Source organism: Streptomyces sp. B15 (assembly GCF_018070605.1).
In the GTDB taxonomy this organism is placed as follows: Bacteria; Actinomycetota; Actinomycetes; order Streptomycetales; family Streptomycetaceae; genus Streptomyces; species Streptomyces smyrnaeus.
Genome location: NZ_JAGPXJ010000011.1, coordinates 1 through 56545 on the forward strand (window position 1 = coordinate 1; position 56545 = coordinate 56545).

At 72.3% G+C, this 56545-nt stretch carries 48 protein-coding genes (1 of these 48 cut by a window edge); 18 read left to right on the forward strand and 30 right to left on the reverse strand.

The window, feature by feature from the left end; all coding sequences use genetic code 11:
• Both KBY19_RS07635 and KBY19_RS07640 read right to left on the reverse strand, forming a co-directional pair.
• A partial coding sequence (locus KBY19_RS07635; RefSeq protein ID WP_210965449.1) for a serine/threonine-protein kinase occupies nt 1-1129 on the reverse strand: 1129 nt, incomplete at its 3' end.
• A gap of 63 nt (nt 1130-1192) precedes the next feature.
• On the reverse strand, nt 1193-1543 hold the full coding sequence (locus tag KBY19_RS07640; protein WP_185018406.1) for a DUF5955 family protein: 351 nt from the start codon (nt 1541-1543) through the stop codon (nt 1193-1195).
• A 200-nt stretch (nt 1544-1743) separates the two neighbouring features.
• Here KBY19_RS07640 and KBY19_RS07645 point away from each other — a divergent pair, with 200 nt between their 5' ends.
• Together KBY19_RS07645 and aceB are read left to right on the forward strand one after the other, a co-directional pair.
• Nucleotides 1744-2388, forward strand: coding sequence for an NTP transferase domain-containing protein (locus KBY19_RS07645; protein WP_099885014.1), 645 nt, complete (start codon nt 1744-1746; stop codon nt 2386-2388).
• 359 nt (nt 2389-2747) lie between these two features.
• Nucleotides 2748-4382 (forward strand): malate synthase A, encoded by a 1635-nt coding sequence (aceB, locus tag KBY19_RS07650; protein ID WP_099885013.1) that lies wholly within the window; start codon nt 2748-2750, stop codon nt 4380-4382.
• Nucleotides 4383-4488: 106 nt separating this feature from the next.
• Here aceB and KBY19_RS07655 read toward each other — a convergent pair whose 3' ends face one another.
• Entirely contained in the window at nt 4489-5160 is a 672-nt protein-coding gene (locus KBY19_RS07655; RefSeq protein WP_099885012.1) for a GPP34 family phosphoprotein, read from the reverse strand.
• Nucleotides 5161-5238: 78 nt separating this feature from the next.
• Nucleotides 5239-6855, reverse strand: coding sequence for a YfcC family protein (locus tag KBY19_RS07660; protein WP_210965450.1), 1617 nt, complete (start codon nt 6853-6855; stop codon nt 5239-5241).
• Between the two features lie 121 nt (nt 6856-6976).
• Between KBY19_RS07660 and KBY19_RS07665 the strand changes: the two genes are divergently transcribed.
• Nucleotides 6977-7447: a GNAT family N-acetyltransferase gene (locus KBY19_RS07665; RefSeq protein WP_099885011.1), complete on the forward strand. Its 471-nt coding sequence runs from the start codon at nt 6977-6979 to the stop codon at nt 7445-7447.
• Here the strand turns inward: KBY19_RS07665 and KBY19_RS07670 are convergent.
• The 3 genes from KBY19_RS07670 to KBY19_RS07680 form a co-directional block, all read right to left on the reverse strand.
• Nucleotides 7413-8216: an AroM family protein gene (locus tag KBY19_RS07670; protein WP_185018404.1), complete on the reverse strand. Its 804-nt coding sequence runs from the start codon at nt 8214-8216 to the stop codon at nt 7413-7415. The two genes, KBY19_RS07665 and KBY19_RS07670, sit on opposite strands and share 35 nt — an antisense overlap.
• 62 nt (nt 8217-8278) lie before the next feature.
• The gene (locus tag KBY19_RS07675) at nt 8279-10000 is read right to left on the reverse strand and encodes an OPT/YSL family transporter (protein WP_210965451.1); all 1722 of its coding nucleotides are present in this window, start codon (nt 9998-10000) and stop codon (nt 8279-8281) included.
• A gap of 92 nt (nt 10001-10092) precedes the next feature.
• Nucleotides 10093-11085 (reverse strand): DUF1177 domain-containing protein, encoded by a 993-nt coding sequence (locus KBY19_RS07680; RefSeq protein WP_185018402.1) that lies wholly within the window; start codon nt 11083-11085, stop codon nt 10093-10095.
• 170 nt (nt 11086-11255) lie between these two features.
• On the opposite strand from KBY19_RS07680, the gene KBY19_RS07685 reads away from it, so the two are divergent.
• The 3 genes from KBY19_RS07685 to KBY19_RS07695 all read left to right on the forward strand — a co-directional run bounded on the left by KBY19_RS07685 (nt 11256) and on the right by KBY19_RS07695 (nt 13620).
• On the forward strand, nt 11256-12059 hold the full coding sequence (locus KBY19_RS07685; RefSeq protein WP_210955718.1) for an IclR family transcriptional regulator: 804 nt from the start codon (nt 11256-11258) through the stop codon (nt 12057-12059).
• A gap of 34 nt (nt 12060-12093) precedes the next feature.
• Nucleotides 12094-12828 (forward strand): dipeptidase PepE, encoded by a 735-nt coding sequence (gene pepE / locus KBY19_RS07690; protein WP_099885007.1) that lies wholly within the window; start codon nt 12094-12096, stop codon nt 12826-12828.
• A 96-nt stretch (nt 12829-12924) separates the two neighbouring features.
• Entirely contained in the window at nt 12925-13620 is a 696-nt protein-coding gene (locus tag KBY19_RS07695) for a helix-turn-helix transcriptional regulator (RefSeq protein WP_185018401.1), read from the forward strand.
• Between the two features lie 224 nt (nt 13621-13844).
• Here KBY19_RS07695 and KBY19_RS07700 read toward each other — a convergent pair whose 3' ends face one another.
• The 8 genes from KBY19_RS07700 to KBY19_RS07735 form a co-directional block, all read right to left on the reverse strand.
• Entirely contained in the window at nt 13845-15200 is a 1356-nt protein-coding gene (locus KBY19_RS07700) for a nucleobase:cation symporter-2 family protein (RefSeq protein ID WP_221506973.1), read from the reverse strand.
• A 356-nt stretch (nt 15201-15556) separates the two neighbouring features.
• Nucleotides 15557-16960: an 8-oxoguanine deaminase gene (locus KBY19_RS07705; RefSeq protein WP_099885004.1), complete on the reverse strand. Its 1404-nt coding sequence runs from the start codon at nt 16958-16960 to the stop codon at nt 15557-15559.
• 90 nt (nt 16961-17050) lie between these two features.
• Nucleotides 17051-17986: a factor-independent urate hydroxylase gene (gene pucL / locus KBY19_RS07710; protein ID WP_185018398.1), complete on the reverse strand. Its 936-nt coding sequence runs from the start codon at nt 17984-17986 to the stop codon at nt 17051-17053.
• A gap of 4 nt (nt 17987-17990) precedes the next feature.
• Nucleotides 17991-18461 carry a hydroxyisourate hydrolase gene (locus KBY19_RS07715; protein ID WP_099885002.1) on the reverse strand — a complete coding sequence of 157 codons (471 nt, stop codon included), beginning with the start codon at nt 18459-18461 and terminating at the stop codon, nt 17991-17993.
• Complete coding sequence (gene uraD, locus KBY19_RS07720) at nt 18458-18976, reverse strand: 2-oxo-4-hydroxy-4-carboxy-5-ureidoimidazoline decarboxylase (RefSeq protein WP_099885001.1); 519 nt, start codon at nt 18974-18976, stop codon at nt 18458-18460. Before uraD ends, KBY19_RS07715 begins: the two co-directional genes overlap by 4 nt.
• A gap of 156 nt (nt 18977-19132) precedes the next feature.
• On the reverse strand, nt 19133-19516 hold the full coding sequence (locus tag KBY19_RS07725; protein WP_099885000.1) for a helix-turn-helix domain-containing protein: 384 nt from the start codon (nt 19514-19516) through the stop codon (nt 19133-19135).
• Nucleotides 19516-19770, reverse strand: a complete 255-nt coding sequence (locus tag KBY19_RS07730) for a hypothetical protein (RefSeq protein WP_099884999.1) — start codon at nt 19768-19770, stop codon at nt 19516-19518. The genes KBY19_RS07725 and KBY19_RS07730 overlap by 1 nt, the downstream gene beginning before the upstream one ends.
• 38 nt (nt 19771-19808) lie before the next feature.
• Nucleotides 19809-20714 (reverse strand): helix-turn-helix transcriptional regulator, encoded by a 906-nt coding sequence (locus KBY19_RS07735; protein ID WP_099884998.1) that lies wholly within the window; start codon nt 20712-20714, stop codon nt 19809-19811.
• 609 nt (nt 20715-21323) lie between these two features.
• On the opposite strand from KBY19_RS07735, the gene KBY19_RS07740 reads away from it, so the two are divergent.
• From KBY19_RS07740 to KBY19_RS07760, 5 genes are all read left to right on the forward strand, one after another.
• Nucleotides 21324-22139, forward strand: a complete 816-nt coding sequence (locus KBY19_RS07740; RefSeq protein WP_099884997.1) for a TIM barrel protein — start codon at nt 21324-21326, stop codon at nt 22137-22139.
• Between the two features lie 23 nt (nt 22140-22162).
• Entirely contained in the window at nt 22163-23071 is a 909-nt protein-coding gene (locus tag KBY19_RS07745) for a 2-hydroxy-3-oxopropionate reductase (RefSeq protein WP_099884996.1), read from the forward strand.
• A 103-nt stretch (nt 23072-23174) separates the two neighbouring features.
• Nucleotides 23175-24953, forward strand: a complete 1779-nt coding sequence (gcl, locus tag KBY19_RS07750) for a glyoxylate carboligase (RefSeq protein WP_180289790.1) — start codon at nt 23175-23177, stop codon at nt 24951-24953.
• Nucleotides 24954-25223: 270 nt separating this feature from the next.
• A complete protein-coding gene (locus tag KBY19_RS07755) occupies nt 25224-26690 on the forward strand; it encodes a catalase (protein ID WP_210965452.1) in 1467 nt (488 codons plus the stop codon).
• Between the two features lie 278 nt (nt 26691-26968).
• Nucleotides 26969-27700 carry a hypothetical protein gene (locus tag KBY19_RS07760; protein WP_099884993.1) on the forward strand — a complete coding sequence of 244 codons (732 nt, stop codon included), beginning with the start codon at nt 26969-26971 and terminating at the stop codon, nt 27698-27700.
• 86 nt (nt 27701-27786) lie between these two features.
• Here KBY19_RS07760 and KBY19_RS07765 read toward each other — a convergent pair whose 3' ends face one another.
• A complete protein-coding gene (locus KBY19_RS07765; protein WP_099884992.1) occupies nt 27787-29487 on the reverse strand; it encodes an AMP-binding protein in 1701 nt (566 codons plus the stop codon).
• Nucleotides 29488-29611: 124 nt separating this feature from the next.
• Between KBY19_RS07765 and KBY19_RS07770 the strand changes: the two genes are divergently transcribed.
• Nucleotides 29612-30637 carry an endonuclease/exonuclease/phosphatase family protein gene (locus KBY19_RS07770; protein WP_099884991.1) on the forward strand — a complete coding sequence of 342 codons (1026 nt, stop codon included), beginning with the start codon at nt 29612-29614 and terminating at the stop codon, nt 30635-30637.
• Nucleotides 30638-30769: 132 nt separating this feature from the next.
• Here the strand turns inward: KBY19_RS07770 and KBY19_RS07775 are convergent, their stop codons facing one another.
• From KBY19_RS07775 to KBY19_RS07795, 5 genes are all read right to left on the reverse strand, one after another.
• Nucleotides 30770-31933, reverse strand: a complete 1164-nt coding sequence (locus KBY19_RS07775; RefSeq protein ID WP_099884990.1) for an XdhC family protein — start codon at nt 31931-31933, stop codon at nt 30770-30772.
• A gap of 119 nt (nt 31934-32052) precedes the next feature.
• A complete protein-coding gene (locus tag KBY19_RS07780) occupies nt 32053-33534 on the reverse strand; it encodes an NCS2 family permease (protein ID WP_210965453.1) in 1482 nt (493 codons plus the stop codon).
• Nucleotides 33535-33766: 232 nt separating this feature from the next.
• A complete protein-coding gene (gene pucD, locus KBY19_RS07785) occupies nt 33767-36160 on the reverse strand; it encodes a xanthine dehydrogenase subunit D (protein ID WP_210955724.1) in 2394 nt (797 codons plus the stop codon).
• 1 nt (nt 36161) lies between these two features.
• Nucleotides 36162-36686 (reverse strand): (2Fe-2S)-binding protein, encoded by a 525-nt coding sequence (locus KBY19_RS07790; protein ID WP_099884987.1) that lies wholly within the window; start codon nt 36684-36686, stop codon nt 36162-36164.
• On the reverse strand, nt 36677-37582 hold the full coding sequence (locus KBY19_RS07795; protein WP_099884986.1) for a xanthine dehydrogenase family protein subunit M: 906 nt from the start codon (nt 37580-37582) through the stop codon (nt 36677-36679). Before KBY19_RS07795 ends, KBY19_RS07790 begins: the two co-directional genes overlap by 10 nt.
• A 306-nt stretch (nt 37583-37888) precedes the next feature.
• Here KBY19_RS07795 and KBY19_RS07800 point away from each other — a divergent pair, with 306 nt between their 5' ends.
• On the forward strand, nt 37889-39727 hold the full coding sequence (locus KBY19_RS07800) for a PucR family transcriptional regulator ligand-binding domain-containing protein (RefSeq protein ID WP_099884985.1): 1839 nt from the start codon (nt 37889-37891) through the stop codon (nt 39725-39727).
• Nucleotides 39728-40049: 322 nt separating this feature from the next.
• On the opposite strand, the gene KBY19_RS07805 is transcribed toward KBY19_RS07800, so the two are convergent.
• From KBY19_RS07805 to KBY19_RS36305, 4 genes are read right to left on the reverse strand one after another with little or no spacing between them, the layout of a single operon-like run.
• Nucleotides 40050-40754 (reverse strand): response regulator transcription factor, encoded by a 705-nt coding sequence (locus KBY19_RS07805; RefSeq protein WP_099886863.1) that lies wholly within the window; start codon nt 40752-40754, stop codon nt 40050-40052.
• Nucleotides 40735-42219 (reverse strand): sensor domain-containing protein, encoded by a 1485-nt coding sequence (locus KBY19_RS07810; RefSeq protein WP_307843463.1) that lies wholly within the window; start codon nt 42217-42219, stop codon nt 40735-40737. The genes KBY19_RS07805 and KBY19_RS07810 overlap by 20 nt, the downstream gene beginning before the upstream one ends.
• Complete coding sequence (locus tag KBY19_RS07815; RefSeq protein ID WP_307843464.1) at nt 42213-43328, reverse strand: glycosyltransferase family 4 protein; 1116 nt, start codon at nt 43326-43328, stop codon at nt 42213-42215. The genes KBY19_RS07810 and KBY19_RS07815 overlap by 7 nt, the downstream gene beginning before the upstream one ends.
• On the reverse strand, nt 43249-44736 hold the full coding sequence (locus tag KBY19_RS36305; RefSeq protein WP_247690742.1) for a hypothetical protein: 1488 nt from the start codon (nt 44734-44736) through the stop codon (nt 43249-43251). Before KBY19_RS36305 ends, KBY19_RS07815 begins: the two co-directional genes overlap by 80 nt.
• 501 nt (nt 44737-45237) lie before the next feature.
• On the opposite strand from KBY19_RS36305, the gene KBY19_RS07820 reads away from it, so the two are divergent.
• Complete coding sequence (locus KBY19_RS07820) at nt 45238-46038, forward strand: hypothetical protein (RefSeq protein WP_099884982.1); 801 nt, start codon at nt 45238-45240, stop codon at nt 46036-46038.
• 58 nt (nt 46039-46096) lie between these two features.
• Here KBY19_RS07820 and KBY19_RS07825 read toward each other — a convergent pair whose 3' ends face one another.
• Nucleotides 46097-46873 (reverse strand): GntR family transcriptional regulator, encoded by a 777-nt coding sequence (locus KBY19_RS07825; RefSeq protein ID WP_185018392.1) that lies wholly within the window; start codon nt 46871-46873, stop codon nt 46097-46099.
• Nucleotides 46874-47016: 143 nt separating this feature from the next.
• Here KBY19_RS07825 and KBY19_RS07830 point away from each other — a divergent pair, with 143 nt between their 5' ends.
• Nucleotides 47017-47868: a (2Fe-2S)-binding protein gene (locus KBY19_RS07830; protein WP_099886862.1), complete on the forward strand. Its 852-nt coding sequence runs from the start codon at nt 47017-47019 to the stop codon at nt 47866-47868.
• 220 nt (nt 47869-48088) lie between these two features.
• Nucleotides 48089-49255, forward strand: a complete 1167-nt coding sequence (locus KBY19_RS07835; RefSeq protein ID WP_210965455.1) for a DUF2637 domain-containing protein — start codon at nt 48089-48091, stop codon at nt 49253-49255.
• 75 nt (nt 49256-49330) lie between these two features.
• On the opposite strand, the gene KBY19_RS07840 is transcribed toward KBY19_RS07835, so the two are convergent.
• Nucleotides 49331-50494, reverse strand: a complete 1164-nt coding sequence (locus tag KBY19_RS07840) for a protein phosphatase 2C domain-containing protein (RefSeq protein WP_099884979.1) — start codon at nt 50492-50494, stop codon at nt 49331-49333.
• A gap of 152 nt (nt 50495-50646) precedes the next feature.
• Between KBY19_RS07840 and KBY19_RS07845 the strand changes: the two genes are divergently transcribed.
• Nucleotides 50647-51066: a PPOX class F420-dependent oxidoreductase gene (locus KBY19_RS07845; RefSeq protein ID WP_099886861.1), complete on the forward strand. Its 420-nt coding sequence runs from the start codon at nt 50647-50649 to the stop codon at nt 51064-51066.
• On the opposite strand, the gene KBY19_RS07850 is transcribed toward KBY19_RS07845, so the two are convergent.
• From KBY19_RS07850 to KBY19_RS07860, 3 genes are all read right to left on the reverse strand, one after another.
• A complete protein-coding gene (locus tag KBY19_RS07850; protein ID WP_210965456.1) occupies nt 51020-52561 on the reverse strand; it encodes an AlkA N-terminal domain-containing protein in 1542 nt (513 codons plus the stop codon). The genes KBY19_RS07845 and KBY19_RS07850 overlap by 47 nt on opposite strands.
• A 122-nt stretch (nt 52562-52683) precedes the next feature.
• Nucleotides 52684-53796, reverse strand: a complete 1113-nt coding sequence (gene rsgA / locus KBY19_RS07855) for a ribosome small subunit-dependent GTPase A (RefSeq protein WP_099884977.1) — start codon at nt 53794-53796, stop codon at nt 52684-52686.
• A 344-nt stretch (nt 53797-54140) separates the two neighbouring features.
• Complete coding sequence (locus tag KBY19_RS07860) at nt 54141-55217, reverse strand: YihY/virulence factor BrkB family protein (RefSeq protein ID WP_221506061.1); 1077 nt, start codon at nt 55215-55217, stop codon at nt 54141-54143.
• A gap of 140 nt (nt 55218-55357) precedes the next feature.
• Between KBY19_RS07860 and KBY19_RS07865 the strand changes: the two genes are divergently transcribed.
• Nucleotides 55358-56545 carry the 5' portion of an acyl-CoA dehydrogenase family protein gene (locus tag KBY19_RS07865; protein WP_099884975.1) on the forward strand. Its footprint extends 492 nt past the window's final position, so only the first 1188 of its 1680 coding nucleotides appear in the window; it begins with the start codon at nt 55358-55360; the stop codon falls past the right edge of the window.

A 56545-nucleotide genomic window follows, 5' to 3' on the forward strand; every position in this document is an offset into this window, starting at 1 on the left:
GGGCGGCCAGGGTGGGCGGGGCGGCGAGCGGCGGCGCCGGAGGCGGGGTCTGCGGCCCGGCCGGCCGGGGCGGGGGCGGCACCTGGGCCGTCAGCGGGGCCGTGCCGGCGGCACCGGCGGAGGGGTCGGCGCCGGGGGCCGGGCCCGCCGTCCGGGTCGGGCTCTGCGCGGAAGCGGCCGGGGCGGCGGTCGGGGTGGGCGGCGGGGTCTGCGACGGCGCGGGCGCCGCCGCGCGGTGGGTGATGTCCGACGCCACGGCGGCCGGCAGCCAGTCCCCCGCCCGCCTCAGCTCGGTGTCGCCCGACGCCGTCCGGCACATACCGAGGACGTCCGGCAGTCCGGGCCGGTCCGCGGGGTCCTTGGCCAGACAGCGGGTGACCAGCTCGCGCAGTTCGTCGGGGACGCCGTCCAGCGCCGGCTCGGCGTGGACGATGCGGTAGAGCACGCCGTGCGAGGTGCCCTCGCCGAAGGCCGGGGTGCCCGCCGCCGCGTACGCCGCGATCTGGCCCAGCGCGAAGATGTCGGTGGCCTCGGTGACCCGCTCCCCCGCCGCCTGTTCCGGCGCCATGAACGAGGGCGTGCCGATCGTGACCCCGCTGCTGGTGAGCGAGGTGGCGTCGGCCGCGCGGGCGATACCGAAGTCGATGACGCGCGGCCCGTCGTCCGCCAGCAGCACATTGGAGGGCTTCAGATCCCGGTGGACGATGCCCGCCTTGTGGATGACCTGTAGCGCCTCCGCGATCCCGGCGACCAGGAACAGCACGGTGGGCACCGGCAGCCGTCCGTGCGCGGACACCGCCTCGGCCACCGAAGGGCCGGGAACGTAGGCGGTGGCCAGCCAGGGCCGGGGCCCCTCGGTGTCGCTGTCGATCACCGGCGCCGTGTACAGGCCCTGGACGCGCTCCGCCGCCCGCACCTCCTGCTGGAAACGGCGCCGGAACTCCGGGTCCTCACTGAAATCGGGACGGATCACCTTGATGGCGACAGGACGCCCGCCAGGGGTGTACGAGAGATAGACCTTCCCCATTCCTCCCGAACCGAGCCGGGCCGCCAGCCGGTACCCGGCGACCGAGGCCGGATCGTCCTGAGCGAGTGGAGTGAAGACCTCCGCTGCCGCTCCGTCAGTCATGGATCGCTGCCCCCGAGATCGTCGTTGCCGGTCCAAAGACGACCAGACAGTACCGGTCAGCGATCAGTGCGTCGGGCGCGGGCCGGTTCCGAAGAGTTCGACGGCCTCGCGGACGGCGGCCAGCGGCAGCGCGAGGGCGCTCACCGAGCCGACGGCGGCCGCCAGCAGCAGGAGCGAGTGCCTCAGCTCCTCGGCGACCGGCGCTTGGGAGCGGACGGAGGCGGCGAGCGCGTCCAGCTCCCGCTCGGCCTCGCGGCGGTCGCGCAGTTCGGCCGGGTGCGCGTCCAGCGCACGCCGCATCCGGTGCACGGCCCGGCCCAGCGCCTCGATACGCGGGTCGGCGCCGGTGTCGTGTCCGGCGGTCACCACCCGCCGTTTCCCCACAGTCTCGCTTCGCACGTTCTCCCCCCACATGGGATGTCCCGCACCGCCATGGAGCGCGGGAGTTCCGCTTTCCTCCAAGGAGTTGGTCGCTCCCGTCGGAGATTCCGACAGTAAACGCCACTCTACGCGTGTGGCGCCACACGGAACGCGAGATTTCAGGGGGCCTTTTCCGATGATCGTCCCCAAGGATGAGGGAGAGGGTCCCCCTTACGTGCGATATCCATGAACGTATGACGCAGAAGGAACAGACATCGGACGACCCCGCGACCGGTGGGGCGCCGCGCGTGGCCGGCCTGCTGCTGGCCGCCGGCGGCGGGCGGCGGCTGGGCGGCCGCCCCAAGGCCCTGCTGCGGCACGGCGGCCGGCCGCTGGTGGAGCACGCGGCGCGCGTCCTGCGCGAGGGCGGCTGCGGTCCGGTGTACGTGGTCCTGGGCGCGGCCGGTGAGCAGGTGCGCCGGACAGCCCTGCTGCCCGGGTGCGTACTGGTGGACAACCCGGACTGGTCCGAGGGCATGGGGGGTTCGCTGCGGGCCGGGCTGCAGGCGCTGTCCGGGGCGCAGGCCGCCCGCGGGGTGGAGGCGGCGGTGGTGTGCCTGGTGGACCAGCCGGGCATCGGCGCGGAAGCCGTGGCCCGCGTCCGGACGGCGTACCGCTCCCTGGGCTCTCTTGCCTCTGCGGCGTACGACGGCCGCCGAGGCCACCCCGTACTGCTGGGCGCCGCGCACTGGGAGGGCGTCGTCCGCAGCGCTCGGGCCGATGCGGGGGCGCGCGACTATCTGCGGGAGCGGCAGGACGAGTTGGCGCTGATCGAGTGCGCGGACATCGCCGACCCCGCCGACATCGACACCCCGGACGATCTGCACCGGCTGGGCTAGCCCCGCCCGCGCGTCCTGCCGCGCCCTTCCCGTTCTCCGGCCGGGAGGTGCTGCCCCTGCCGCTGTGGGCGGCACCCGGCGCGCTCGGCCGCATGGCGGTGGCGCGGGGTGGCACCCGGGGTCAGTGGAAGGGCCGGTTCCGGCGGTGGATCGGCGTGAGGGATATCTCGACGTCAACAAACTCTTGAAGTTCCACTATGAGGAAACTAATCTCCACTGATCAGAAGCACCTTCCTGTCCCGAAGGCTGCCCACGCCCGCGTTCCGCGCCTCCCGCACGGGGCGCGGCACCCCGTGCCGCCCCGCACCGCACATCGCCCGGCGGCCGCAGATCACCGCTCGTCGAAGGAGTGACCCACCATGTCCGCACCAGCGCCCTCCCCGCTGGAAATCGTCGGCGTCGACCCAGGGCAGCGGCCTGAGAGGCAGGACGAGGTTCTGACCGGTGCTGCGCTGGAGTTCGTCGCCGCCCTGCACCGCAGGTTCACCCCGCGCCGCGACGAGCTGCTCGCGCGCCGCGCCGAGAAGCGCGCCGAGATCGCGCGAACGAGCACGCTGGACTTCCTCCCGGAGACCGCACATGTGCGCGAGGGCGACTGGCGGGTGGCCGACTGCCCGCCCGCGCTGCTGGACCGCAGGGTCGAGATCACCGGTCCCACCGACCGCAAGATGACGATCAACGCCCTCAACTCCGGTGCGAAGGTCTGGCTCGCCGACTTCGAGGACGCCTCGGCGCCCACCTGGGAGAACGTGATCGGCGGCCAGCTCAATCTGACCGACGCCTACGAGCGGCGCATCGACTTCACCGACGAGCGCACCGGCAAGAGCTACGCGCTGCGGCCCGCCGAGGAGTTGGCCACGGTCGTGGTGCGGCCGCGCGGCTGGCACATGGACGAGCGGCACCTGGTCTGCGACGGGCAGCCGGTGCCCGGCGCACTGGTCGACTTCGGGCTCTACTTCTTCCACAACGCGCAGCGGCTGCTCGACCTGGGCAAGGGCCCCTACTTCTACCTGCCCAAGACCGAGTCGCATCTGGAAGCGCGGCTGTGGAACGAGGTGTTCGTCTTCGCGCAGGACTACTGCGGCATCCCGCAGGGCACCGTCCGCGCCACCGTCCTGATCGAGACGATCACAGCGGCCTACGAGATGGAGGAGATCCTCTACGAGCTGCGCGACCACGCCGCCGGGCTGAACGCGGGCCGCTGGGACTACCTCTTCTCCATCGTCAAGAACTTCCGCGACGCGGGCTCGCGTTTCGTGCTGCCGGACCGCAACGCGGTGACGATGACCGCGCCGTTCATGCGCGCCTACACCGAACTGCTGGTGCGCACCTGCCACAAGCGCGGGGCCCACGCCATCGGCGGCATGGCCGCGTTCATCCCCTCCCGCAAGGACGCGAAGGTCAACGAGGTCGCCTTCGAGAAGGTCCGGGCCGACAAGGACCGTGAGGCCGAGGACGGCTTCGACGGCTCCTGGGTGGCCCACCCCGATCTGGTGCCCGTCGCCAAGGCGTCGTTCGACGCCGTACTGGGCGAGCGTCCACACCAGAAGGAGCGGCTGCGCGAGGACGTCGAGGGGGCCGTCAAGGCCTCCGACCTGATCGCCATCGACTCGCTGGAGGCCCGTCCGACGTTCGAGGGGCTGCGCAACGCCGTGCAGGTGGGCATCCGCTACATCGAGGCCTGGCTGCGCGGGCTGGGCGCGGTGGCCATCTTCAACCTGATGGAGGACGCGGCGACGGCGGAGATCTCCCGCTCCCAGATCTGGCAGTGGATCAACGCGGGCGTCGTGCTGGACACCGGTCAGCAGGTCACCGCCGAGCTGGCGCGGCAGGTGGCGGCGGAGGAACTCGCCGCGCTCCGCGCGCAGATCGGCGAGGAGGCCTTCGCGGCGGGCCGCTGGCAGCAGGCCCACGACCTGCTGCTGCGGGTGGCGCTCGACGAGGAGTACGAGGACTTCCTGACCACTCCGGCGTACCAGATGCTGCGCGGCTGAGTCGACGGCTGTTGAGGGGATGCCCCTGCTCGCCCGCAGCAGTCCGAGGGTGCTTTGTGGCCGAGCGCGCCGTTCCCCGCGCCCCTCACGGGGCGCGGGGGCCGTTTCACATGGTGGCGACCGTTGTGGCGGTCGTGGTGGCGACCGTGACGGCGACCAGCACCGCCTGCATGTTCTCGATGGCCTGGCGGACGTCGTCGGCGACCCACTGGCCCTCGGCGATGGCCTCCATGCGCGGTGCCACCTGTTTGCGGGGGACGCCGGGGAAGGCCACCCCGTGGAGGCCGGCGGCGTGCAGCAGGGCGATCAGCCCGGTGGTGCGCTCGTCCGGTTCGGCGCCGTAGCGGACGACGTCCTCCAGCCGGTGCCGCAGCTCGCGTTCGGCCGAGCCGTCCACCTCGGGGTAGCGGCGGGTGGTGAAGATGCCGAGCGTGCGACGCTTGTGCTCGGTGACCACGCCCCGCTCGCAGAGGCGTTCCACGGCGGCGTCGAACGCCTTGGGCTGGTCCTTGGCGAGCCAGTCGCCGATCTTGCCCTTGGCGTCGCGGCCGAGCCACTCGACGATCTTCCCGAGACGCCCGTCCAGCAGCGTGTCGCCCGTCGGTGCGGAATCGGGCACGGTGAGCCGCCCGTCGGTGACGGCCAGGCGCCCGGCCAGCGTCAGCTCCAGCAGGATGCCGCCGGCGGCGGCCCATCCCGCGGCGGAGCGGCCCTTGGCGGCGCCGGATTCGTCGTCCAGCGCCAGCAGCGTGACTTCCTCGCCCAGTGTGACCGCCATGAGTCCCCCTTCACCCGTCCCCGTACTCATTCGGGTTCCGCTGCCCAGCTTCGAGCGGGGCAAACCTGGCCCGTCCGGCTACGCCAGCACCGCGCCCAGGGCGACAAAACCCGTGATCAGCAGGGCGAGAAGGCCCAGGAGCGGGACGACGAAGCGCAGATACCGGTCGTAGCGGACCTTGGCGAGAGAGATACCGCCCATGACGACGGCGGTGGTGGGGACCCACAGGTTCATCCAGCCGCTGGCCGCCTGCCAGGCGGTGACGACGACGGCGCGGGAGACGCCGGCGAAGTCGGCGAGTGGCGCCAGGATCGGCATGGCCAGGGTGGCGTGGCCGGAGGTGGAGGGGATGAGGAAGGCGAGGGGGAGGTTGACGATGAAGACCATCACGGCGAACAGCGTCGAGGGGACGCCGGTGACCGCCCCCTCGATGGAGTGCAGGACGGTGTCGGTGATCTTCGCGTTGTTCATGATGACCGTCACCCCGCGGGCCAGCACGATCACCAGCGCGGGCGCGACGAACTCCCCGACTCCCTGGACGAAGGTGGTGGTGAACCGCTGCTCCCCCATCCGCGTCAGCAGCCCCACCAGGACCGCCGCACACAGGAACAGGGCCGCCAACCGCGGGAAGGACCAGCCCAGTTCCCAGTCGTAGGGCGCCGCGTCCGCCTCCCCGCTGAGCGCGCTCGCCCAGGGGATCACCGAGAAGATCATGAAGGCGAAGACCAGGGTGACCGTCACCAGGACGAGTTTGTGCAGGCCGGTGAGCGGGGGCGGCTCGTCCGCCTCGCTGCGCCCGGCGGCCTGCGGACGGCTCCCCCCTGGGCCGATGGGGGTGCCCCCGGTCGAACGAAGATGAGACCGGGGGACTGCCGGAGGTCCGACGGGGAGGTCGCCGGGCCGGTGGCCGGACAGCGAGCGCGCGGGGTCGTCCCGCACCCGGCGCGCGTACCGCACCACATACCCGATGGTGACCGCCGTGAGCACCAGCCACATCAGGGCACGCAGCGCGATGCCGTCGCCGAGCGAGATGTCGGCCGCCGAGGAGGCCACACCCGTCGAGAAGGGGTTGACGGTGGAGCACAGCACCCCGATCCCGGCGCCCAGGATGATGGTGCCGGTCGCCACCATCCGGTCGTAGCCCAGTGCGAGCATCAGCGGGACGATGAGCCCGTAGAAGCCCAGGGTCTCCTCCGCGAAGCCCTCCACGGTGCCCAGCAGGGAGAAGACCAGCATCACGCCGACGATCAGCAGGCTGCCCCGGTCGCGCAGCCGGTGCGCGAGGCGGCCGATGCCGCGGTCCATGGCGCCGGTGGCGAAGACGACGGTCATGAAGGCGCCGATGGCCAATACGAAGAAGAAGACCCCGGCGGCACCGTAGAGTTCGCCGGTGAGGTCGGGGCCGACCCGCCCCGTCCGCAGGTCCTGCACCCCGTAGAGACCGTTGACCGGGGCGAGGAACAGCTCGTTGAACCGGTCGAGCAGCCCGAGCCCCGCGGACTCGCGGTGGTAGGTGCCCTGCCGGGGCGCCCCGTCGGCACCGCGCTCATAGCGGCCGGACGGCACGAAGAACGCCAGCACCCAGACGAGCAGCGTGACCAGCGCCAGCACCGTGAGGGCGCTGGGGAAGGTGAAGCCCCGCCGCGGTTCGGCCGGTTGGGACCCGGTCTCGGGGGACTCGGCCTCGGTCGGCATGCCGCGCACCCCTTCCTCGTCAGCTGGTGTAGGGCAAATCGCAGCATAACGGGCAGATGGCGCAGAGGTCGGGCACCGGAGCCCCCGCGTCCCCGCGGAAGGCTCCGCATACGCTGTGGGCATGATCCGCGACGCCGTTCCCGCCGACATCCCCGTCATCCACACCATGATCCGTGAGCTCGCCGAGTACGAGCGGGCGCCTGAGGAGGCACGGGCCACCGAGGAGCAGTTGCACGAGGCGCTGTTCGGCGAGCGCCCGGCGGCCTACGCGCATCTGGCCGAGGACGCCGCCGGCGACCCGGTGGGCTTCTCGCTGTGGTTCCTGAACTTCTCCACCTGGCGCGGGGTGCACGGCATCTATCTGGAGGACCTGTACGTCCGGCCCGCGGCACGCGGGGGCGGGTACGGCAAGGCGCTGCTCACCCAGCTCGCCCGGCTGTGCGTCGAGCGGGGCTACGAGCGCCTGGAGTGGTCGGTGCTCAATTGGAACGCCCCCTCGATCGCCTTCTACGAGTCGCTGGGCGCCCGCCCGCAGGACGAGTGGACGGTCTACCGCCTCACGGACGACGCCCTGAAGTCCCTGGGGGCTTAATCCCTGGGGGCCTGGAGCTCGCCCGGCGCGGCGCAGCAGGGTGTGCCGCGGCAGCCTCCACGGCCAACCGCACCGCGAGGCTGCGGGCCAGCAGGACCGGGCGGCCGCCCGCCCGGGCGGCAGCACCCCGCATCGACTCCGTGTAGCCGATGCAGTCGAGAACCAGCCGGCTGCTGCCGCCCGCGACGAGCCGCTCGGCAGCCGAGGCGACCGCCTCGTGGGCGTCCGCCGCGTACGGGTCGGCGGGCTCGGCCCGCACCGGGCCGGGCAGCAGCGCGGACCAACGCCGCGCCACATCGGCTGCCTGCGCGGGCAGTGGGCACACGATGCCCACCGGTTCGTCGCCGACGAGCGCGCGGACGCCCTGCTGGACGAGGGGTTCGGCCTGCAGCACCGGACGGCCGGCCGGCACCGGCGGGAAGTTGCCGGTGCACAGCAGCAGCGTCACCGCGACGCCGTCCGCCTCGCAGCGTGCGACGGCCTCCCGCATCCGCGGTGCCAGCGCGTCGTGGCCCAGCACGACGGAGGTGCCGTCGCGCAGCCGCGAGACCAGAGGGGCCTCACCCGGCGCGGAGGCCAGGGCGGTGCGGGTGCGGACCCCCTCCGCGCCGTCGAACACCTCATCGTCCAGGGCGCCGTGCTCGGACACGCCCAGGCCGCCCAGCAGCGGCTCGATGTCCCCGGTCAGATCCGTCCGGGGCGCCTGCCCGATGGTGACCAGCCCCAGTGCCGGACCGGATCCGGCCCCTGTGCCGCCGCTCAACTCCATGCTCCTCTCGGTAGGTTGCCGTCGTGCGTGGCGCGCGACGGGCACAGCGCCTTGCAGAACGGTCACAGCGCCTTGTAGATCTGACTGACGTCGTGCAGCGAGCTGCCCGCCACCAGTCCCGCGCCCACCAGCGCCAGGTCGTTGTCCGCGTCGATCCGCGGGTCCGTGGCCGCCGCCCTGGCACGCCGCGCCGTCCAGCGGGAGTAGCCGAACCGGACGGCGAGCGCGGCGAGCACCAGCCAGCCCGCCTGCGGGGTGGCGACGAGCAGTCCGGTCGCGAGCAGTACGCCCATCTGGCGCGAGGAGCCGCCGAAGAACTGGATCAGCGCCCCGGGGATCGCCCACAGAACCAGCAGCGTCCCCGCGTCCGAGTCGGACAGGCCCGCCTTGATGGTGTCGACGTACACCTGCGCCACCGGCGGCACCCGGCCGTCCTCGAAGAACGGCTTCCAGGCGATCACCACGACGAGGATGGCGACCGCGAATCCGACGAGCTGTGCGATGTACTGCTGCCGTCGCCCCGCCATCTCGTACGGGTGCCAGGGCACCGCCCCCTTGCGCAGCAGCCATCCGGCCTTGAAGTCGAAGCCCACGTCGGCGAAGGCGGGCCCGGTCGAGGCGGCGTAGCCGACCAGCAGGGCCAGGGGCACCATCGGTATCCCCAGGACGAGGCCCAGGATCAGGAAGATGAGGGTGACGGCGAAGGCCGGGAACCAGCCCGAGTGCATGGCGGCCAGCCCGACGATCAGCTGGTGCACCAGCGCCGCGACACCGGCCAGCAGCACCCAGCCGACGAGCCCGGCACCGCCCATGTCGGCGGCGATCCCGCCCGTCAGGGCGATCAGCACGGCCCCCGTGACGAAGAGCGCCAGCCCCTCCAGCAGCCCGCGCCGCAGGCGCGGCGCGTCGACCGTACGGACATCGGGGGTGAAGTCGCCGTGCTCGCGCTGTGCGGCCCGGCCGCCTTCCGCTGCCCGCTCCGGCACCGCGGAGCCGTCCGCGGCACCGCCCGCCGCCCTGCCCCTGCGGTCCCGCATCAGCAGTACGGCCTGGACGAGTGCGACCAGTCCCGCGCCGATCATCACTCCGTGCGGTACGTAGTTCGCCGCGAGGTCGACGTGCAGCATCGTCGGCGCGTACTGAGCGACCAGCAGGCCGACACCGAACATCAGCAGTGCCCAGATGTTGCCGAGGAAGGCGACGCCCGCGGCGCTCATCGGGAGCTTGAAGAGGGAGCCGAGGAAGCCGACGACCGCGCTGAGCCCCAGCAGCTTGGCCTTGCGGCCGCCCTCGTCCCCCGCCTTGATCGTCTCGGCCGCCGCGATACCCGCCGGCCATGCCCCGGTGGCGGGCAGCAGCCGCGAGTCGAAGACCCGGTAGAGCACCCAGCTGTCGACGGCCAGCCCGATGACGGCACCGCCGAGCATCGGCCACACCAGGTTCGGCTTGCCGAGCAGAAAGGGCACGGCGATCGGGGTGACCAGCGAGTTCGCCGCGGCGAAGGTGGATCCGGAGATCGCCGACTGCACCAGGTTCTGCCGCTGCGGGTCGCGCATCCGCGACAGCGCGGCGAAGGAGACGCGGCCGATGAGCATGGCGATGAGCGCGCCGATCACCGAGGTGTTGGGGGCGATGCCCAAGGTGGTGATCAGTACGAGCCCGATGACGGCACCGAGCACGCTGAGGAGCACCGTCACGACGAGGGTGACGGGTTCCAGCGCCCTGGGGTGGGCCCGCGCTCGGCCGGGCTGCGCCGTCGGGGGCGGGGAGGACGGGTTACTCATGGTGGCTCCGTGCAGGTGCTGGGGGCGGGGCGGCCCGGGAGCGTCGTCGGCGGGACGGCCCGGGACCGGTGCGGGGCGGTCCCGGGCGCCGGTCACTCGTCGGTGGCTCCGGCGGTGGACTGCAGATGGGTCATCGGGCCGTAGCGGTCCACGAGGCGGGCGAACTCGGTGGGGTCGTGGAAGCGGACCACTCCGCGTCCGTACTCCTTCGCGGTCTCGACGGCGAAGCGCCCCGCCGCCGCGATGTCGCGCTCATGGCTGGCGCCCGTCGCGCAGCCGGCGACGGCGGGCCGGGTGGTCAGCGCGAGGCCCACCACCGGAGCGGAGGTCGCCACGCAGGGCTGCATGATCGAGTTGATGTGGTGGACGCCGTTGCCGTACGGCGTGATGTCCTGCGTGGTGATCGGCAGCACCCGGGCGTCCTCGCCGGTGACCGTCTCCAGCAGGCCCAGCAGATCGTCGCTGACCCGGAGGATCCAGCCCTCCTTGACCGTCGGCGAGAGGGCGAGGCCCCGGTGGTTGAGCAGGCGGTTGCCCTTGGTGGTGTCGATGGAGACGACCGCGTCCATGGCCTCGTCGACCTCCTCGCGGTTGCAGTCGAGGATGGAGACCGGCGAGTCCATGAACGGGACCGGGTCGTGCGGCCGGGTCGGCGCGTCGGGGCACACATGGGTGCTGAGGATCACATCGCCGGGGAGCACGTCGCCCCTGGCGTGCATGTCGAGCAGTTTGGCCGCGGCGGAGAGGGCCGCCACCGCGCCGTCGGCGTCCGAGACGATGCCGATGCGCTCGGGGCGGGCGCCCACACCGCCGAGCCTGCCGAGGATGCCGAGGGTGGGTGCGCTGCCGCCGGAGCGGGCCCCCGCGCTGCCCGGGACGACGACCTTCACGAAGTCGGTGCCGCCCTTGGCACCCTCGACGCGGCTCACGGTGATGTCGGGCCGGGCGGGGGCGGCGCCGCGCGGCGGTGCGCCCGCCTCCTCCGTCGCCCGGTCGAGCACTCCGCGCAGATGGGCCGCGAGCGAGTGCCCGTCGGCCTGCGGCCGGTCGAGAAGTTCGATGACGTCGAGTACGTGCTTGAGCACGGGGGCTCCTTGGTACGGGGTGGTGCGACTGTGCCGTCGGTGCCCGGTACCGAGCAGGTCGACGGTGCCGGGTGGAGCGGTTGTGGCCGAAACCTTGCCCCTACGACTCCCTGAGAGCAACCTTTTCCCTATATGCGGGACAGCGACCCGGTCAGCGATAGAGTCGAGCTGTGACTACCGATCGAGGAGCACCGCTCCAGACCGCGGACCGCGTCCTGCACGTCCTGCTCGCCTTCACCCACGACCGGGACGAGTGGGGCGTGACGGACCTGGCGGCGGAGTTCGGCTGGGACAAGTCGGTCACCCAGCGGCTCCTGGCCTCCCTCGCACACCGGGGCTTCCTGGTGTCCGACGCCGTCACCAGGCGCTACCGGCTGGGTCCCGCCGTCTGGCACATGGCCACAGCCTGGGAGCGGCACGGCGGGATGGCCGGGCTCGTCCGGCCCGCGCTGCGTGAGCTGGCCGCCGTCAGCGGGGTGACCGCGCTGTTCGCCGTGCCCGACGGCGCCCATCTGCGCTGCGTCGACTCGGCGGACGGCACGCTCGGCCCGCTGCGCGCCTACCGACTGGCGGACGAGCTGTACCCGGGCCACGCGGGCGCCACCTCCCGCGCCTATTTCGGCATGCTCACCCCGGGTGCGCGCGCGGCCCTGCTCTACGGGCGCCCCATGGCCCGCTTCAGCGAACTGACCGTCACCGACCCGGCGGAGCTGGAGGAGCTGATGTGCCGGGTACCGGCGGACGGCTTCGCCTACTCGAAGGGCGAGTACGACCCGGCCACAGCCGGTCTGGCCGTGCCCGTGCTGGTGCGCTCGCAACCGGTCGGCTCGCTCACCCTGGTCGGGCCGCACGAGCATCTCGACGGGAAGCAGCAGGAGTTGCTGGTCCCGCTGCGCGCCGCGGCCGAGAGCCTGGGCGAGCTGCTCACCCCGCGCCGGGCACGGGACCGCCGTCCCGGCACACCCCGCACCTGATTCGACCACCCGCCCCGCAACGGAAGGACATCCCATGAAGCTGCTGCTGCTGTCCAACTCGGCCGCCCCCGGCCACAGTTACCTCGACCATGCCCGGGAGGTGATCGCCGAGCATCTCGACGGGGTGACCGAGCTGCTGTTCGTCCCGTACGCGCTGGCCGATCACGACGGCTACACCGCCAAGGTCGCCGCGTTCATGGACACGCTCGGTATCCGGGTGCGCGGCGCGCACACGGCCCGCGAGCCCCGCGAACTGGTCGCCTCGGCGCAGGCCGTCTTCATCGGCGGGGGCAACAGCTTCCGGCTGCTCAAGTCGCTCCAGCGGCACGGCCTGGTGGATGCCGTCGCACGACGGGTCCGCGCGGACGGGGTGCCCTACATGGGATCGAGCGCGGGCACCAACATGGCCTGCCCCACGCTGCGGACGACCAATGACATGCCCATCGTGCAGCCGGTGTCCTTCCACACGCTGGGCCTGGTCCCCTTCCAGATCAATCCGCACTATCTCGACCCGGTGCCCGGCAGCGCCCATATGGGAGAGACCCGCGAGGAGCGGCTGCGGCAGTTCCTGGAGGAGAACGACGTTCCCGTGCTCGGGCTGCGGGAGGGCACCTGGCTGCGGCGCACGCACGACACCCTGGAGCTCGGCGGTCTGGTGGCGGGCGCGCGGCTGTTCACCCCGGGCGCGGAGCCGGTCGAACACGCGCCGGGCGCCGATCTGAGCCCACTGCTCGCCGCCGAGGCCCGGTTCGACTGCCGCCCCGACTGAAGGAGCCGGCAGCGGATTCGTGGAGCTTTCTACGAGCTCGGTCTTCGGGCGAACGCACGGTAGGCAGCCGGACACCCGGCTCCCTACGGTGAGCCGATGCACTACGGCACGTCACGGGGGCAGGCAGGAAGGTCGTTCGACAGCGCGGCCGCGCGACGGCTGCGCGAAGGGCTGCGGCTGTCCCCGGAGGATGTCGCGTACGGGATGCGCGCCGCGTACGGCATGGAGATCGACGCGCGCACGGTCGCCGCATGGGAGGCCGGGGTGGCCGCACCCGACGAACAGCAACTGTCCGCGCTCGCGGGCGCGCTGTGGTGCTCGGCGGCCGATCTGATGGGCAGCCCCGGCACGCTGCGCGAGTACCGGCTGGCGCTGGGGGTCTCCCCGACCGATGTGGCACGGGAGATCGGGATGGCGCCCGAGGAGTACGCCGAGGTCGAGGAGACCGGTGTGTGGGCGGGGGATGCTCGGCAGGCCGACGCCCTGGCCGAAGTGCTGCGGCTGCCGGTGCCCGCGCTGATCGAGTTCACAGGCCGCGACGAGGAGTTGGCGCGCCTGTTGCGGAAGGCCGCCACCACCCGGTGGCAGGCGCATGTGGGGGCTGTCTGCGAACTGGTGCCGCTGCCGCGGGAGTACGTCGCCGAGGGGCTGCGTGGTCTGCACGCGGCGTACCACTCGACGACTGCGGCATCGCTGGGCTGGGGCCAGCCGGCGTCGGCGTCCTCCCGTGACGCGGGGCGGGACTTCCTCGCGGAGATCCTCGCCCATTTCTGGCAGGCCGTGGAGGGCTGACGTCCTCCCCGCGGCGCTCCCCTCCACCGCGCGCCCGCTGAGTGCCGCGCTCCCGCTCCGCGCCGCGACGGCGAGGACTCCGACACGACGGCAACCGGCGGTGCCGGACCCGGACCAGCCGCTGGGTTCGACACCGCCGGACACCTGCGTCGTGGCGGAGCGCCACTGCGGCGGGAAGGGCGGAAGCGGCGGAGAGGGAGCCGCTGAGGGAGCGGTACCCCGCGCTACGCGGGGGTGCTCTCCCTGGGGTGCGGGATGCCTTCGCCCGGTTCCATGGGGTGGGCCACCACTTCCTCGTCGCGGCGGGAGCGACCGAGGTGGTTGAAGACCAGGTTGAGGACGACGGCCGTGACGCACCCGGTCGAGATACCGGAGTCGAGCAGGATCTTCGCGCTCTCGGGGAACGCGTGGTAGAAGTCCGGCGCGGCGATCGGGATCATGCCGACGGCCAGCGCGGTGCCGACGATCAGCACGTTGTTGTCCTTGCCGAGGTCCGCCTTGAGCAGCGTCTGGATGCCGCTGGCGGCCACGGAGCCGAACAGGACGACTCCGGCCCCGCCCAGCACCGGCTGCGGTACGGCCGCGATCAGGCTGGCGGCGAGCGGACACAGGCCCATGACGATGAGGATGCCGCCTCCGGTGGCGACGACGAACCGGCTGCGGATGCGGGTCATCGCCACGAGCCCGATGTTCTGGGCGAAGGCGCTGCACAGGAAGCCGTTGAAGAAGGGGCTGACGAAGGAGCCGAGCGTGTCGGCGCGCAGGCCGGCCGCGATGGTCGGCTCGTCGGAGGGGCGGTCGACGACCTCACCCAGCGCCAGCATGTCGGCGGTGGACTCGGTCATCGAGACCAGCATCACCACACACATCGAGATGATCGCGGCGATGGCGAACTGCGGGGCGCCGAAGTGGAAGGGGGTGGGGAAGCCGACGATGTCGGCTTCCCGCACCGCGGTGAAGTCCGTGATGCCCACGGGTATCGCTATCAGCGTGCCCACGACGAGGCCGATCAGCACGGCTATCTGCTTGAGGAAGCCGGTGGTGAACCGGCGCAGCAGCAGCACGATCAACAGGGTGAGCCCGGCCATGCCGATGTTGCTGAAGTCGCCGTAGTGCGGGTCCTCGGCGTTGCCGCCCTGCGCCCAGTTGAAGGCGACGGGCATCAGTGAGACGCCGATGAGGGTGATGACGCTGCCGGTGACGACCGGGGGGAAGAAGCGGACCAGCTTGCTGAAGAACGGGGCGATGAGGAAGCCGAGCGCGGCGGCGACCATCGTCGCGCCGAAGATGACGGGCAGCGCGTCGGCGGGCCCCTCGGACTTGTTGATGGCCAGCATGGGCGCGACGGTGGCGAAGGTGACCCCGTTGACGAACGGCAGCCGGGCGCCGATCTTCCAGATGCCGAGGGTCTGCAGCAGGGTGGCGATGCCGGCCATGAAGAGGCTGGCGCCGGTCAGGAACGTCAGTTCGGTCGGAGAGAGGCCCACGGCCGCGCCGATGACGAGCGGCGGCGCGACCACCCCCGCGTACATCGCGGCCACGTGCTGGAGGCCGCTGGTGAACAACTTCAGCGGCGGCATGCCCTGATCGACCGGGTGCTTGCCGTGCTCCGGGGGCTGCTGCTGGACGGAGCCGCGCGAGCCGTCGCCCGACTCGTCCCCACTGCCGTCCGCCGTCTTTCCTTGCCTGGTGAACCTGGGCGTCTTGGCCACGGGGTCCTCCTGTCGTTATCGGCGCCTTGTGGCACGCGGTTTCCGGAGGTGTTGCGGTGTGCAAGGTGGTGCTGTTGGTGCGGTGGTGTGCGGTGTGCGCCCATGCAGAGTGTCCGGAGCATGACAGGAGTCCGGATGAGGGTCGAACCGGCCGGGAGCCGTCCCTCCCGGCCGGTGTCTGAGGGGCGGGCCGAAGCAGCGCTCCGGCCCGCGGGGTCGGACCGTCAGTCCGCGTCGGCCGCGATCCGGGCGAGGCGGCGCGCCTCGTCCCGGGCGTCGCGTGCGATCTCCTCCTCGTCGGCCCGGACCAGATGTCCGTCCTCGACGACCGGCCGGCCGTTGACCAGGGAGAGGGTGACCGGGGCCGGTGCGCCCAGGACGAGCGCGGCGACCGGGTCGGCGATGGAGGAGTGCCCGATCCCGTCCAGCTTCCACAGCACGACGTCGGCGAGCTTGCCGGCCTCCAAGGAGCCCGTCTCCTGGGCGCGGCCCAGCACCTCGGCGCCGCCGTAGGTCCCCAGCCGCAGGGCCTTGCGCACGGTCAGCGCGCTCTCCTTGTGCGGGCCCAGGCGGTTGACGAGCAGCGCGTTGCGCAGTTCGGTGTGCAGCTCGCCCGACTCGTTGGACGCCGTCCCGTCGACGCCGAGGCCGACCGGCACGCCCGCCTCCAGCATGTCCGGCACGCGGGCGATCCCGGCGCCCAGCCGCGCGTTGGACGAGGGGCAGTGTGCCGCTCCGGTCCTGGTGCGGGCGAAGGCGGCGATGTCCGCGTCGGTCATATGGACGCAGTGCGCCATCCACACGTCCTCGCCGAGCCAGCCGACCGACTCGAAGTAGTCGGTGGGGCCCATGCCGAACAGCTCGTGGCAGAACTTCTCCTCCTCCGCCGTCTCCGAGCCATGGGTGTGCAGCCGTACGCCCTTGCGGCGGGCCAGCTCGGCGCCTTGGCGCATCAGTTCGGTGGAGACGGAGAACGGGGAGCAGGGCGCGACCGCGATGTGCAGCATCGAGCCGAACGAGGCGTCGTGGTGGGTGTCGACGGCGCGTTCGGTCTCCGCGAGGGCGCCCTCCAGCGTCTCCACGGCGAAGTCCGGCGGGAGGCCGCCGTCCGAGACGCCGCGGTCCATGGAGCCGCGGGCCGCGGTGAAGCGGACGCCGATCTCGGCGGCGGCGCGGATCTCGGCGCCCAGGAGGTCGCCGGCGCCGCGCGGGAAGACGTAGTGGTGGTCCATCGCGGTGGTGACACCGCCGCGCACCATCATCCCGAGGGAGCCGCGGGCCGCCGCGTAGACCATCTCCTCGTCGATCCGCGCCCAGGTGGGGTAGAGGGCGACGAGCCAGTCGAAGAGGTTGGAGTCCGTGGCCAGACCCCGGGTGATCCACTGGTAGAAGTGGTGGTGGGTGTTGATCAGCCCCGGGGTGAGGAGATGGCCCCTGCCGTCGATCCGGCGGGTGATGTTCCCCAGGCCTTCGGGTGCGTCGCCCGGACCGACGGACTCGATCCGGTTGCCGTTGATGACCAGATGGCCGGTCGCGTACTCGGTGTCCTCCGGGTCGACGGTCGCGATGGCGCACTTCTCGATGACGACGCGGCCTGTCGGTGGCTGTTGGTGTTCGGTGTCGGCCATGGGGGTCCTCGCTCGGGATATCGGCCCGCGCCCCGCCCCCCGGGCGCGGTCGCTGCGCTGCCTGCAGGGGGCGAAGCTGGGGGGATGGAACTAGAGGTTCGTCATGTCGACGGGTATGCGAGGGGTGGCCCCGTCGCGCAGAACAGTGGCCTCGATCAGGCCGTACGGCCTGTCCGCGGCGTAGTAGACGGCACCGTCGGCCGCCTCGTTCTTGATGTCGAACGGCGACAGATCCACCTTGAAGTGGTGCTTGTTCGGCATGGAGAACCGGATCTCGTCGATCTCCGGCCGGCTGTTGATGACGCGCGAGCCCATCTGGTACAGCGTCTGCTGGAGCGAGAGCGAGTACGTCTCCGCGAAGGCGTGCAGCATGTGCTTCTTCGTCTGGGCGTAGGACTTGTCCCAGGCGGGCGTCCGCTCCTCCTGCGCGCCGGTCCAGTTGTGCCGCCACACGGCGGCCACCTCGGTGGCCAGGATGCGGTCGTAGTCTTCCTTCAGGGTGGTGTAGCGGTCCTTGATGTAGCCCCAGAACTCCGAGTTGGTGGAGTTGAGGACCGTCAGCCCCTTCAGCCCGGACAGCACCTCGACGCTCTCACCGTCGAAGGTGATCTGCGCGGTGCGTATCTCCTGGCCCTTGCGTACGAAGGAGTGCTTGACCTCGTCGGCGCCGATGAACTTGGAGTTGGCGTCGGAGGTCTCGATGCGCTCCCAGTCGTACTCCTCGATGCGGATACGGGCCTTGCCGATCGGCTCGGTGTTCTCCACGAAGTGCCGGGCGAGCAGTACGCCGAACGCCTCGGCCGACTCGATGCCGTGCTCCTTGGCGAAGGCGAAGACGGTGTTCTTGGTGGTGTCGGTCGGCAGGACGTGGGCGTTGGAGCCGGAGTAGTGGACGTCGTCCAGGTCGCCGCTGAGGGCGACCGAGACGTTGAGGTCCTTGATGTGGTGGGTGTCGCCGTCCCGCGTGATCTTGACGACGCGGTTCTCCGCCTTGCCGTACTGGTTCTGGCCGAGAATCGTGGGCATGGTGTCAGCTCCCTCGGTACACGGAGTAGCCGAACGGGTTGAGCAGCAGCGGCACGTGGTAGTGCTCGCCCGGGCGCACCGCGAAGACGATGGTCACCTCGGGAAAGAAGCTGCCTGGTGCGCTGTCCCTTACGCGGGGGGCGTCCTGCTGTTCCGCGGCTTCGCGCTGGCTGCGCGGATTCGAACTGTGCTCTGCCACGTCGTGCTGGTCCGAGCCGTGCTCGGTGGAGCCGTGCCCGTCGAGGAAGTACGGCTCCGTCTCGAACCACAGCTGAACGTGGGTGGTGCCTTCCGGCAGAGCCGGAAAGTCCTTGCAGCGCCCGTCGGCGTCGGTCTTCGACGCCCCGTGCGCGACCCATGCGGCCTGCTCGTCACCCTGGCGCACGGACAGCCGTACACCGACCCCGGCGGCCGGGCGGCCGCGGCTGGTGTCCAGGATGTGCGTGGACACCGATGTGCTCGTCGCGTCGCTCATGGTGTAGGGCCCCCTTCTTCCGCGAGGCGGGTGAGCCGGAGCCGGTTGATCTTCGCCAGTTCCTGCCGCACGATCTCCCGCTCCTGTTGCGGAGTGTTGTCGATCCGGTGACGAACGGCGTCCCTCATCTCCTCGGCACTTCTGCCGGTGGCACAGATGAGAAAGACATGCCCGAACTTGTCCTGGTAGGACAGGTTCAGTGCGAGCATTTCGGCCTTCAGCTCCTCGTCGGCGCCCGCCATGCCGCGCTGTTCGCGGGCGGAGGTCGGGTCGCCGGGCTTCGGGCGGCCGATGGGCGGGTGCCCGGCCATGGCCTCGGCCAGCCCCTCGTCGGTCAGGGCCGCCGTGGCCTCGTCACTCGCGGCGAAGAGGGCGTCGACGCTGTCGTACGGGCGCCGGGCGAGCAGGGCGCTCCCCCAGCTCCGGGCGGCGCACACCTCGTGGAGCGCGGTACGCACATCGGCGTCCGCTGCGGAGTTGAACCAGGCCAGACCTGGCGTCGAGCGCGAAGTCACGGGACCTCCGTGGCCGTGGTGCTGTTCGGGCTGGGAATAGCTAAGTCCCCGCGCCACACCACGTCAACAGTTTGTTGAAGCCTTTTCGGCATCCCGGAAAACGAAGCCCGCCATACGGAAGCCACACACGGACTCGCGGAGCAGGAGCGGAACCGGTCAGCCGCTGCGCCCGTTCTCACGGTTCAAGTAGTTGTAAACCGTGAAGCGGCTGACGCCCAGGGCACCGGCCACCGTCTCGACCCCGTGCCGCACGGAGAACGCCCCACGCGTCTCCAGGATCCGCACCACCGACTGCTTGGTCTTGCGGTCGAGCTCCGCGAGCGGCACCCCGTGCCGTCGCTCCAGCTCCGCCAGGATGTGGTCGAGGGAGTCGGACAGATGCGGCAGCCGCACCGCCACCACGTCCTCGCCCTCCCAGGCGAGCACCACATCGTCCCCCTGCGCCTGGTCCGGGGCCACCATCGCCCCGCCCATCGCATCCACCAGCGGCTTGATCGCGACGACGAAGGGGTGGCCCGAGGCGTGCGCGTCCTGCCCCATCAGCCCTCGCCCTCCCCGAGCACGTTCACCTGGAGGGAGACCCGGGTCGCCCCGGCCTCCAGCGAGCTGCGCAGCAACGCGGCGACGGCGTCCAGCACCTGGTCGGCCGAGCCCTCGGCGGTGTTGCCGAACGGGCCGACGTCCACGGCATCCAGTGCCGCCGACTGGACGACCTCCCGGGCCACGACCGCGTGCTGAGGGGCCTCGTCCAGATCGAACGGCTCCGTGGTGAACTCCACTCGCAATCGCCTCATGGGGCCACAGTACCGAGAACGCCGCAAGGCGCCCCAGGTCAGCGAAGCTCGTCGAGGATGCGCCGGAGGAAGTCGGCCGTCTCCGCCGGCTGCCGCGCCTCCGCACACAGCCGGTCCATGATCAGCGTGTACTGGTCGACCTCCGAGGGCTTGTCGAGGTAGACCGCGTTGGTCAGATGCTCCAGATACACCTTGTCGCCCAGGTCCGGGGCGGCGAACCGCAGCAGGGTCACGGGCGTGCCGGCCGCGGCGGCCGTCACCTCGAACGGCGCCACCTGGAGCGTCACATGCGGCAGTTCGATCATCTTCAGCAGATGTTCGAGCTGCCCGCGCATCACCTCGACGCCACCGAAGGGGCGCCGGAGCACCGCCTCGTCCACGACGGCCCACAGCCGCGGCGGATCCGCCCTGTGCAGCAGCTGCTGCCTGGCCATCCGCAGATCCACGATCCGGGCGACCTTGCGCGGCTCGGTGGTCGGGTAGCCGAGCTTGCTGACGGCGAACGCGTAGTCCTCGGTCTGGAGCAGGCCGGGCAGGAACTGGACCTCGTACGTCCTGATCAGTGATGCCGCGTCCTCCAGTCCGAGATGGAGCTCGAACCAGTCCTCCAGCACGTCCGAGTACTGGCACCACCAGCCGGGCGAGTTGGCCTGCCGGGCCAGGTCGAAGAACTCCTCGCGCTCCTGCGGATCGTGGATCCCGTAGAGCGTCAGCAGGTCCCGCAGATCGCGCTCCTTGGCACCGACCTGTCCGCGCTCCAGCCGGGTGATCTTCGCGTGCGAGCCGCGGATGGCCCGGCCCGCGTCCACCCGCGAGATATCGAGCGACTGGCGCAGCCTGCGCAGCTTGACGCCCAGAATGATCCGCAGCGCGGTGGGCCCGTTGGACTGCTCCTGGGCAGCCCGAAGGGACGGTTCACCGGATGGCTGCATCATGGCGGGCATTCCGACTCCCAAGGGTGATTGGGGGGTCACAACAGTGTGGCACCGGTGCACCGGTCCGGTACAGGCACCGAGAGAATACGCGGCGACCGGGCGGTGGTCCCGCCCGGAGCCCTCCATACTCCCCTACGGACAACCTGGTAACCAGCCTTCCGAGCACGGTAGTTGAAGACGCAGAATGTAAAGGCTCCGCCCACGGAGGGCAACCGTCCGTTCCGCGCACCGGCTGTGGGACCGCGAGGTGTCTTCGAGGGGCCGGGGCCGCGCGGCAGTGAGTGCGTGGGCAGGGGTCGGATTGAAGCATTAAGGAGCGCCTCCCACGCCTCCGGCGCCCCTTCCTCGCCGCTGCCGCCACATCCGCCGTGCCCTGCCACATCTGCCACATCCGCCGCACCCGAGCCCCGGCTCCGTCAGCGAGACGGAGTCCGGGGCCTTGGCACGCCCGCACGGTGCCCGCCCGCGCGCGAGGCCGGTACCCGGCGCCCGGCGGCCGGCTTTGCGGGTGGCCCTTGACAGGAACGTGACCCGCAGAGCAATCTTCCAGTGAGCAGAATACAACTTTCACAATACGAAATTCACAGCCGATCTCCGAAGGAAGGGAGGGCGGTCACAGTGGTCTCCTCGGACCGGTTCACCGTCAACGCCTCGATCCTCTTCACCGAGCTGCCCTTGCTGGAGCGCCCGGCAGCAGCCGCCGCCGCGGGCTTCGACAAGATCGAGCTGTGGTGGCCCTGGGTCGACGCACCCGTGCCCGAGCGCTCCGAACTGGACGCGCTGCGCAGCGCGCTGGAGGACGCACAGGTCCAGCTCACCGGGTTGAACTTCTACGCCGGGCAGTTGCCGGGGCCCGACCGCGGCGCCCTGTCCGTTCCCGGCGAGGAGTCGGAGAAGTTCCGCGCCAACATCGAGGTCACCGCCGAGTTCGCCCGGTCCGTGGGCTGCAAGGCGCTCAACGCCCTGTACGGCAACCGCGTCGACGGTGCCTCGGAGGCCGAGCAGGACGCCCTCGCCCTGGAGAACCTCGCACTGGCGGCGCGGGCGGCCGACCGGGTGGGGGCCGTGCTCCTGGTCGAGGCGCTCAACGCTCCCGAGTCGCCCAAGTGCCCGCTGGTGAGCGCCCCTCGGGCCGTCGAGGTGGTCGACGCGGTGAACGCGGCCACCGGGCTGGACAACGCGCGCTTCCTGATGGACCTCTACCACCTGTCCATGAACGGTGAGGACCTGGCCGCGGCCATCGAGGCGTACTCCGCCAGGACCGCGCACGTACAGATCGCGGACAACCCCGGGCGGGGGGCGCCCGGGACCGGCTCCCTGGACTTCAAGGACCTCTTCGAGCGCTTGGACAAGGCCGGTTACGACGGGCTCGTCGGCCTCGAGTACAAGCCCGGCGACAACGGCAGCGCCGCCTCCTTCGGCTGGCTGAAGTAACTGGATCTGCGAAAGGCAAGAGAATGGCTTACACGCCCGGCAACACGAAGATCGGCTTCATCGGTCTGGGCATCATGGGCGCCCCCATGGCCCGCAACCTGCTGAAGGCGGGCTACGACGTCACGGCGTACACCCTCGAGACCGAGAAGGTCGAGGAGTTCGTCAAGGACGGCGGCAAGGGCGCGACCTCCGTCGCACAGGCCGCACAGGGCGCGGACGTCGTCATCACGATGGTTCCGGCCTCCCCCCAGGTGGAGGCGGTCGTCCTGCACGAGGGCGGCGTTCTGGACAACCTCCGCGAGGGCGGCACCCTCATCGACATGTCCTCGATCACCCCGCAGACCTCCATCGAGGTCGCCCGGGCCGCCGAGGCCAAGGGGATCAAGACGCTGGACGCCCCCGTCTCGGGCGGCGAGGCCGGTGCGATCGAGGCCGTGCTGTCCATCATGGTCGGCGGCGAGCAGGAGAGCTTCGAAGCGGCCAAGCCGATCTTCGAGGCGCTCGGCAAGACGATCGTGCTGTGCGGCCCGGCCGGCTCCGGACAGACGGTGAAGGCCGCCAACCAGCTCATCGTCGCGGTCAACATCCAGGCCGTGGCCGAGGCCGTGGTCTTCCTCCAGAAGTCCGGCGTCGACCTCAAGGCCGGCCTGGAGGTGCTCAACGGCGGTCTGGCCGGCTCCACGGTGCTGACCCGTAAGAAGGACAGCATCCTGGCGGGCGACTACAAGCCCGGCTTCAAGATCGACCTGCACCACAAGGACATGGGCATCGTGACCGACGCGGCCCGCTCGGTCGGCGCCGCCGTCCCGGCCGGTGCGCTGGTCGCCCAGCTCGTCGCGGCGCTGCGTGCGCAGGGCGACGGCGGGCTCGACCACTCCGCGCTGGTGCGCGGCGTCAAGCGGCTGTCGGGCGAGAACCCCGACGCCGGCTGAGGGTCCGCCCTCCCCACAGACTCCGGGCGGCGGCGTCGACACTGTCCTGTCGCGCCCAGGCGCCGCCGCCCGGACACCACCCGCACCGAACCAGGAGAGTTCGATGGCTCGTATGACCGCTGCCCGCGCGGCAGTTGAGATCCTCAAGCGCGAGGGTGTGGACACCGCTTTCGGCGTGCCGGGTGCGGCGATCAACCCCTTCTACGCGGCGCTGCGCGCCGCGGGCGGCGTCGAGCACACGCTCGCCCGCCACGTCGAGGGTGCCTCGCACATGGCCGAGGGCTACACCCGTGCGGCGCCCGGCAACATCGGGGTGTGCATCGGCACGTCGGGGCCCGCGGGCACCGACATGATCACCGGCCTCTACTCGGCGATCGGCGACTCGACCCCGATCCTGTGCATCACGGGACAGGCACCGGTCGCCGTGATCGAGAAGGAGGACTTCCAGGCCGTCGACATCGCCTCCATCGCCAAGCCGGTCACCAAGAAGGCCACCACCGTCAAGGAGGCCGCGCAGGTTCCGGGCGTCTTCCAGGAGGCCTTCCATCTGATGCGCTCGGGCCGGCCGGGCCCGGTGCTGATCGACCTGCCCATCGATGTGCAGATGACGGAGATCGAGTTCGACCCGGACACCTACGAGCCGCTGGTGCCGCACAAGCCGGCCGCGAGCCGCAGGCAGGTCGAGAAGGCCATGGACATGCTGGCTGCCGCCGAGCGTCCGCTGCTCGTGGCGGGCGGCGGCATCGTCAACGCGGACGCGTCCGAGCTGCTGGTGGAGTTCGCCGAGCTGACCGGTATCCCCGTCGTGCCCACCCTGATGGGCTGGGGGACGATCGGTGACGACCATCCGCTGCACGCGGGCATGGTCGGCCTGCAGACCTCGCACCGCTACGGCAACGCCACATTCCTGGAGTCCGACTTCGTCCTGGGGATCGGCAACCGCTGGGCCAACCGGCACACCGGCGCGCTGTCCACCTACACCGAGGGCCGCACCTTCGTGCACGTGGACATCGAGCCGACGCAGATCGGCAAGATCTTCGCGCCCGACTACGGCATCGTCTCGGACGCGCACGCGGCGCTGAGCCTCTTCGTGGAGGTCGCCAGGGAGCGGGCGCGGACCGGGAAGCTGAAGGACCTGTCGAAGTGGGCGGACGCCGCCCGGCTGCGCAAGGGCGAGCTGCAGCGCCGTACGCACTTCGACAACGTGCCGCTCAAGCCGCAGCGGGTGTACGAGGAGATGAACCGGGCCTTCGGTCCGGAGACCCGGTATGTGTCGACCATCGGCCTCTCGCAGATCGCGGGCGCGCAGTTCCTGCACGTCTACCGGCCGCGACACTGGATCAACTGTGGCCAAGCGGGCCCGCTGGGCTGGACCGTGCCGGCCGCGCTGGGTGTCGCCAAGGCGGACCCGGAGGCGAGCGTCGTGGCGCTGTCGGGGGACTACGACTTCCAGTTCATGATCGAGGAGCTGGCCGTCGGCGCACAGCACCGCATCCCGTATGTGCATGTGCTGGTCAACAACTCCTATCTGGGTCTGATCCGGCAGGCGCAGCGCAACTTCGAGATGGACTTCCAGGTCAATCTGGAGTTCGAGAACATCAACGCACCCGAGCTGGGCGGCTACGGCGTCGATCACGTCAAGGTCGTCGAGGGACTGGGCTGCAAGGCGCTGCGGGTCACCGAGCCGGACCAGCTGCTACCGGCGTTCGAGGAGGCCAAGAAGCTCGCCGCGGAGTACCGGGTGCCCGTCGTGGTGGAGGCGATCCTGGAGCGGGTCACCAACATCTCGATGAGCGGCTCCGACATTGCCTCGGTCAACGAGTTCGAGGAGCTGGCCACGGAGGCGGCGCACGCGCCGACGGCCACGGTGCCGCTCGGCTGACGCCTCGGCGCCGCTGCCAAGGGTTGCCCGGTGTCCTATGTGTGCCCGGCGCCTGCGAGTGACGGGGGTGCCCCTGCCCGTCGTGCACTGTGTGCGGCGCCGTTGTGGCTGGTCGCGCAGTTCCCCGCGCCCCTTACGGGGCGCCGGGAACTGCGCCGGAGTCGGGGAAGAACCGAAGTTTCAACAAAGTGTTGACGCCCTACGGGGGCGTCCTTACGCTCCAACATGCGGAAACTGCTTTCCGTGAATCACGCCTCAGGAAGGTCGTCCATGTCGCAGTCGCCGAAGCCCACGCTGACCACCGAGGCGGGCGCGCCCGTCGCCGACAACCAGAACTCCACCTCCGCCGGCATCGGTGGCCCGCTCCTCCTCCAGGACCAGCATCTGCTGGAGAAGCTGGCGCGGTTCAACCGGGAGCGCATCCCGGAGCGCGTGGTGCACGCCCGCGGCTCCGGCGCCTACGGCTACTTCGAGGTGACCGACGACGTCACCGACCACACCCGCGCCCACTTCCTCGGCGAGGTCGGCCGCCGCACCGAGACGTTCATCCGCTTCTCCACCGTCGCCGACAACCTCGGCGGCCCCGACGCGGCACGCGACCCGCGCGGCTTCGCCCTCAAGTTCTACACGGAAGAGGGCAACTACGACCTCGTCGGCAACAACACCCCGGTCTTCTTCATCAAGGACCCGCTGAAGTTCCCCGACTTCATCCACTCGCAGAAGCGCGACCCGTTCACCGGCAAGCAGGAGCCGGACAACGTGTGGGACTTCTGGGCCCACTCCCCCGAGGCCACCCACCAGGTCACCTGGCTGATGGGGGACCGCGGCATCCCCGCCTCGTACCGGCACATGAACGGCTACGGCTCGCACACCTACCAGTGGACGAACGCCGAGGGCGAGGCCTTCTTCGTCAAGTACCACTTCAAGACCAACCAGGGCATCCGCTGCCTGTCCAGCGAGCAGGGCGCCGAGCTGTCCGGCACCGACCCCAACAGCCACCAGACCGACCTGCTGCAGTCCATCGAGCGCGGGGTCTTCCCCTCCTGGACGCTGTATGTGCAGATCATGCCCGCCGACGAGGCGGCCGACTACCGCTTCAACCCGTTCGACCTCACCAAGGTCTGGCCGCACAAGGACTACCCGCTGCAGCGCGTGGGCCGGCTGGTGCTGAACCGCAACCCGGACAACGTCTTCGCCGAGGTCGAGCAGTCCGCGTTCTCGCCCAACAACTTCGTGCCCGGCATCGGCCCCTCGCCCGACAAGATGCTGCAGGGCCGGCTGTTCGCCTACGCCGACGCGCACCGCTACCGGCTCGGTGTCAACCACACCCAGCTCCCGGTCAACGCGCCCAAGGCCACCGCCGCGAACAACTACGGCCGGGACGGCCTGATGGCCACCAACGCCTACGACCGGCACACCAAGAACTACGAGCCCAACTCCTACGGCGGCCCCATCGAGACCGGTGTCCCGCTGTCCGCGCCGCGCCCGGTGACCGGGTACTGGGGCACCCACGAGGCGCCGCAGCACACCAAGGACGACGACTTCTTCCAGGCCGGCGAGCTGTTCCGGCTGATGTCCGAGGAGGAGAAGGGGCGCCTGGTCGCCAACATCGCAGGCGGGCTCTCGCAGGTCACCCGCGAGGACGTCGTCGAGAAGAACATCGCCCACTTCAGCGCCGCCGACCCCGACTACGGGCGCCGGGTGGAGGCCGCGGTGCGCGAACTGCAGGAGGGCTGAACCCCTCCTTTCGCGAGCGCGCCCGTGCCGGGCGCGCGGTGAGCGGCGTACCGGGCTGATTGGGAGGTCGACCCGGCGCGCGCCCCCGTGCGGGACGGTCCGACAGATGAGGGGTGGCCGTCCCGCGCGGGGGCATACCCATACCATCCTCCCCCACCTCTCCGTCGGCCTGGCGCCCCGCCCCTTCGTAAAAGCCGCCGCATCGGCGACGATTGGGAGGCGATCGGGCACGCGTGTGCAGCCGTGCCCACCGGACCACCCGTGCCAGGAGCCGAACGATGGCTGAGAGAGTGCTTGTGCGCTGCCCCGTGTGCCGACGCGAGCACAGCTACACAGCGCCCGTCTACCCCTGCGGCTGCGGCGCACCGGTCGCTCTGCCGCTGCTGTCCTCCGCCGCCGCCATCCAGGTACGGCACCGCACCTGGGCGGGCTCCTGGATCTCCGTGCGGTGCCCGACGTGCGGCCGGGTGGACGAGTGGCCGCAGCCCGAGCTGGGCTGCGGCTGCGGTACGACACTGCGGGTGCCCGTCGCCCGGGGCCGCACCGGAGTGGCCGCGCCGCCCGCCGAGGAGCCGGCCCCGACGCCCACCGGCCCGGAGCCCGCCTCCGCCGCGCGTGCCCCCGTGCCGCGGCCGCCCTTCCGGCCCGTCACCATCCGCACGGCCCACGACGCGAAGCTGGCCGCGGCACAGTACCTGCGGTGGCTCGGGTTCGAGGGCATCCGCGTCGCCGAGCGGACGCCCGCATCGGGTGTCGATGTGCGGGGCCCGTCCGTCGTCGCGCACGTCGACCCGTCCACCTCCCCGGCCGGAGTGCGCGACGTGGAGACGCTGTGGCTCAACGGGCTGAACGACTCGGTCGCCGCCGTGTGCTTCGCCCTCGCGGGCTATCTGCGCGAGGCGCGGGCCCGCGCCGACGAGTTGCGGGTCCCCCTCTTCGTCCTCGACCTGACGGGGGCGCCGCGTGCCGTCAACGACGCCGCGGAGCACTTGATCCGTACGCCGCGTTGATGCGGGACCCATTTCAGGGGCGCGGGGAACTGCGCGAGCAACCAGCAACACACCCGCAGTCCGCGACGCGCAGCCAGGGGCACCCCCTACCGGTCCCGGTACTCCGTACCGGGGGTGCCGGCCTCGCCGGCGGCATGCGCGCGGAGCTCCACCCGGCGGATCTTCCCCGAAATGGTCTTCGGCAGCTCCGCGAACTCGACGACCCGCACCCGCTTGTAGGGCGCGAGCCGGTCCCGGGAGTGCGCGAACAACAAGGCGGCTGTCTCCGCGTCAGCGCGGAAGCCGTCCGCCAGGACCACATACGCCTTGGGGACGGCGAGCCGTACCGGGTCCGGCGACGGCACGACGGCGGCCTCCGCGACGGCCTCGTGCTCCAGCAGGACGCTCTCCACCTCGAACGGCGAGATCTTGTAGTCGCTGGCCTTGAAGACGTCGTCGGCGCGGCCCACGTACGTCAGATATCCCTCCTTGTCCCGCGCTCCTATGTCGCCGGTCCGGTAGTAGCCGTCGGCCATCGCCTCGGCGGTCCGCTCGGCATCGCCCCGGTAGCCGACCATCAGGCCGACGGGCCGGGTGGCCAGGTCGAGGCAGATCTCGCCCTCCGCCACATCCGCCTCGCCGGTGACGGGATCGACGAGGGTGACGTCGAAGCCGGGGGTGGGGCGGCCCATGGAACCGGGCTTGAGGGGCTGGCCGGGGGTGTTGGCGACCTGGACGGCGGTCTCGGTCTGGCCGAAGCCGTCCCGGATGGTCACCCCCCACACTCGGCGCACATGCTCGATGACCTCCGGGTTGAGCGGCTCCCCTGCGGCGACGACCTCGCGGGGGACGGCGGACAGCCGGCTGAGGTCGGCCTGGATGAGCATGCGCCAGACGGTGGGCGGCGCGCAGAAGCTGGTGACGCCGCCCCGCTCCATCTCCGCCATGAGGCGGCCCGCGTCGAAGCGGGTGTAGTTGTGGATGAAGATGGTCGCCTCGGCGTTCCAGGGTGCGAAGAAGTTGGACCAGGCGTGCTTGGCCCAGCCGGGCGAGGAGATGTTGAGGTGCACGTCGCCGGGCCGCAGCCCGATCCAGTACATGGTCGCCAAGTGCCCGACCGGGTACGAGACGTGGGTGTGCTCGACCAGCTTGGGCAACGCCGTCGTACCGGAGGTGAAGTACAGCAGCAGGGTGTCGTCGGCCCGGGTGACACCCCGCGGGTCGAAGGCGAGCTCGGCCTCGTAGGCGTCCTCGTACGCCAGCCAGCCGGGCGCGGGCGTACCGCCGCTGCCGACGGCGATCCGCGTGTAGTCGCCCGGAACCTGGGAGCCGGTGAACTTGTCGGTGTCCGCCGCGCGGACCACCACGTGCCGGGCCTCGCCCCGGGTCACGCGGTCGGTCAGATCGCTCGGGCCCAGCTGCGGAGTGGCGGGGATGACCACGGCACGCAGCTTCATCAGGGCCAGCAGGGTCTCCCACAGTTCGACCTGGTTGCCGAGCATGACGATGACCCGGTCACCCGGTGCGACGCCACGGCCGCGCAGCCAGTTGGCGACCTGGTTGGAGCGGGTGCGCATCTGGTCGAAGGTGACGCGCCGCTCGACACCGTCCTCCTCGACGATGTGCAGCGCGAGCCGGTCTCTGTTCTCGGCGTTCTCGGCGATGTGGTCGAACCAGTCCAGGGCCCAGTTGAAGTGCTCGGGACGCGGCCAGCCGAAGGCGGCGCGTGCGGCCTCGTAGTCCGTCCGGTGCCGCAGCAGCGTGTCGCGGGCGGCTCGGAACTGTTCTGTGGGCGTGGACGGGACCATGTTTCCTCCTGCTCAGCGGGGTGCTGCGGGCGCTGGGAGCCATCGTGTACGTCCACCCGCGTGCGCACCACCCCCGGCCGGGGGCTTACGCGCATGTGACGGGAGGTACGGCATCATCGGAGAGGTGTATACGGGGGCCGGCACGCGCCAGGACCGGGGCGCGGCAGACAGCGGTGGGACCGCGGGCGGGCGGCGGCGCGGACCGCGCCATCCCGTCATCGCCGCGCTGTCGGTGCTGACCCTGCTCGTCCTCACGGTCCCGCTGGCGTTCCGGGCCGGTGACGAGGACGGTCCGACGCCCGTGCCGCAGCTGCTGGCTTTCCTGCCCTGGTTCCTCGCCCCGGCATGGCTGGCGGCGCTGGGCGCCGCGCTCTCCCGCAGATGGCTGGTGCTGCTGTGGGCGCTGGCTGTGCTGGCGGGCACCGGATGGTTCCTGCGCCCGTACGGACCGCCCGCGCCGAGCGATACGGCGGCCAGACCGGCGAAGGCCCAGTTCCGGGTGCTGACGGCCAATCTCAAGTACGGCAACGCCACTCCCGACCTGGTGAAGACCGTACGCCGGGAGCGGCCGCAGATCGTCTCGTTGCAGGAGTGCGACGCGCGCTGCGCGGCGGCGCTGCGCGCCCCGGCCCTGCGCGAGGAGTACCCGTACCGCATCATCACCGGCGACGGAGGCGCCCGGGGCTCGGCGCTGCTGAGCATCTATCCGCTGCACCGGCGCAGCGAGGTGCGCGGCCGGCTGTCGATGCCCGGGGCCATCGCGGACGTGCGCGGTGAGCGGATCGCCCTCCAGGTGGCGCACCCCATGCCGCCGGAGCCGGGAAGAACGGCGGCCTGGCGGGTGGAGCTGGACCGGTTGCGGGCCATGGCGGCAGCACGCGGCAAGCTGCCCACGCTGATCGCCGGGGACTTCAACTCCTCGCAGGACCACGCCGCCTTCCGCGCCATCCTCAGGACCGGGATGCACGACGCCGCCCGTATGCTGGGCAACTCCCGCACCCCCACCTGGCCCACGCGCACCACCCCGGTGCTCGGCGCGCAGATCGACCACGTGCTGCTGAGCGGGTCGCTGCTGCCGGTGGACGGCCAGTTCCTGGACCTGCGCGGCACCGACCACCGCGCCTTGCTGGTGAACGTCAAGCTGGTCTGAAGCGGCCGAGGCCCGCTTTCGGGCCTGCCCGAATCAGCCGTCCGTGGGCCGGTGTTCGACCAGGACGGGATCCTCGCCGGTTCAGCAGCCGGTGGCCCGGGCGCAGGGCGGGCGCCGGCCCGGTGGGTCGGGTCAGCCGGCGGCCCTGCGTACGGCGCGGGTGCTGGACGCGGCCGGCTGAGCGGTGTCGTGGTGGATCGGGGTGTGGGCTCCGTTGAGGGGGACCCCGCTGCCGCCCTGCCGCGCGGCGACGACCTCGGCGGCGATGGACAGCGCCGTCTCCTCCGGGGTGCGGGCGCCCAGGTCGAGGCCGATGGGTGAGCGCAGCGCCGCCAGTTCGAGGGAGGTCAGCCCCGCTTCGCGCAGTCGCTCCAGGCGGTCGAGGTGGGTGCGGCGCGAGCCCATGGCACCGACGTAGGCCACCGGCAGCCGCAGTGCGCGCTCCAGCAGCGGTACATCGAACTTGGCGTCGTGGGTGAGTACGCAGATGACCGTGCGGGGATCGACGTCCTGGGAGTCGAGGTAGCGGTGCGGCCAGTCGACGACGACCTCGTCGGCGTCGGGGAAGCGGCGGGCGGTGGCGAAGACGGGCCGTGCGTCGCAGACCGTCACGTGGTAGCCGAGGAACTTGCCGATCCTCACGAGGGCCGCGGCGAAGTCGATGGCGCCGAAGACCAGCATCCGGGGCGGCGGAACGCTGGATTCGACCAGCAGCGTCACCGGCTGCCCGCACTTGCTGCCGTCGGCGCCGACGGTGACGGTCGCGGTGCGGCCGGCTGCCAGCAGCGCACCGCCCTCGGCGGCCGCTGTGGTGTCCAGTTCGCCGGCTCCGCCCAGGGCTCCGTGCGGCTGCCCGTCGGCGTCCAGCCACAGAGCGCCGCCCAGCAGTTCCGGCGGGCCCTCCACGATCCGTACGAGCGCGGCCGTGCGGCCTTCGACGGCCTCGGCCGCGGCAGCGGCGAACACCTCTCGTACGTCCGTCCCGGCGCGCGCCGGGGTGACCAGGATGTCGATGACGCCGCCGCAGGTGAGTCCCACCGCGAAGGCGTCCTCGTCGCTGTAGCCGAAGGTCTGGCGGACGCTCGCGCCCGACTCCAGCGCCTCCTGGCACAGCTCGTAGACGGCGCCCTCGACGCAGCCGCCGCTCACGCTGCCGACGGCCTCGCCGTCCGCGTCCACGGCCAGTGCCGCACCCGGCTGCCGCGGCGCGCTGCCGCCGACGCCGACGACGGTGGCGACGGCGAAGTCCCGCCCCTCCTGGCACCAGCGGTGCAGCTGTGCGGCGATGTCCAGCATGTGGTCTCTCCTCGGCAGTGATACGGCGTGTGACGTCCAGTGGGACGCCAGGTGGGAGCGGGAACGGCCAGGGGACCGCACCCGCTCCCGCCTGGACGGTCGTCAACAGGACCGGCCGGCTACTTGACCCCCAGCCACTGTTCGATCGGGTTCAGCGCGAAGTAGGCCAGGAAGACGAGTCCCAGTACCCACATCAACCATCCGGGCTCGCGAAACTTTCCCTGGACGGCCTTGATCAGAACGTAGGCGATGACACCGGCGCCGATACCGGCCGTGATGGAGTAGGTGAACGGCATCAGCACCGTGGTCAGGAAGACCGGGATCGACGTGGCCGGGTCGGTCCAGTCGATGTGCATGGCGTTGGTCATCATCATCGAGCCGATGACGACCAGCGCCGCGGCTGCCACCTGCGGAGGGATCACCTGCGCGAGGGGCGTGAAGAACAGGCAGAGGGCGAAGCCGAGACCGGTGACGACGCTGGCCAGGCCGGTGCGCGCACCGTCCCCGACGCCCGCCGTCGACTCCACGAAGACGGTCTGGCCCGAGGCGCCGGCGATACCGCCGACCACACCGCCCGCACCGTCGATGGCCAGCGCCTTGTTCAGCCCCGGCATCCGGCCCTGCTCGTCGGCGAGCCCGGCCTGCTGGCCGATGCCGATGATGGTGCCGATCGCGTCGAAGAACCCGGCCAGGACGAGGGTGAAGACGATGACGCCGATGGTGATGCCGCCGACGTCGCCCAGCCCGTCGAACGAGACGGTGCCCAGCAGCCCGAAGTCGGGCGAGCTGACCAGTGATCCGGTGATCTCGGGGGCGTTCCTGCCGCCCCAGTCCTTCTTGTCGAGACCGGCGAACTGGTGCACGAGCGCGGCGAGGACGGTGCCGCCGACGATCCCTATGAGGATCGCGCCGGGCACCTTGCGCACCTGCAGCGCGAAGATGAGCAGCACGGTGACGGCGAAGCACAGCACGGGCCAGCCGGTGAGCATGTCCGAGGTGCCCAGCTGGATGGGCTTGGCCCCCGGGACACCGCCCGGACCGGCCATCGAGGTGACGAAGCCGGCCTGGACGAGCCCGATCAGACAGACGAACAGCCCGATGCCCATGGTGATCGCGTGTTTCAGCGCCAACGGGATCGCGTTCATGATCAGTTCACGGAGCCCGGTGACCACCAGCAGAATGATCACCACGCCGTAGATGAGGCACATCGCCCAGGCGTTGCCCCACGTCATCTCGGGCACGACCTGGAAGGCCATCACGGCCGAGACGCTCAGCCCCGCCGCCAGGGCCAGCGGGACGTTGCCGAGAAAGCCCATCACCAGGGTGGTCACCGCGGCGGCCAGCGCCGTCGCCGTGGTGACCTGCCCGCCGTCCAGCTTGTGCCCGGTGGCGTCGGGCACGGAGAGGATGACGGGGTTGAGCAGGACGATGTAGGCCATCGCCATGAAGGTGGTGACACCGCCACGCAGCTCCTGGCCGTAGGTCGACCTTCTTTCGGAGATGTGGAAGTACCTGTCGAGCCACGAGCGTCCCGCGGGGATGCGCGAGCCAGGGCCCGCGTCCTCCGCCGACGTCGTCGGCCCTACTTCGGACTGGGTCATTGTGCTGACTCCCAAGGTTCATAGGGGCACCTCGGCAGACGCCGAGGATTTGGGAAGCACGACCCGGGGGACGGCCCGCGTCTTGCCTTGTCCCCGGTCCCGCCCGGTCCTTGCCCGGCCCTTCGGCCGGCGGTCCTCCGATGCGGAGGGCCGCTACGGCCCCTCGGCCCGGGAGTGGGGGTCCGGGGGCGTGGGGCCCCCGGAGGAACGGGTAGGGACGGGACGGGGAAACTCACACCTCGACGATGTGCTCCGGCCGCACCGGCACCCGCGGCAGCGCCCTGCCGGTCGCAGCGCGGACGGCCGCCAGCACGGCAGGCGTCGACGACAGAGTCGGCGCCTCACCGGCGCCACGCAGCCCGTAGGGCGCGTGTTCGTCGGCGAGCTCCAGCACGTCGACCGGGATGGTCGGCGTGTCCAGAATCGTGGGGATCAGATAGTCCGTGAAGGAGGGGTTGCGGACCTTGGCCCGGGCGTCGACCACGATCTCCTCCATCACCGCGAGCCCGAGCCCTTGTACGGTGCCGCCCTGGATCTGGCCCACCACGGCCTGCGGGTTCATCGCCTTGCCCACGTCCTGTGCGCAAGCCAGTTCGACGACCTTGACCAGTCCGAGCTCGGTGTCGACCTCCACCACGGCACGGTGCGCGGCGAAGGAGTACTGGACGTGGCCGAAGCCCTGACCGGTCTTCAGGTCGAAGGCCTCGGTGGGCCGGTGCCGCCACTCGTCCTCGGCCTCGACGGGCTCGTCGCCGAGCACGTCCACCAGCGAGGCGAGTACCTCACCGCCGTCGGTGACCACCTTGCCGCCCTCCAGCAGCAGTTCGGCGCTCGCCCAGGCCGGGTGGTAGGTGCCGAACCGTTCGCGCCCGCGCTCCAGCACCTGCTCGCGCACCAGTCGGCACACGTGCTGGACGGCGCCCCCGGTCACATACGTCTGCCGGGAGGCGGAGGTGGAGCCGGCCGAGCCGACCTGGGTGTCCGCCGGGTGGATGGTCACCTGGGCGACGCCCAGCTCGGTGCGGGCGATCTGGGCGTGCACGGTGATGCCGCCCTGGCCGACCTCGGCCATCGCGGTGTGCACCATCGCCACCGGCTCCCCGCCGACCACCTCCAGCCGCACCCGCGCCGTGGAGTAGTCGTCGAAGCCCTCGGAGAAGCCGACGTTCTTGATGCCGACGGCATAACCGACGCCCCGTACGACACCCTCGCCGTGCGTGGTGTTGGACAGACCGCCCGGCAGCGCCCGTACATCGGGCTCGCCGCCGACGGTCTCCCACTGCGCCTCCAGCGGCAGCGGCATCGCCTTGACCCGGCGCAGCAGCTCGGCGACGGGTGCCGGGGAGTCCACGGCCTGCCCGGTGGGCAGCAGGGTGCCCTGCGACATGGCGTTGCGCCGGCGCAGTTCGACCGGGTCCATGCCCAGCTCGGCGGCGAGCTTGTCCATCTGGGCCTCGTAGGCGAAGCAGGCCTGTACCGCGCCGAAGCCGCGCATCGCGCCGCAGGGCGGGTTGTTGGTGTAGAGCGCCAGCGCCTCGATCTCGACGTCGTCGACCACGTACGGGCCGGCGCTGAGCGAGGCCGCGTTGCCGACCACGGCCGGGGAGGCGGAGGCGTAGGCGCCGCCGTCCAGCACGATGCGGCACTTCATATGGGTGATCTTGCCGTCGCGGGTGGCGCCGTGCTCGTACCACAGCTTCGCGGGGTGGCGGTGCACATGCCCGAAGAACGACTCGAAGCGGTTGTAGACGATCTTCACGGGCTTGCCGGTGACCAGCGCCAGCAGACAGGCGTGGATCTGCATGGACAGGTCCTCCCGCCCGCCGAAGGCGCCGCCGACGCCGGAGAGCGTCATACGCACCTTCTCCTCGGGCAGCCCGAGGACGGGGGCGATCTGGCGCAGGTCCGAGTGCAGCCACTGGGTGGCGATGTAGAGGTCCACACCGCCGTCCTCGGCGGGCACGGCCAGCCCCGACTCCGGACCGAGAAACGCCTGGTCCTGCATGCCGACCTCGTACTCGCCGGTGACGATCACCTCGGCGCCCCGGGCCGCCGCACCCGCGTCACCGCGCACGATGGGCTGGCGGTGCACCACGTTGGGGTGCGGGACATGCCGGGCGTGGTCGTCGTCGCGGTCCGGGTGGAGCAGCGGCGCGTCCTGCGCCAGCGCGGACTCCTCGTCGTGCACGACGGGCAGTTCGCGGTAGTCGACCTTGATCTTGGCCGCGGCGCGGCGGGCCGTCTCCGGGTGGTCGGCCGCCACCAGCGCGACGGGCTCACCGTGGTGGCGGACCCGGCCGTGGGCGAGGACGGGGGTGTCCTTGATCTCCAGCCCGTAGTTCTTCATCTCGGTCGGGAGGTCGTCGTAGGTCAGTACGGCGTGCACGCCCGCCTGCTTGAGCGCCTCGCTGATGTCGACGGAGACGATCTCGGCGTGCGCGTGCGGGCTGCGCAGGGTGCAGCCCCACAGCATGTCCTCGTGCCACATGTCGGAGGAGTAGGCGAACTCCCCGGTCACCTTGAGGGTGCCGTCCGGACGCAGCGGGGACTCCCCCACACCACCTTTGGTGTCGGCGCCCTGGTCGAGCTTGGTGGGCGTACGGCCGGGTCCGGTCGTGGGGGCCATCTCAGACCACCTCCGGCGCGCTGTCGTCGGCGCGGGCGGCGGCCAGCCGGACGGCGTCCATGATCTTCTCGTATCCGGTGCAGCGGCACAGGTTGCCGGAGAGCGCCTCGCGGATGTCCGCGTCGGTCGGCTGCGGGTTGCGCTCGATCAGCTCGTCGGCGGCGACCAGCAGGCCGGGGGTGCAAAAGCCGCACTGCACGGCGCCGGCGTCGATGAACGCCTGCTGCACCGGTGCGAGATCACCGGTGCTCCCCGTCCCCTCGGAACCGTCCCGCTCCCGGGCGTACTCGGCGAGCCCCTCGACGGTGACGACCTCGCGGCCCTCGACCTGCCCGGCGGCCACCAGGCAGGCACAGACCGGCTCGCCGTCCAAGCGGACCGTGCAGGATCCGCACTCGCCCTGTTCGCAGGCGTTCTTGGAGCCGGGCAGCCCCATTCGCTCGCGCAGCACGTACAGCAGGGACTCGCCCTCCCACACGTCGTCGGCCTCGTGCCGCCGTCCGTTGACGGTGAATGTCACGCGCATTGGGCGCCTCCTTCGGTGGTGCGGCCGTTCCCGGTGGCGCGGTAGCTCTCCCAGACCCAGCCCAGCGTGCGCCGGGCCATGACGCCCACGGCGCGGCGGCGGTAGGCGGCGCTGCCCCGCACGTCGTCGATCGGATTGCAGGCGCCGGAGCACAGCTCGGCGAACTCGCGGGCCACGGACGGCGGGATCGTCCTGCCGCTGTCCCACAGGCCGCCCTCCTCCAGCGCCGCGCCCAGGAAGTCCTCGGCGGTGCGGGCCCGCAGCGGGGTCGGTGCCGCCGAGCCGATGCCGGCCCGTACGGTGCGGGTCCCGGGGTGCAGCGCGATACCGAAGGCGCAGACCGCGATGACCATGGCGTTGCGGGTGCCGACCTTCGAGAACTGCTGCGGCCCGTCGGCCTTCTTGATGTGGACGCGTTTGATCAGTTCGTCCTCGGCGAGCGCGTTGCGCTTCACCCCGGTGTAGAAGTCCTCCACCGGGATGAACCGGGTGCCCCGCACCGACTCGGCCTCGACCTCGGCGCCGGCTGCGAGCAGCGCGGGGTGCGAGTCCCCTGCGGGGGAGGCGGCGCCGAGATTGCCGCCGACGCTGCCCCGGTTGCGGATCTGCGGGGAGCCGACGGTGTGCGAAGCCAGCGCCAGGCCCGGCAACTCGTGGGCGAGCTCGTCGATGATCTTCGAGTAGGGCACGGAGGCGCCGAGCCGGACGGTCTCGTCACCGACCTCCCACTCGTGCAGCTCATGGACCCGGTTCAGATCCATGAGATGGGTGGGGCGGCGGTGATCGAAGTTGATCTCGACCATGACATCGGTGCCACCCGCGATGGGCACGGCTGAGGGGTGCTCCGCCTTCGCGGCGAGCGCCTCCTCCCAACTGGCCGGGCGCAGGAACTCCATGGTGTCTCTTCTCGGTGTGCTGGTTGGGGGGTGCTGACAGGGGGTGCTGTTTCGCGGTGCGATCCGGAGTGGTGCGATGGGAGGTGGGAGATGCGGAGGGGATGCGGTCAGTACACCGACAGGTACCCGCCGCGGTGCAGTCACCGAAAACATGAAGCGTTTGGCTGGTCGGCCACCCGGTCTTGTAGATTCAGACGAAAGCCGGGAACCAGTAACCTCACGGTTTCCTCCCGGTCACACCCCGGTGGCATGACCACGCCCCTCCGCCCCACCCGAGACGAAACACGAACGGCAGGCGACAAGACGATGCGGCTGCGCGCGCTCCTGGAGAACGACTCGCTGGGCCTCCGGCTCCTCGGCGGCGAGGAGGAACTGGACCGTACGGTGCGCGGCGTCATGACCACCGACCTGCGCGACCCCAGCCGCTATCTGTCCGGCGGTGAGCTGGTGTTGACGGGCCTGGCGTGGCGACACGCGCCGACGGACTCCGAGTCCTTCGTCCAGATCCTGGCCACGGCGGGGGTCGCGGGCCTGGCCGCGGGCGAGGCGGAGCTCGGCACCGTCCCCGAGGACCTGGTGCAGGCCTGTGCGCGGCACCGGCTGCCGCTGTTCTCCGTCACCGAGTCCGTCGCCTTCGCCACCATCACCGAGCACGTGGTCCGCCAGGTCTCCACCGAGCGCGCCGGAGACCTGGCCGCCGTCGTGGACCGGCACCGGCGCCTGATGTCCTCCGGGCCCGCCGGCGGGGGCCCCGACGCGGTCCTCGACCTGCTCGGCTCGGACCTGGACCTGGCCGCCTGGGTGCTCTCCCCCACCGGCCGCCAGATCGCCGGCCCCAGCGAAGGGCCGGTGCTGCCGCACGCCGCCGCCGCCCGACTGGCGGGCGCCCATATGGCCGCCGTCCGCACCGGACGGCGCAGCCCGCACCGGACGGTCGACGAAGGCGTGGCCTACTCCCTCTTCCCCGTCAGCCGCGGCACCGGCGACGCGCGCCGCACCGTCCTGTCCGACTGGCTGCTGGCCGTCGCCGCCGACACCGGCGACTGGCCCGCCGAACGCCTCGACCTGCTGCACGGCGTCACCCAGCTCATCGCCGTCGAACGCGACAGACGCGACGCCGCCCGCACCGTGCGCCGCAGGCTGGCGCAGGAGGTGCTGGAACTGGTGCAGACCGGGGCACCGCCCTCCGAGATCGCCGCGCGGCTGCGGGTGGCAGCCCCTGTACTGCTGCCCGGACAGGGTGCGGCACCCGCCTGGCAGGTGATCGTGGCCCGCGTCGACTGGGACGAGCCCGACCCGGCGCGCGCCCTGGAGGGCGGCGCCATCGCCCAGTCTCTGCTGGAAGAGCTGCTGGTCGACCCGCGCGCCACGGGCCCGGACGGCTCGGACCGGATCGCCGTCGCCCATGTCGACGGCGAGGCGGTGGCACTGGTGCCGCTGACCGGGGAGGCCGAAGCGGGGGCCGAGCACCCCGACGACTCCGAGGCCGAGACGGGACGCACCGAGACGGGACGCGGCGCCGCCCCGGACTCCGCGACGGCCTTGGCCTCCCGCGCGGAAGACTCGCACCCGGACACCGGCGCGGGCGGCGCTGCGGAGGGCGCCCAGGAGCAGGGGCCCGCCAGGCTCACGGGCGTACGCGGCTCGGAGGGGCTGCACGCCGACACCCTGCTGGCCGAGGTCAGCGAGCCGCTGGGACGCGCCCTGGCGAACGACGGACGGCTGACGCTGGGGGTCAGCGCTGCCGTGCACTCGGCCGAGGGACTGCGGGGCGCGCTGGAGGAGGCGCGGCACGCCCGCCGGGTCGCCGCCGCCCGCCCGGGCGCGGTCCGCGCGGCGGGACACGAGGAGCTGGCCTCGCACGTGCTGCTGCTGCCCTTCGTGCCGGACGACGTACGCCGTGCCTTCACCGCCCGCCTGCTGGACCCGCTGCGCGAGTACGACCGCAAGCACCGCGCCGAACTGGTGCCCACCCTGGAGGCGTTCCTCTCCTCGGACGGCTCCTGGACCCGCTGCGCGGGCCGTCTCCACCTGCACGTCAACACGCTTCGCTACCGCGTCAGCCGCATCGAACAGCTCACCGGCCGCGACCTGTCCCGCCTGGAGGACAAGCTCGACTTCTTCCTGGCACTGCGGATGAGCTGAGGGGTGTGATCGGTCCCGGCCGGGGGCTCGGGGGTTGCCCCCGCACAAACACAGCCTGGCACTGCGGATGAGCTGAGGGGTGTGATCGGTCCCGGCCGGGGGCTCGGGGGTTGCCCCCGCACAAACACAGCCTGGCACTGCGGATGAGCTGAGGGGCGTGGCCGGTCCCGGCCGGGGGCCCGGGGGTTGCCCCCGCACAAACACAGCCTGGCGCTGCGGATGAGCTGAGGGGCGTGGCCGGTCCCGGCCGGGGGCTCGGGGGTTGCCCCCGCACAAACACAGCCTGGCGCTGCGGATGAGCTGAGGGGCGTGGCCGGTCCGGCTAGGCCGGGTGCCGAGGAGCAGGGGCGGGGTCGGGGCCGGCCGCCGTTGCGGGGCTCCGGTCGGGGTGGCGCAGATACGCCAGGACGGCCAGGACCCGGCGGTGGTCGTCGGGTGCGGGCGGGAGGTCGAGCTTGGTGAGGATGGAGCGGACGTGCTTGACGACCGCGGCCTCGCTGACGACCAGCGCGCGGGCGATGCCTCCGTTGGAGCGCCCCTCCGCCATGGCGGCCAGCACCTCGCGCTCCCGGGCCGTCAGCCGCCGCAGTTCGGCGGGTTCGCGGTCGGGGGCCAGCAGCCGCCGGACCACCTCGGGGTCGATGGCGGTGCCGCCCGCGGCCACCCGCTCCAGCGCCTCGATGAACTCCGCGACCTCCCCGACCCGGTCCTTGAGCAGATAGCCGACTCCGTCGCCGGTGGCCAGCAGATCCGACGCGTAGGAGTTCTCGACGTACTGCGAGAGCACCAGCACCGGAAGCGCGGGGTGCTCGGTGCGCAGTTGGAGCGCGGCCCGCAGCCCCTCGTCCCGCAGCCCGGGCGGCATCCGCACATCCGTGACGACGCAGTCCGGCGCGTGCGCGGCCACGGCCTCCAGCAGTGCCGGCGCGTCACCGACGCCGGCGCACACCTCGTGGCCGAAGCGCGCGAGGATCTGGCTCAACCCCTCGCGCAGCAGTACGGAATCCTCAGCAATCACCAGCCGCATGTATCTCCCTGCGCCCCTCGCGGGGTGGCTCCGTCAACCCGGTTGTGCTCCCATCCTCCCTTGCCCCGGCACCTTGTGCGCCGTCCGCCCACGGCAACTCCATCCGCACCACGGTGGGGCCGCCGGGCGGGCTGGAGAGGCGGAGCCTCCCGCCGTGCACCGCGAGCCGGTCGGCGAGCCCCGTCAGACCTGTGCCGCGCTCCGGGTCGGCGCCGCCCCGGCCGTCGTCGCGGACCTCCACCGTCAGTGTCCGCCCGCCCCGTACGGTCACCGTGGCGTGTGCGGCCCCGCTGTGCTTGGCCACATTGGTCAATGCCTCCGAGGCGGCGAAGTAGGCGGCGATCTCCAGCGCCTCGGCGGGCCGGGAGGAACCGAGCCGCTCGTCCACCCGTACGGGTACGGGCGAGCGCTCGGCCAGAGCTTCCAGCGCCGCCCCCAGGCCCCGGTCGGTGAGCACCGACGGCTGGATTCCGTGTACCAGGTCCCGCAGTTCGGCCAGTACGGCGCGCGCCTCGTCCTGCGCCTTGGCGACAAGGGCCGGGTCGGCGTCCAGCTTCGCCAGGCCCAGCGTCATGATCAGGCCGGTCAGTCGCTGCTGGGCGCCGTCGTGCAGATCGCGCTCGATCCGGCGGCGCTCCACCTCGAACGCGTCGGCCAGCCGGGCGCGGGAGGCGGTCACTTCCGTCAGCCGCGCGTCCAACTCCTTCTCCCGGCGCGGCCCCACCAGCGCGGCCCGGGCGAGTGCCGCCCGCATTCCGGCCAGCCCCGCGAAGGTGTAGCAGGCGAGCGCGGCGAAGACCGGTGTCAGCAGGAGCCACGGCAGGACCTGCACCGGCTCGGTCAGCACGATGCCCTCGCCGTACATCACCTGGTCGCCGCCCAGCACGGTGAGAAGTGCGAACGGCTGGCTGGCGACCAGCCCGAGCCCCAGTACCACCACCAGCAGATCCAGCACCGACAGCACCGCGTTGGGCAGCGCGAAGCCGAACTCCACCCAGGTGGCGGGGGTCCTGGCGCGCCGCCACAGTCTGCGCAGCGCCCGCCGCGCGGTGTTGCCGCCCGTCTCGTCCTCGCCCGGGGCGGAGGCGTCCTGGTGCGGCGAGGGGGCCTCCCGGGGGTCGAGCCAGCGCAACCGCCGCCGCTCCAGCCCGGCGAGCCCGGCGGCGGAGGCCGGCACGCACAGCAGCGCGACCACTCCGACACCGGTGGGCAGTAGCAGGGTCCCGACCACCACGAGGCCCACGGCGAGGAAGAGCCAGCCGAGCCCCAGCACCCCGCCCGCCAGCAGATAGCCCATCGCACGCACCGGCCACAGGGAGCCCAGGAAACCAGCGGGCCCGCTCGCCAACGCCTGCCACACCCCGCCGACGGCGGTCTCCCGCCGAGCGCCGCCGGGCGGTTCCTCCCCGGTGCCCCCGGCAGCTCGGGCCGAGGGTTTCGCTGTTGTGTTGTCGCTGGTCACCACGTGTCGACCGTACGGGACAGCAGACTGCGCAGCTGCCGGGCGGAGGCGTCCCAGCTCCACTCCGCCTCGACCCAGGCGCGGCCTTCGGCGCCCATCGCGGCGGCCGCCCGTGGTGCGGTGAGCAGCGCGGTGAGGCGGTCGGCCACTGCTTGCACGTCGCGCCCGTCGACCACATGGCCGGTCCTGCCGTCCTTGACCGCCTCCGGTGCCCCGCCGGACTGCCCCGCGAGCACGGGCAGTCCGGCAGCGGCCGCCTCCAGATAGACGATGCCCAGGCCTTCGGCCTCCAGACCGAGGCGGCGGGTGCGGCAGGGCATGGCGAAGACGTCGGCTGCCGCGTAATAGGGCGGCAGGTCGCTGTGTGCCCGGGGCCCGGTGAAGACGACCGCGTCCTCGGGCAGCCCCGGCAGCCGCCGCGCCGAGCGGCGCAGCGCCCGCTCGTACGGGCCGGAGCCGACGATCAGCAAGGTGGCCCCCGGCACGGCGGACCGCACGCGGGGCAGCGCGCGGATCAGGGTGTCCTGCCCCTTGCGGGGGACGAGCCGCGAGACGCTGAGGATCAACGGCCGCCCCACCAGGTCCAGTTCCCGCCGTATCCTCGCCCGCTCCCGGCTGTCGGGGCGGAAGAGGGCCGTGTCCACGCCGGGCACCAGACGGGCCGTGTGCGCCCGCAGGCCGAACGCCCCTGCCGTACGGGCCCGGGAGTGCGCCGTGAGATGGGTGACCGTGCCGACGCCGCGGCCGATGCGGCGCAGCACTCCTCGCGTGCCCGGGAGCGCGGCCCACCACATCTCGTGCCCGTGCGTGGTGGCGACACAGGGCAGTCCGAGCCGTCCCGCGAGCAGCCCGAGCGGGGCCGCAGCGCCGAACCACACGCGGTCGCATCCGTAGCGGAAGGCCAGGGCCCGCGCCGTCTCCGCCACCCTGGGGGACGGCAGCAGCGTGCGGGCCCGGTCGCGGACGACGGGAAACGGCTGGTGCGCGTCGAAGGTGTCGGAGCCGGGCTGGGCGGCCGTGTAGACCACGACCTCACCGGGTGGGAAGCGGCGTGCGATCTCGTGGACGAACGTCTCGATGCCGCCCCGCCGGGGCGGGTAGTCGTTCGTCACGATCAGCGTGCGGCCCGGTGAGCGGCTGCCGGTGCGGTCGTGGCTCCGGTTCCCGGTCCGGGTGTGCGGCTTCGCCCCACGGTTCGGCGGGTCGCCGTGCGGTGGGCGGCCGACGGCCTGATCCGGGTTCGAGTCGTCGCGCATCGAGGTTCCTCCAGTACGCCCACAGGGCGAGTACAGCGGGGTAGACGGCGTAGCCGAAGCGGGACGCGGGCAGCAGCGCCATCGCCACCAGCAGGCCCAGCGCGAGCCGCAGGGCCGCGCCGCCCGCGTCCCGGGGTGGGAGCGGCAGCAGCGAGCCGCCTATCAGCAGCGCGGCGAGTACCAGGGCCACGACGGCGCACAGCTGCCCGGCCGGACCGAGGGCGGCGAGCAGCCTGCCCGGCAGCGGGGCCGCCGCAGGGGAGGCGGCTTCCGCCAGGCCGAGCGGGTAGCGGATCGCGTTGGCCGCCAGCCCCGCGCCGTCCACCAGCACGGGCAGCGCCAGCCCGACCGCCAGCGCGGGGGCCGCACCGCCGGCCAGACGCAGCACCGCCGGGCGGCCCGCGCGGACCGCGAGGAGCGCCGCCACGACCGGCAGTGCGGGCCACGCCGTCGCCTTGAGGGTGCAGGCCACGCCGAGCACCAGGCCCGACCGGCCCGCCGCTGCGCTCCCGTGCCGTCCGGCCAGCGCCAGGCCGAGGCAGAGGAGACCGAGCACGGGCAGGTCGTCCCCGCCGACCGCCAACGGCAGTGCGATCAGCGGCGAAGCCGTCAGCAGCAGCGTGCGGCGGCCGACGGAGCCGGGCGCGCCGGGCCCGCCCCCGGTGGCCCGCAGGCCGGCGATCCGGAGGCTGAGGGCGAAGGTGAGGAGGAAGACGGCGGCGAAGCCGAACCGGGCGTCGAGCCCCAGCAGCTGCCGTGGCACCCCGAAGAGGGCCATGCCGGGCAGGTACGGGTTGTAGGCCGTGTAGTCGGCGCCGGACAGCTGATCGGGGCCCAGATAGGGAGTGCCGTGAGCCAGCAGGCGGGCGCCGGCGCGGTCGACGACGTGCACCTCCTCCTGGGCGCTGTCTGTGAACGCGAGCACGAGCAGCGGCAGCAAGGCCGTCAGCGCGCAGCCGACGAGCGGAAGTCTGCCGGTCAGCCACCGATGCCGCCGCTGCCGCCGGGTCGGCGGACCGGCCCGGCAGGCGGCGCCGGGCGCGGCAGGGACGGCGGAAGCGGCGGGAGCGACGGGCGGCGGCGCGGACCGGACGGTGGCAGCCGAGACGAGCGCCAAGACCGCGTAGCCGACCGCCGCGAGCACTCCCCACGTCCGGTGCGGCGGAAGCGCGGTCACGGCCGCCGTGAGGGCGGCGAAGACGGCACAGACCGTCCAGAGGGCGGAGCCGGCGTATGCGGTGCGACGTGCGGCGGAGATGTTCACGCATCCAGCGAACCGCGCTTCACCGCCGAGATCACTACAGCCAGTTACCGACTTGCGGTAGAGCTGGCTCTACCCCACCGGCTGCCCCACCCCGTCGTTCGCCTCGCCCAGCTCACCGTCCGCCCTCCTCCCCTCGCTCGCCTCGTCCCCCTCCTCCGCACCCTCCAGCTCTTCCGCCTCACCCGTCACGTCGGCCGACCCCGACCGGCCCGGCGCGTACGGCAGTTGAGAACGCGCTCCTCGCCTTGGCAGTCCGCCCCTTCGAGTAAAACTTTGTGAACTGATTCACACCACCCCCTTGGCCCGACGGCTCAACCCGTGCTGTGATGCGCTCACATCCGGCTCGAAGGCGCGCTTGGGGAGGGCACTGTGGCGGACACCGCCATGTCACGTTCGGAAAGGCTGGATCCCACAGGCACCGCAGGCCGCACAGGGCCCACCGGCCCCGCAATCCCTGCAGGCAGCACCGACCCCGCGAGGTCCGACGGGCGCCCTCCGGCGATGGGCCCCGACAGCCCGCTGGGGCAAGCCGTGTGGCGGCTGCGATCGCGCGGCTGCTGGGAGGACGCGGCGGCACTGCTGGAACCGTACGCACAGCAACACCCGCAGGCGGCCGTCGGGAGGGCCGCGCTCTTCGTCGAGCGGTGCATGTACACGGCGGACGGCTGGGCGGCGGCGGAGGACGCGCTGCGCGGCGCCGAGGCGGTCGCCCAGGTGGACGACGACCGCGGAGCCGCGGCCTGCGAGCGCGGACAGCTCGCCTACGCCGCGACCGTGCTGGGCGTACGCGACCGGACCGACGAGGCGCGGGCAGCGCTCGGCCGGGCCGCCGCGCTGCTGGAGCCCAACGCGCCGGGCCGCGCCCTGCTGGACTTCCGGCGCGGGCTGTTGGCCGAGAACCTGAGCGACACCCCGGAATCGGCGCGCGCCGCCTATCGGAGGGCGCACGCGGGCGCGACCGCGCGCGGAGATCTGCTGCTGTGCTCCTCGACCTGGCGGCATCTGGCGGGGCTCGCGGCGCGCGGGGGCGAACTGGCCGAAGCGCGCCACGGGTTCGCGGAATCGCTGCGGCTGCGCGAGGAGTTGGGGTTCCTCGTCGGTATGGCACCCGCCCTGGCCTCGCTCGCCGACGTCCAGCCGGAGCCGGAGGCCACCCGGCTGCGCGAGGAGGCCGGACGGCTGTTCCGGCTGCTGGGCGGGGTTCCCACCTGGCTCGCCGACCGGCTGCCCGGCGCCGCGGACCCCGGCGGACAGGACGGGGACGGGTCCGGCGGTGCGGCCCCGGCACCCACGCGGAGCTGAGCGCCCGGCGCCGAGCCCCCTTCCCCGCGCAGCAGGGGAGGCGGGAGCGCGTCGTACGTCAGAAGTGCCCGCGCACCAGTCGTTCGACCGCGAGGAAGTCCTGGTCGGTCAGCGCGTCCAGCAGTGCGAGGTGGTCGGCCGCCTCGGCGAGCAGGTCGGTGGCGCGGGGCGCGGGAGAGGCGCGCAGGGCCGACAGATGCGCACGGCGCTGCACATCCTCGGCGACCGCGACCAGCTGCCGGTTTCCGGTCAGCTCCAGCATGGCGCGGTGGAAGGCGCGATCGGTCTCCGCGTAGGCGGTACGGTCACCGCACGCCGCCGCCTGCAGGGTGTCCTCGGCCAGCGGTCGCAGTCCGGCCCAGTGCTCGGTGGGCTGGGTCCGGGCGAGCGCCAGTACGGCCGGCACCTCCAGCAGGGCCCGGATCTCGCTGAGTTCGGCCAGGTCGCGGGGGCTGTGACAGGCCACCCGGAAGCCCCTGTTGGGCACCGTCTCGACGGCGCCCTCGCTGACCAGCAGCTGCATGGCCTCCCGCACGGGTGTCGGTGAGACGCCGAAGCGCTCCGCCAGCGCCGGTGCGGAGTAGACCTCCCCCGGGGCGAGTTCGCCGTCGAGCAGGGCGGTACGGAGGGCTTCGAGGATCTGGTCGCGCACGGAGTGCCGCTGCGGCACCACCCTGGGGGCCGCCGGCTCGCTGTGGGTGTGCTCACCGCGTGCGGTCCTCTCCGCCCGCCGCTCGGTGCGCAAGCCGGGCGGCCCGGCAAAGTCCGCCGCCGGGCTTCCGGACGGCGAGACGGCGGTCGGCGCCGTACGTGGCTCCGCTCGACTCTGCTCCATGTGGCCCCCAGCGCTCTTTCGTCCGTGTCTTCGCCAGTGCAGGCTGCCGTGCACCCTAGGCCGACGCGACACGAGATCAAACCTCGGCCACAATCAGCTAAGGTAAGGCTTACCTGCTAACGATCGTCGATTCGGTGGTCCTCATGGCCGTGCCCACCCTCGCCCCCGTAGCCTTTGACGTCTCCCCTTTCCGTGCGGCGTACGCACGGCTGACCGAGGTGTTCCCCTCCCTGGGTGTGACCGAGACCACGGCTGGTGAAGCCCTTCCCGAGGGCCCCGGCTGGGTGCGGGCGAGCGCTCTGGCCGCCGGCGGTGACGCAGTCGACGCGTTCCTCGCATGGGACGCGGAGCAGATCGTGCGGGACTACGGACAGCCGGGACGCCCGGACGTCGTCGCCAGCTTCGGACTGCACCGCTACGCCTGGCCCGTCTGCCTGCTGGTCACCATCCCGTGGTTCCTGCACCGGCGCGTGCCACGGCTGCCCGTCGAGGCGGTGGCCTTCCAGCGCTCGCTGGGGCGGCTGGCGGTCCGTGTCGAGGAGTTCGCCTGTCTGCCGGACGACCCGGCCGCCGCCGCTCCCGGCGCGCGCGTGGTGCCCGACGAGGAGGCGCTGCGCGCCGAGGTGCGGGACGCCGTCGCCGCCCATCTCGCGCCCGTACTGGAGGGGTTCAGGCCACGGATGCGGCGCGGTTCGCGTGCGCTGTGGGGGATGGCCACGGACGAGATCACCGAGGGGCTCTGGTATCTGGGCCATCTACTGGGCGAGGAGCCGCGGGCGATGGCGGAGGCCGAACTGCTGCTCCCCGGCTCGATGAAACCGTTCGCCCAGGGGGCGGGTTTCCGTCGGCTGACGGGGCCCGACGGCTCGGCGCTCACCACCCGCGACCGGGCGAGCTGCTGCCTCTTCTACACCCTCCGTCCGGAGGACACCTGCGTCACCTGCCCCCGAACGTGCGACGCGGAACGTATCGAGCGGATGACCGCGATCCGCTAGGGAGTTCGACCCTGTGTGCCCCTGTCGGCCCCCGGTGCCCCCTTTTAGCGTTCTCTTCCCCTGAAACCCCCCAGCGGGGTACCGCGCTGCCGTAAGGATGCTCGGCAACACGAAACAAGCCAGAGCGCGAGCGCGGCACCGCCTCGCGCACGTACGGACCCGTACGCGGCGTCCGCGACGTGCGCGCCCCCGGTACCGCGCGGCAAGGGGCACACACCCGATGAGACTGACCGACATATCGCTGAACTGGGTGCTGCCGAGCGCCGTGCTGCTCGTCGGCACTCTGACCGCGGTGCTGGTGATGGCGCGTTCACGCCGTCACAGCTCCTCCGCCGAGGGCGGCACCTCCACCGCGGACGACGCGGCCGCGGCGCAGCAGCAGCACGGACAGCCCGACTCCTGGGAGCGCGTGGAGCAGCGGCGCCGCCGCAAGGAGACCCTCTACGCCACGGCCGCGTATCTGCTCCTCTTCTGCTGCGCCGCGGTCGCTGCCGCGCTCTCCTTCCACGGACTGGTCGGCTTCGGCAGGCAGAACCTGGGCCTGAGCGGCGGCTGGGAATACCTCGTCCCGTTCGGACTGGACGGCGCCGCGATGTTCTCCGCCATGATCGCCGTGCGCGAGGCCAGCCACGGCGACGCCTCGCTGGGGTCCCGGCTGCTGGTGTGGATCTTCGCGGGCGCCGCGGCGTGGTTCAACTGGGTGCACGCGCCGCGCGGCGTGGGGCACGACGGCGCGCCGCAGTTCTTCGCCGGCATGTCCCTCTCGGCGGCCATCCTGTTCGACCGCGCGCTCAAGCAGACGCGCCGGGCGGCGCTGCGGGACCAGGGCCTGGTGCCCCGCCCGCTGCCGCAGATCCGTATCGTCCGCTGGCTGCGGGCACCCCGGGAGACGTTCGGGGCCTGGTCCCTGATGCTGCTGGAGGGCGTACGGACGCTGGACGAGGCCGTCGACGAGGTGCGTGACGACAGGCGCCGCCGCGAGCAGGAGCGGCAGCGCCGCAAGGACAAGGAACGCCTCGACCGGGCCCGGGTCAGGGCCCTCAACCGGCAGCACCGTCGGTGGAGTCGGGGACGCGGCGAGCCCGGGTCCCGCGTGGGGATCGAACTCGGCACACCCGCTGCGGCGTCCTCCCCGGCTGCGCAGTCGACCGCGCAGCCCACCGCCCAGCCCGCCGCTCCGTCGGCCGCCCAACCGGTGGGCGAGGCCGTGGGCGCGGCCCCGGTGAACCCGTCGGCGGTGGCGCGTGGCAGGCCCGCGCTGCAAGCGATCGGGGAGGGCAGCGCTCCCGGCCGGGGCGACGGCGGCAGGGACGAGAAGAACGCCGCCAGTCCACGGCTCGACACCCTGGAGGAGAAACTGGCCGAGATCGAGCGGCAGTTCGGCTGACCGTCACGCCGTCCCCACCGCACCGGCCGGTGCGGTGGGGACGGCGTCGTGGCACCGTTCTTGTGCCGCTCCGGCTCAGCCCTCCCACACCATCACGGCCGTACGGTCGCCCTCGCACCCGTCCACCCCGCCCTGGAGGGCGGTGAGATAGGCCGCGAGTCCGGGCGGCTGAGCCCCGGGGGCGGCCCAGTCGGCTGCGAGCCGGTCCGCGAAGGGCGGCTCGGCGCGCAGCGGCTCCGCCAGGCCGGGGCTGCACAGCAGCAGCACGTCCCCGGGTTCCGCGACGTGGGAGCGGAACCGGAACGGCTCCGTGCGGGCCGTCTCGGACGGCTCCGCCGGGGTGAAGCCGTCGCGGACCGCCGCCGCGCCCGCGGCCGGATCCCGGCCGATCACCGCGTCCCCCACCGGCGCGGGCGAGGTGGTGGCCGAAAGTTCCACGTCCTGCCACCCGCCGTCCCGCAGCCGCAGCAACCCGCCCGCGCCGCTGCCGAAGAACACCCGTGTGCGGGAGCGGGGATCGGCGGGCAGCAGCAGGCACCGCAGATCGACGGTGTACTGCTCCGGCTCCAGGCCCAGCACCGCGGCCTGGGCGCGCAGCCTGCCGAACGTGCGGTCCGTCAGCCGGTGCAGACCGGGCTGGAGGGCGCTCCTGCGGTCCCTGCGAATGTCCTCCGCGAGCCGTGCGCTGCTGCTGCGGCCGACGGCCGCCCCGATCGAGTGACACGCCTCGCGGGCGGCCCGATGTCCGTCCGGCCCCGACCGGGCTCCCGCTGCCACCACGCACAGCAGCAAGCCGTCCTGCCCGGCCCCGAACCGTACGACCAGCAGCGCGTCGGTGCGCAGTTCCCCCGCCTGCCGGGCGCGCTCGCCGCGCACGGACGCCGCTCGCAGTTCGGCGCAGCCGTACCGGGTGCCCTCCACCACCGTGTCGGGCACCACCTCCCCCAGCGAAGCCGGTTCAGCAGCCGGCAACACCCCGGCCGGCGCCTCGGCAGGGGGCCGGGACGGTGACGGAGGCGGGGTGGTCCGCGCCTCGGCCGGCGCGGGCCCAGGAGCAGGTTCGAAAGCGGATTCGGGCGCGGGCGCGAAGGTGTCGGTCAGGGTGCGGCTCGCCGAGCGGTAGCGCTCGTCGAGGGTGTCCCGGGCACGGGTACGCCCCGTGTCGGCGGCGTGCGGGTCGTACAACTGCGCCCACCAGTCGGGATGTTCACCGTCGCCCCGTGCCTCCTGACCGCTCATGGGCTCATTGTCCCTCCCCCGGATCGGGCGGAAAGACCTTACGGAGGAACCGCCACCGGAAGACGGACGGCTCGAGTCGTAGGACCAGCGGCGGAGCGGCAGCCGACCGGGCTCCGATGCGGTACCGAGCGGAGCGTGTGACGCTGCCTTACATGACACCTGCGACGCACGCTTCCGGCTCCTCTCCCGCCGATCCCCGCGACAAGGCGTTCACCCCCGCCGAGCGGGAGTACCTGTCCTCCCAGCGGCTCGGGCGGCTGGCGACGGTGGACCCCGAGGGGCAGCCGCAGAACAACCCGGTCGGCTTCTTCCCGCAGGAGGACGGCACGGTCCTGGTGGGCGGTTTCGCGCTCGGCAGGACGAAGAAGTGGCGCAACCTGCGCACCCAGCCCCGGCTGGCCCTCGTGGTGGACGACATCGTCAGCTTCAAGCCGTGGCGGGTGCGCGGCGTGGAGATCCGGGGCGTCGCCGAACTGCGTGAAGGGCCGCACGATCTGGGTCCGCACTTCAGCGACGAGCTGATCGTCATCCATCCGCGCCGGGTGCACAGTTGGGGCCTGGAGGAGGAGTGAGCGTCGTGGCGTGCCACAGGTGGTGCAGCGCGTACGACCGCCAGGGGCGCCACTGCTCGGCCTGTGCGGCCTCGGCCCCGACCAGCGCCAGACCGTGGCGTACGCCGACATCGCCGGAGAGGAAGACGTCCGGGTCGCCCAGGGCGCGCATCCGCATATAACCGGCCGTCCACGGGCCCACTCCGGGCAGGGCCAGCAGGGCGCGTTCGGTCTCCTGACGGTCGGCGCCCGGGTCGAGCACGACGGTTCCGTCCGCGAGTGCCGCGGCGACGGTGCGAATGGTGCGGCGGCGGCTCTCAGGCATGCCCAGCTCCGCCAGGGGCGCCTCGGCGAGTGCGTCCGCCTCGGGGAACAGATGGGTGAGCGTGCCGTCGGGCGCCGCCAGTGGCTTGCCGTAGGCCGCGACGAGCCGGCCGCCCAGCGTGCGTGCGGCACCGACGGTGACCTGCTGGCCGAGGACCGCGCGGATCGCCAGCTCGTGCGCGTCGGCGGCGCCGGGTGAGCGCAGGCCCGGTGTGCGGGCGCCCAGTTGCGCCAGCGCCGGGTCGTCGCCGAGCCGCTCGACGACCGCGTACGGGTCGGCGTCCAGGTCGAACAGCCGCCGCACGCGCTGCACTGCGGTCGTCAGATCCCGCAGGTCCCCCAGGTGCAGCCGGCAGTCGAGCCAGCCCTTGCCGCTGCGCGCCGGGCACTCGTCGACCTCCACGACGCCGGTGCCGTACGGCAGGTTCAAGGTACGCCGGTAGGTGCGGCTGCCGGGCGCGCCCAGCACCTCCTCGACGCCTGGTATGACGCGGCGCTCCAGGAAGCCGAAGATCTGTCCGGTGGCGTACGACCCGCGGTACGCCAGCCGCAGCGGCACACCGGCGGCGGCCCCGCCGCCGTGGGTGGCGGCCTCCCGCGCCTCGGGGCGGCCCGCGGGCCCGTGTCCGCCCCGCGCCGAGGCCGCGCGCAGCTCGCTGGGCGTCCGAGCGTAGATCTCCCGGACCGTGTCGTTGAACTGCCGCACGCTGGCGAAGCCCGCAGCGAACGCGACCTGGGTGACGGGCAGCGGCGTCGTCTGCAGCAGCACCCGCGCGGTGTGCGCCCGCTGGGCCCGCGCCAGCGCCACGGGTCCGGCGCCGAGCTCGGCGGTCAGCTGGCGCTGTACCTGGCGGGGGCTGTAGCCGAGCCGCTCGGCCAGGCCCGCCACGCCCTCCCGGTCCACCACGCCGTCGGAGATCATCCGCATCGCGCGGCCCACCAGGTCGGCGCGTACGTTCCACTCGGCGGAGCCGGGTACCGCGTCCGGGCGGCACCGGCGGCAGGCGCGGAAGCCGGCGGCCTGGGCCGCCGCGGCCGTGGGGTAGAAGCGGACGTTCTCCCGCTTCGGGGTCACTGCCGGGCAGCTCGGCCGGCAGTAGATGCCGGTGGTGCGCACCCCCAGGAAGAACACCCCGTCGAAGCGGGCGTCCCTGCTGCGTACGGCCTCGTACCTGCTGTCTTGTGTGGTCACGTCCTCCAGTGTGCGAGGGTCGCCGACCAGGAGCTAGCGGGAATCGGACAGGGCCGTCGGTCCGTACCCGCCCGCTCCCGGTCGCTCCCGGTCGCTCGAGGAGCCCGTGGCCGCAGGCTCGGCTACCGCTGGTGGCGCGGGCCGCGCTTGCGCTCCATCATGTGGCGGCCCAGCGCCTGCCGCTGTTTGAACACCTTGCGCTGCTCGGCACGCAGCCGTGCGTCCGTACGGGCCGCGAGGCGGGCGTTCTCCCGCAGCAGCTTGCGGTAGCTGTCCAGGCGCCGTTCGGGCAGGGCGCCGCCTTCGACCGCCGCGAGGACGGCACAGCCGGGCTCGGACTGATGCGCGCAGTCCTGGAAGCGGCAGTCGGCGGCGAGCTCCTCGATCTCGGAGAAGGCCTGGCCGAGTCCGTCCTCGGCGTCCCACAGGCCGACCCCCCGCAGTCCCGGGGTGTCGATGAGGACGCCGCCGCCCGACTCGGCGGGCAGGGGCAGCAGATTGCGGGTGGTCGTGGTGTGCCGGCCCTTGCCGTCCCGGTCGCGGATGGTCCGCACCGACTGCGCCCGGTGTCCGAGCAGCGCGTTGGCCAGCGTGGACTTGCCCGCGCCCGACTGGCCGAGCAGCGCCGTGGTGCCGCCCGCGAGGACTGCGGCGAGGATGTCGACGCCCTCGCCCGTCTCCGCGCTGACGGGCAGCACCTGGACGCCGGGCGCGCAGGTCTCCGCGTCCGCGACCAGATGCGCGACGGTGGCCTCGTCGGGTACGAGGTCCGCCTTGGTGAGGGCGAGCAGCGGTTGCGCGCCGCTGCTCCACGCCAGGGAGATGAACCGTTCGATGCGGCCCAGGTCCAGTTCCGCGCCGAGGGATACGGCGATCAGCGCGTGGTCGACGTTGGCGGCGAGGACCTGGCCCTCGGAGCGCTTGGAGGAGGTGGAGCGGACGAAGGCGGTACGGCGCGGAAGCAGTACTCGTACGTACGGCGGGGCGCCGTGCGCGTCGACCACTGCCCAGTCGCCCGTGCACACGACCCGCATCGGGTCGCGCGGGACGACGAATTCGGTGTCGGCGCGGAGGGTGCCCGCCGGGGTGACCAGATCGCACTGGCCCCGGTCGACGCGCACCACCCTGCCGGGGAGCGGGTCCGGTCCGGCGGTTGCCGGGTCGGCGCTCGCCCGGACGAAGGCGGCCTGCCACTCGGCGTCCCAGCCGTATGCGGCCAGCGCCTCGTCACGCATGTCGGACGTGCTGTGCAACAAAGGATTGCCCTTCGCAGGGGCGGCCCCGGCTCGGGAAGTCTCAGCGGATCAGCTGGTCAGCCGGTGGCCACGGAGGTGGAAATGAGGGACCGGATACGGGCAGCGCCCGTCGCGCGGACAGCCATCGGTCACACCTCCGTTCCTCGTCGCGCAGCGAAACCTGCGGCACGGCCGGCACCGTGGCTCGGCGCCACCGTGCGGATGGCAGGGACAGTAACCCCGGGCCGCGCGCCGCCGCCACCGCATTTCCCGCGGCGGCGCCTCCTGCCGTCCGCCGCCCAAGCCGCACGCCGCACGCCGTCCGGTGACCCGGCGCCGAGGGGTCAGTCGTGCCGCGGCGCGTCGTCGTCCGCCTCGTCGCGGTCGCGCCCGCGTGGGCGCAGCAGCCGGCCCCGGACGTCCTCGGGGGGCAGGAACTTGGTCCAGCGCTCGGGGAACTCGGCGGGAGCGTCCAGGTCGAAGAGGTCGTCGTCCTCTTCCTCGGCCAGCCGGCGGCGACGCGCCGCCACGGCGGCGACGACCTCGGCCGCCGCCTCCTCGCGGCGCCGCTCGTTGGCGCGCCGGGCCGCCGCCGTGGCCACCGAGGGCCACACATGGTCGATGGCAGCGTTGACCGCGGCGCCCACCAGCACGGCGAAGGCGGAGACGCCGATCCACAGCAGTACGGCGACGGGGGCGGCGAGGGAGCCGTAGATGGTGGGGCCCTCGACGGTGTTCGTCAGATACAGCCGCAGCAGGAAGCTGCCGAGCACCCACATCACGAGCGCCACCAGCGCGCCGGGGATGTCCTCCCGCCAGGGCGAGCGCACCGGCACGGAGACGTGGTAGAGCGTGGTGAGAAAGACGATGGACAGCAGCAGCACCACGGGCCAGTAGAAGACGCCGACCACCCACTGGGCCTGCGGCACCAGCCGCAGCACCGCGTCCGGGCCCGCCACCATCAGCGGCAGCGCCACCGCGCCGATCACCAGTGCCACGAGGTAGAGGAAGAAGGCCAGCAGCCGGGTCTTGACGATGCCGCGCCGGCCGTCCAGCCCGTACATCACGGTGATGGTGTCGATGAAGACGTTCACCGCGCGGGAACCGGACCACAGCGCCAGCGCGAAGCCGAGCGAGATGACGTCGGGCCCGCCGCCCTTGATCACATCGTCGATGAGCGGCCGGGCGACCTGGTCGACGCCCTTCTCGGACAAGACCGTGGAGGACGCGTCCAGGAAGTTCTGCCGGATCATCTCGATCGTGTCGGCGCCGATCCAGTCCAGGTAGCCCAGCAGACCGATCACGCCCAGGAGCAGCGGCGGGATCGAGATCAGGGTGAAGAACGCCGCCTCGGCCGCCAGCCCCAGGACGCGGTACTCCATGCACGAGTTGACGGTGTCCTTGAGCAGCAGCCACGCCATCCTCCTTTTGGGGACGTCGCGGTACTTCACCCGCGCCCTGCGGAACTGGCTGTGGGACCGCCGAGGAGCCCACCGCGGGGCCCGTCCGGCGGTCTGCTCAGGGGTTTCCTCAACTGCACGCACCTCTTTAACGTATCTGTATGCCACCCTCGACACACACCGTGACCAACCAGGCCCCGCCGCTGGTCGACTACGACGTCTTCTCCACCGACCCCGCGCTGGTCGAAGGCGTGGCCCGCCATGTCGCCTCCGAGCACGCCGAGGAGGCGCACGCCGAGCTGGCCGAGCTGGGCGGCGCCGCGGGGTCGGCCCAGGCGCAGGAGTGGGGCAGGCAGGCCAACGCGTACCCGCCGGTGCTGCGGACGCACGACCGGTACGGCCACCGGATCGACGAGGTCGACTTCCATCCCGCGTATCACCGGCTGATGGAGCGCGCGGTGGGTGCGGGGCTGACGGATGCGTGGTCGCGGCCCGACGGGCAGCTGCGGCGCACGGCGGGCTTCTATGTGTGGTCCCAGGTGGAGGCGGGGCACAGCTGCCCGGTCTCGATGTCGCACGCGGCCGTGCCCGCGCTGCGCAAGGATCCCGCGCTGGCCGCCGAGTGGGAGCCGCTGCTGAGCTCGCACTCCTACGACTGGGGCCTGGACCGGCCGGCGAGCGCCAAGCTGGGGGCGATCGCCGGGATGGGCATGACGGAGAAGCAGGGCGGCAGCGATGTGCGGGCCAACACCACCGAGGCCGTGCCGCTGACGGGTGAGGGCGCCGGCGAGGGTGAGTACACGCTGCTGGGGCACAAGTGGTTCTGCTCCGCGCCGATGTCGGACGTCTTCCTGGTGCTGGCGCAGGCGTCCCCTGGCCGGGGAGAGGGGGGACTGAGCTGTTTCCTGGTGCCCCGGGTGCTGCCGGACGGTACGCGCAACGCGTTCCGTATCCAGCGGCTCAAGGACAAACTGGGCAACCGCTCCAACGCCTCCAGCGAGGTCGAGTTCGACGGCACCACCTGGGCGCGCCGTGTCGGCGAGGAGGGCCGCGGGGTGGCGACGATCATCGAGATGGTGGCGGCGACCCGGCTGGACTGTGTGACGGGCTCGGCGGCGCTGATGCGGCAGGCCGTCGCTCAGGCCACGCACCACACCGCGCACCGTTCGGCGTTCGGCAAGCTGCTGATCGAGCAGCCGCTGATGCGCAACGTGCTGGCGGACATGGCGCTGGAGTCGGAGGCGGCCACCACGCTGGCGCTGCGGCTGGCTGCGGCGTACGACAGCGCGGCGGGCGAGGGCGAGCAGGCGGCAGCGGACCGCGCGTTCCTGCGGCTGGCGCTGCCGACG

What these genes read in the sequence shown, in the direction of transcription:
- KBY19_RS07640 (WP_185018406.1), bottom strand. Translation starts at nt 1,543, where the DNA reads ATGTGGGGGGAGAACGTGCGAAGCGAGACTGTGGGGAAACGGCGGGTG.
- KBY19_RS07645 (WP_099885014.1), top strand. Translation starts at nt 1,744, where the DNA reads ATGACGCAGAAGGAACAGACATCGGACGACCCCGCGACCGGTGGGGCG.
- aceB (WP_099885013.1), top strand. Translation starts at nt 2,748, where the DNA reads ATGTCCGCACCAGCGCCCTCCCCGCTGGAAATCGTCGGCGTCGACCCA.
- KBY19_RS07655 (WP_099885012.1), bottom strand. Translation starts at nt 5,160, where the DNA reads ATGGCGGTCACACTGGGCGAGGAAGTCACGCTGCTGGCGCTGGACGAC.
- KBY19_RS07660 (WP_210965450.1), bottom strand. Translation starts at nt 6,855, where the DNA reads ATGCCGACCGAGGCCGAGTCCCCCGAGACCGGGTCCCAACCGGCCGAA.
- KBY19_RS07665 (WP_099885011.1), top strand. Translation starts at nt 6,977, where the DNA reads ATGATCCGCGACGCCGTTCCCGCCGACATCCCCGTCATCCACACCATG.
- KBY19_RS07670 (WP_185018404.1), bottom strand. Translation starts at nt 8,216, where the DNA reads ATGGAGTTGAGCGGCGGCACAGGGGCCGGATCCGGTCCGGCACTGGGG.
- KBY19_RS07675 (WP_210965451.1), bottom strand. Translation starts at nt 10,000, where the DNA reads ATGAGTAACCCGTCCTCCCCGCCCCCGACGGCGCAGCCCGGCCGAGCG.
- pepE (WP_099885007.1), top strand. Translation starts at nt 12,094, where the DNA reads ATGAAGCTGCTGCTGCTGTCCAACTCGGCCGCCCCCGGCCACAGTTAC.
- KBY19_RS07695 (WP_185018401.1), top strand. Translation starts at nt 12,925, where the DNA reads ATGCACTACGGCACGTCACGGGGGCAGGCAGGAAGGTCGTTCGACAGC.
- KBY19_RS07700 (WP_221506973.1), bottom strand. Translation starts at nt 15,200, where the DNA reads ATGCCGCCGCTGAAGTTGTTCACCAGCGGCCTCCAGCACGTGGCCGCG.
- KBY19_RS07705 (WP_099885004.1), bottom strand. Translation starts at nt 16,960, where the DNA reads ATGGCCGACACCGAACACCAACAGCCACCGACAGGCCGCGTCGTCATC.
- pucL (WP_185018398.1), bottom strand. Translation starts at nt 17,986, where the DNA reads ATGCCCACGATTCTCGGCCAGAACCAGTACGGCAAGGCGGAGAACCGC.
- KBY19_RS07715 (WP_099885002.1), bottom strand. Translation starts at nt 18,461, where the DNA reads ATGAGCGACGCGACGAGCACATCGGTGTCCACGCACATCCTGGACACC.
- KBY19_RS07725 (WP_099885000.1), bottom strand. Translation starts at nt 19,516, where the DNA reads ATGGGGCAGGACGCGCACGCCTCGGGCCACCCCTTCGTCGTCGCGATC.
- KBY19_RS07730 (WP_099884999.1), bottom strand. Translation starts at nt 19,770, where the DNA reads ATGAGGCGATTGCGAGTGGAGTTCACCACGGAGCCGTTCGATCTGGAC.
- KBY19_RS07735 (WP_099884998.1), bottom strand. Translation starts at nt 20,714, where the DNA reads ATGCCCGCCATGATGCAGCCATCCGGTGAACCGTCCCTTCGGGCTGCC.
- KBY19_RS07745 (WP_099884996.1), top strand. Translation starts at nt 22,163, where the DNA reads ATGGCTTACACGCCCGGCAACACGAAGATCGGCTTCATCGGTCTGGGC.
- gcl (WP_180289790.1), top strand. Translation starts at nt 23,175, where the DNA reads ATGGCTCGTATGACCGCTGCCCGCGCGGCAGTTGAGATCCTCAAGCGC.
- KBY19_RS07755 (WP_210965452.1), top strand. Translation starts at nt 25,224, where the DNA reads ATGTCGCAGTCGCCGAAGCCCACGCTGACCACCGAGGCGGGCGCGCCC.
- KBY19_RS07760 (WP_099884993.1), top strand. Translation starts at nt 26,969, where the DNA reads ATGGCTGAGAGAGTGCTTGTGCGCTGCCCCGTGTGCCGACGCGAGCAC.
- KBY19_RS07765 (WP_099884992.1), bottom strand. Translation starts at nt 29,487, where the DNA reads ATGGTCCCGTCCACGCCCACAGAACAGTTCCGAGCCGCCCGCGACACG.
- KBY19_RS07775 (WP_099884990.1), bottom strand. Translation starts at nt 31,933, where the DNA reads ATGCTGGACATCGCCGCACAGCTGCACCGCTGGTGCCAGGAGGGGCGG.
- KBY19_RS07780 (WP_210965453.1), bottom strand. Translation starts at nt 33,534, where the DNA reads ATGACCCAGTCCGAAGTAGGGCCGACGACGTCGGCGGAGGACGCGGGC.
- pucD (WP_210955724.1), bottom strand. Translation starts at nt 36,160, where the DNA reads ATGGCCCCCACGACCGGACCCGGCCGTACGCCCACCAAGCTCGACCAG.
- KBY19_RS07790 (WP_099884987.1), bottom strand. Translation starts at nt 36,686, where the DNA reads ATGCGCGTGACATTCACCGTCAACGGACGGCGGCACGAGGCCGACGAC.
- KBY19_RS07795 (WP_099884986.1), bottom strand. Translation starts at nt 37,582, where the DNA reads ATGGAGTTCCTGCGCCCGGCCAGTTGGGAGGAGGCGCTCGCCGCGAAG.
- KBY19_RS07800 (WP_099884985.1), top strand. Translation starts at nt 37,889, where the DNA reads ATGCGGCTGCGCGCGCTCCTGGAGAACGACTCGCTGGGCCTCCGGCTC.
- KBY19_RS07805 (WP_099886863.1), bottom strand. Translation starts at nt 40,754, where the DNA reads ATGCGGCTGGTGATTGCTGAGGATTCCGTACTGCTGCGCGAGGGGTTG.
- KBY19_RS07820 (WP_099884982.1), top strand. Translation starts at nt 45,238, where the DNA reads ATGGGCCCCGACAGCCCGCTGGGGCAAGCCGTGTGGCGGCTGCGATCG.
- KBY19_RS07825 (WP_185018392.1), bottom strand. Translation starts at nt 46,873, where the DNA reads ATGGAGCAGAGTCGAGCGGAGCCACGTACGGCGCCGACCGCCGTCTCG.
- KBY19_RS07830 (WP_099886862.1), top strand. Translation starts at nt 47,017, where the DNA reads ATGGCCGTGCCCACCCTCGCCCCCGTAGCCTTTGACGTCTCCCCTTTC.
- KBY19_RS07835 (WP_210965455.1), top strand. Translation starts at nt 48,089, where the DNA reads ATGAGACTGACCGACATATCGCTGAACTGGGTGCTGCCGAGCGCCGTG.
- KBY19_RS07840 (WP_099884979.1), bottom strand. Translation starts at nt 50,494, where the DNA reads ATGAGCGGTCAGGAGGCACGGGGCGACGGTGAACATCCCGACTGGTGG.
- KBY19_RS07845 (WP_099886861.1), top strand. Translation starts at nt 50,647, where the DNA reads ATGACACCTGCGACGCACGCTTCCGGCTCCTCTCCCGCCGATCCCCGC.
- rsgA (WP_099884977.1), bottom strand. Translation starts at nt 53,796, where the DNA reads ATGCGTGACGAGGCGCTGGCCGCATACGGCTGGGACGCCGAGTGGCAG.
- KBY19_RS07860 (WP_221506061.1), bottom strand. Translation starts at nt 55,217, where the DNA reads ATGGCGTGGCTGCTGCTCAAGGACACCGTCAACTCGTGCATGGAGTAC.